This is a genomic window from Pontibacter sp. CAU 1760 (assembly GCF_054482735.1).
In genome coordinates this window covers 1-57309 of the sequence record NZ_JBTLRL010000015.1, presented here as the reverse complement: position 1 = coordinate 57309, position 57309 = coordinate 1, and the positions used below count along the sequence as shown (strand labels likewise).

The following is a 57309-nucleotide window of genomic DNA, read 5'->3' as shown; positions in this document are numbered from 1 at the left end:
CATGTAGGCTCAAGTGCAGCAACACTATTTTACAACCCTTAAACCATTGACACATGGAAACTTTAGATATCCGGAATCTGCTGGAGAACATCGAGAGAAAAGTTTGCCAGCAAGAGATCACGACAGATGCTGATTTTACCAAGCTGATAAATTCTGAGATTGCAAACGCGATAAACCTGAAGCACAAAAAAGAAAACGAAATAGAAGAGGATGCCTACAAAAATGTAGCCTGCACCACGGTGGAGTGTTATTTGGATCACTTGAAAAACGTAGAGGAGAAGCTAAAGGCACCGGCACACATTTCGGCTCAATGCTCCCTTGTAGAAGAGCGGGAAATTAACCGCCGCTTGTTACTGATCCTGAACAGATTAAAAGGCTATAGCAGAAGATAGCCCGACCAGAAATTCATTTTATACCTTCAGCCTTCGTATGATTACTTCTTGCGGAGGCTTTTTTTGTCACTTATCAAAAGAGACGGTTCACCCTGATTTCTGATCCGTTGGCAAGGTTATTGAACAAATCCTTCAAGTACAATCTATACAGTATATTTGCACGTATGTGATTGTGTAGCAGTGGAAAATCTTATGATTGAGAGGCTTTCGCATCATCCTGATCGCCACGGAACGACGGATGCGCTACGGAAAATATAAAATGGTTGCTTTTTTTGTAATCCTGTGGCAAGCCTTCTTGCAGATCCCAAAGGCATTCTATATATTTGATTTACATTTCAGAAAAAAACTTGTTCAAACTAGTAAACGCAACAATATGATATAAAGCTCTACGTTAACCTAATGTAGCTTTAAGATGAAGACAACCACCACCCTTATAAGTGATTCTGCTTTAGTTTCACTTTATATCGCCGGTAACGAAAGTGCGTTTGAACAACTAGTAAACAGACACAAGAACAAGGTATACACTACCATCTACTTAATAGTAAAAGACTCCTATAAAGCCGAGGACTTATTGCAGGACACGTTTATCAAAGCGGTCCATACGATGAAGAGCGGGCGATATAACGAGGAAGGCAAGTTTTCGTCATGGATCTGCCGCATTGCACATAACCTGGCAATCGACCATTTCCGTAAAGAAAAGCGCAGCCCGATGATCACGCTGGAAGACGGCAGCAAGGTGCTCAACAACATGTCTTTTTCAGAGGATTCGGTAGAATCGCTCCAGATAAAAGAGGACACCCATGCACGTCTGCGCGAGCTTATCCAAACGTTGCCCCAAACGCAGCGCGAGGTGCTTATGATGCGGCATTATGCCGAGATGAGTTTCCAGGAGATAGCAGACGCTACCAATGTGAGCATCAACACAGCCTTAGGCCGTATGCGCTATGCGCTGATCAACCTAAGAAAGAAGATGCAAAACAACAATGTAGCATATGATAAAAACCTCTACTCAGAATGAGCTGATCCAGTATGTGTATGATGACCTGGCACTTGATGCCTGTGAGCAGCTGGAAGAAGCCTTAGTGCAAGATCAGGAGTTGGCAAACAGTTGCGCAGAATTGCTGCTGATGCAGCGCCTGCTGAACGATGCCATCAAAACGCCTCGACAGCATACGGTCAACAACATTTTAAATTACTCAAAAAGCTTAAGTTTGCAGTCTTAACCGACTGCAAACTTTTTTTATGCGAAAGAAGGAACGCTATAAGCTGCTGATTGAGTATTTCACGCAACACTTCCCGGAGCCGGAGACTGAGTTGGCCTACGCCAACCCCTATGAGCTGATTCTGGCGGTGGTGCTGAGCGCCCAGTGCACCGATAAGCGGGTAAATATGGTAACGCCTGCTTTGTTCGAGGCATACCCCTCTGCCGAGCACTTGGCTGCGGCCTCTCCCGACGAGATTTTCCCCTACATCAAAAGCATCTCATACCCCAACAACAAAGCCAAGCACTTGGCTGGCTTGGGCAAAATGCTGGTCGAGCAGTTTAACGGCGAAGTGCCCAGCACGGTAGAGGAACTGGTAAAGTTGCCGGGCGTTGGCCGTAAAACTGCCAACGTGATCGTGTCTGTGATTTGGAACCTCCCGGCAATGGCCGTGGACACGCACGTGTTCCGGGTGAGCAAGCGCCTTGGCCTCGTTACTAAAACCGCCAAAACGCCGCTTGAGGTTGAAAAGCAACTTATCGCTAACATACCCAACGAGCTGATCTCGAAAGCACATCATTGGCTGATTTTGCATGGACGCTATATTTGTGTAGCCCGCCGCCCCAAATGTGAGGAATGCCCTCTCACCCACTTCTGCGCTTTCTTCCTGAAGAACTTCCCCAACATCCCCGACGATCCCGAAAATAAAATAGGAGGTCTATAAAGATTCCAGAAATAAAAACTACAGAAAGAGCCTGCTGGAATAAGTTTTCCAGCAGGCTCTTTCTGTTATTATAATATATAACATTATATATATTTTTGTTTCTGTATATATAATTTGTTGTTGTTAACAATAAGCCAATAATCTCTCCGTTTGAACCCAATTTAAACACGATAAAACTTATGAAAAACATCAAGGACTTAATCATGACAGCAGTTCTGGCGATCCTGTTGCTTCCAACCAAAGTAACTGCGCAGGAAACTGGACACAGGCTAGACAAGCAAGAGCAAAAGCGCACCATTGACGCAATAAGCTCTCAACTGAAAGCAGCCTACATTTTTCCGGAAGCGGCAGAAAAGATGTCTCGATTGATTACGGGAAATTTCAGGAAGAACAAATATACATCTGCCACAGACCCTCATGAATTTGCGAACCAGCTAACCAGCGATCTTCAATCTGTGAGCAAAGACTTGCACCTTAGGGTTATGTATGCTCCAGAACGAATTACAGAAGAAAGTAAGGCAGCAAGTGACCAAGCCCTGGCAACCTTAGAAGAGCGAAGAATGGAGCAAATGAAACGCAATAACTTCGGGTTCAAGGAAGTGAAGATCCTGGAGGGCAACATTGGCTATCTTGACTTGCGCGAATTTACCCCTACCATGTATGGCGGCGAAACAGCTGTGGCAGCCATGAACTTTCTCAGTAACGCAGATGCTCTGATCATCGACTTGAGAAGAAACGGAGGAGGCTCTCCTACTATGGTGCAGCTAATTACAAGTTATCTGTTTGATGCTAACCCTGTTCACCTGAACAATTTTTACTACCGACCAACCGACCAGCGAACACAAACGTGGACACTGCCCCATGTGCCAGGTAAACGAAGACCGGACATAGATGTGTACGTGTTGACCAGCAAGGCCACCTTTTCTGCCGCAGAGGAATTTTCATACAACCTGAAAAACATGGTGCGCGCCACTTTAATCGGAGAAACTACAGGTGGGGGTGCCCATTCCGGAGGAGTTGTAAATGTTACAGAAAAGTATCAGGTTTGGATCCCTACTGGCAAGGCCATTAACCCAATTTCTCAAGCTAATTGGGAAGGCATGGGAGTGAGTCCACATATCGAAGCCCCGGTTGAGCAGGCGCTCCTGCAGGCTCAAATCGAAGCTTACGAGAAGCTAGTCAAGAAGGCTGGGACGACTGCCAAGGCAAATTACTACAATTGGTACCTCATGGGGATGAAAGCAAAAATGAACCCTGTAGCACTAGATGAGGCTAGCATGAAAGCTTATGTTGGAGGGTATGGCAATCGCCATATCACTTTGGAGAACGGGGAATTATTTTACCAGAGAAATGGTCAGGAGAAATACATGCTTATACCAATGGGAGACAACAGTTTTGCTCTGGATAGGCTACCCTCTCTAAGACTAGAGTTTTTGAAGGAAAATGAGCAGGTAACAGCTTTAGTGGGCCTCTATGATAATGGTAGTTCCGATAAATCGCTGAAAAACCACTAACAGGAAAGTTCCTTCATTTAAGGACAACCGTTAGGCCGTGACTGAATTAGCGCCTGTTGTAATCTACTGTTCGCAATACCAATACCTGACCTAATAGGTAAACTGAATACATCAGGCTGATGCAAAATCCGGTTCGCAACTCTTAACTCAGTATTGCCAACGCAAACAAGGCCCATTGCACCACATCTGCAGTGGGTTTTGTTTGACCAAAGACCTTTTATAGTCATAATTCATATATATCATACATTACTTGTTCAGCAGCATAAAAACGACCTATACACTTACTTGACCAAATGCACCCGCTACAGAACAACAATTTATATTTTGTAAAGGAACGTGTCGGCATGTTTAAGGCTTCCAATAACTACGATATATAAGACCCGCAAACGCAGTAGCAGTAGATGCAACGCCGGGTGGAAAAGTTGGGATTCTCCGCTTCAATGAACTTGTGAAGCAGGTGAATTTATACTTACCTGAGAGTTATCAGCTTCACTTTAATAATGGATACCTGAAAAAATAACAAGTGCTCACAAAGTTTATACCTTACGCTTCGGCTGAATGCCTCGCACATGATATACACGAGACCGTTAGTGTAAATCCCACGTCCACCCCAACCACTTTTAACCGAAGAAACACTCATACCTTGTAGTTAGAGGAATACGAAGGTGCAAGAACTGTAAATAAGTGATGATTCGCGGAAGCAGAGAACATGTAGCCTCTACTATTTTTAAATTTTTCTTTAGTGTTTATGACTGATTATTTTACCTTTATAGGATTGCAATCGGTTTCATAATGGATTTTTACAATAAACATGAAAAGACGAATTTTCTTACCATTTATAGTGCTACTACTAGGGGCATTCCACAATGCTACAGGCCAGGACCTTAAAATCAATGACCTTGAGTACTTTGAGAAACAGGGTGTTAATATACTTGTGTACAGCAACCTCTTTACCGGAGGTTTTAACGATGAGAAGAACGCCGGAATAGAATTGATCCACCATGGTGTCAGGACAGCGCAAGGGGGTGCCGTGCGTCTATCCAACACGCCGGAGCAGTGGGATCTTGTTCCTGATATTCTAAACCGAAGGGTAGACCGTGCCGCAAAGACCATCGAGGCTACGCTAAGGTATAAGGAGTACAATTTTGATTCGCGGGTTGTTGTTACAGCCAAAGGGAAAGGTGTTGAGATAGCTGTTTACCTTGATAAACCCGTTCCCAAGGAACTCGAGGGAAGCGCCGGGTTTAACCTGGAGTTTCTTCCCTCAAAATATTGGGCTAAGAATTATTTAATGGATGGCCGCCCAGGGCTATTCCCACGCTATGTGGTGGGCAACACCGTTACGAGGCCTAACAGCCAAAAACCAAAGCAATTTAAAGGGTATGTAACTTCCGACGACAGGGGGACCGGTAAATTTATCGATCCACTTCCGCTTGAAACTGGCCGTACCTTTCTTCTTGCCCCTGATGCGCCGGAACGCATGGTGAAAATCACCTCGCCAGATGCAGACCTGATGCTTTTCGATGGCCGCATGCTGGCACAAAACGGCTGGTATGTCGTGCGCAGCTTACTCCCGACAGGAAGAACAGGCAAGGTTTTAACCTGGACTGTGGAACCAAACGCCATCAAAGGCTGGGTAAGAGAACCCAATATCGGTTTCTCTCAAGTGGGTTACCTTCCTTCGCAGCAAAAAGTCTCTGTTATTGAACTCGACAAAAAAGACAAACCGGTTGCAAGCGCATCTATCTATAAAATAGGTGCTGATGGCAATGCAACCAAAGTATTCACCGGCAAAATTGCTCCGTGGGGTGACTACTACAAATATCATTATGTGAAATTCGATTTCTCGTCAGTTAAAGCTCCCGGTATCTACTACATCCAGTACGGAGACATCAAAACAAATAATTTCCTGATTGGCGACAATGTCTACAGTAAGATCACCGATGCTACCAGCGACATATGGATCCCTATTCATATGAATCATATGTTTGTAAACGAAGCCTACAGGGTATGGCACGGGGAACCCTTTAAGGACGGATATCTACAGGCTCCGCCAAACACTGACCACTTCGACCTTCATGCACAAGGGCCAACAACCGATACCAAATACAAAGCCCTAGAATTAATCCCTGGATTAAACGTAGGAGGCTTTTTCGATGCCGGAGATTTCGATATCGAAACAGGATCAAACATTAGCGTGGTGCAGAACTTTGTCAAAACATGGGAGAACTTCAAGCCCCAACGCGATCAGACCTTTGTTGACCAGAAGCAGCGTTATGTAGATATCCATCGCCCGGATGGCACCCCGGATGTGTTGCAGTTTATAGAGCATGGCACCCTGAACCTGGTAGCGCAGGCAGAGATTATTGGCCATATGGCTCAAACGCTCTCAAACTCTGTTCTCGACAATTATCACCACCTTGGTGATGCAGCCTCCTTAACAGACGGTCTTACTTACAACCCGAAGCTTGGTCCTTATGAAGTATCCCCTGATGGCAGATCGAGCGGAGTGAAGGATGATATGTGGGCATTTACAAGCCGAAATCCCGAACTCGATCTCAGGGCTGCAACCATGTTTGCGGCAGCGAGCCGGGCATTGAAAGGGTATAACAACGACCTTTCAGCACGTGCGTTGACACAGTCAAAAAGGCTTTTGAAAGAGGCGACAGCCTTACTCGCCAACCGGCCGCCGGATACAAGTGGCAGAGGTAACGCCGCGAATATGGCCACCAACCTGCAGCTATACATTGCCACCGGGGAAAAGCAGTATGTAGATGGATTCCAAGGGCTTTTGTGGCCTGCCCTAGAGCGTAACGTCAGTCGCAACCTGTTGACGGCACTGGATGCGATACCGCACATGGATGCAGCTTACAAAGAAAAGCTCCGGCCATACGTTGTGAAGTACAAGGAATACATCGGCGGCCTTGAGAAAGATAATCCTTACGGAGTGCCTATTGGCCTATCAAACTGGGCAGGTAGCGGAGACGTGATGGGCTTTGGTACCACCATCTGCTTTGCCAACAAATATTTCCCTGATATTGTCGATGGCAGCCATGCTTTTAAAACCACCAACTATTTATTTGGCGCCCATCCATACCACAACTACTCCTTGGTAGCAACAGTAGGGGCTACACGCCCGAAAGCAGTTTTTTACGGTAATAACAGAGCTGATTTCTCCTTCATTCCGGGCAACGTTGCCCCGGGTGTGTTGTTTAGAAAGCCCGACCACTTTGAGAACTACGACGACTGGCCATTTCTTTGGGGACAAAACGAGGGAACCATTGGTGGAAATACCGCTTATTTAATTTTTGGATCTGCGTTTAAGAATCTAATCAAATAACCAACCTGTTCAACTTTAGCGCTAGTTATAAGTCCGTTGCTTTAAGGCTTATAACTAGCGTTTTTTTTTGAGCTGTGCAGAAAGCCGAGAATGAATTAGGGTATCATACGCGCAGAGACAGGATTAAATCTGCTAATGGGATATGTACAAAGACTTAGCGTGAACTCCGTAACCCCAAAGGCTTTCTCTAAGCCTTAAATTATCAGATGCCATAGTCCGTCCAGAGAGTCAGGTCAGGTATAAATCATTATATTAGGGTGTAACTATATAAACCCAATAAGCTGGTTTGATGGCTTATTGGCGAAAAACATAACCTCAACGCTACAATGCACCCTATCCTCAACCACAACTCCTTCTTCGTTAAAGAACATGTCGGTATGTTCAAGGCTTCTAACAACTTCGACATCTACGACCCGCAAACGCAGCAGCAACTGATGACGTGCCGCGAAGAAAAGCTTGGCTTCTTTACCCGTATCCTCCGCTTCACCGATTACAAACGGATGACACCGTTTAACATCGTGGTCAGCAGCACCGACGGAGAACAAGTACTGCGTGTTAAGCGCGGCACGTCCTTCTTTCTATCCAAGGTAGAAGTGCTCGATGAACACGATAATGTGGTGGGGAAGCTCAAACAGAAACTCTTTTCGATCGGCGGTAAGTTCAGCGTGCTGGATGCCGATGATAACTTTCTGTTTTCGCTAAAAGGCAAATGGACGAGCTGGGATTTTAAGTTCGTGAAAGATGACAGCGAGTTTGGGCATGTTACTAAAAAATGGGCCGGTATAGGAAAAGAGTTTTTCACTTCCGCCGACAACTATATCCTGCATGTTGGCCAGCAGGTGCCGGAGAACAACAACATCCGTGTGCTGCTGCTAGGTGCCGTACTGTGCATCGACATGGTTTTGAAGGAATAGTCAAGCCGCACAGTCCTATGTAACAGTTATACTTCGTTGCGCAGCCTTACCTTGTTTATGCCATACCACCAGAAAGGCTTAAGCATGAGAGGCTGAATATTTATGCGTACCTTGATTTAAGTAAATATTTCTCACGCTAAATTCAGATATGAGCAATAACGTACGTATCGGCCTGATTGGCTTTGGCATGTCCGGTCAAGTATTTCACGCCCCATTCATCACAAACGTGCCGGGGCTGCAACTGGTCAAGATAAGAGAAACACGTTCCGGGAACATCGCCATTGCCCGGGAAAGGTACCCTGAGGCAGCGGTAGTGCCTGATGCGAAAGCTATTTTTGATGATGCAACTGTTGACCTGGTGGTGCTGGCCACACCTAACGCATCGCACCTAGCCCTGGCAACTGAGGCGCTCAATGCAGGCAAGCACGTCGTCGTAGAAAAGCCTTTCACGGTTACTTCTGCCGAAGCCGATGAATTGATCGCGCTAGCCAAAAGCAAAGGAAAGCTGCTGACCGTATTCCACAACCGCCGCTGGGACAGCGATTTTAAGACTATCCAAAAACTGCTGGATGGCAAACTACTGGGCAACGTGGTGGAGTATGAGGCGCATTTCGACAGGTTTCGCAATTTCCTAAAGCCCAATACTTGGAAAGAGGAAAGCGCACCGGGTTCCGGCATCCTCTACGATCTGGGTTCGCACCTGATCGACCAGGCGCTTTGCCTGTTTGGCTTGCCAGATGAAGTTTCTGCAGAACTGCGCACGCAGCGCCCCAACAGCCAGATCGTCGACAATTTTCACCTGATGCTGCATTATCCAGACCTACGTGTGATCCTGAAGGCAGGTATGCTGGTACGGGAGCCGGGCCCACGCTACCAGATTTACGGAGACAAAGGTGCTTTCGTGAAGTATGGCTTGGATGTGCAAGAAGATGCCCTGAAAGAGGGTAACATGCCGAAAGGGGCCTCGCATTGGGGCAAAGAGCCCGAAGAGATATGGGGAAAACTAAACACGGAAGTTAACGACCTGCATGTAGAAGGTAAAATTGCAAGTGAGACAGGCGATTATACCGGATTTTACGAAAACGTGTATCAGGCTCTGGAAGGCACTGCCACACTTGCCGTGCAACCAACGCAGGCACGTAACACTATCCGGGTAATTGAACTGGCCATGCAGAGCCACACTGAGAAAAGAACAATCCCTTTTTCTTAGCTATCAGGTATCCCTGCACTATCAAAAACACAAGAGCACCGGCTGTATGTCTACTACCGGTGCTCTTTCAGTTTATGGGCAATTAGTAAGTTTAACGACTACCGTTATGCCTGGTGCCCTCTCGGCCATGCCCCGCTCTATGCTGGGTGCGCATTTCTTCATGCTGCTGTTGGTATTGGGTATACTGCTTTTCGGTGAGTATGTCTTTTAACTCAGCCTGCCACTGTTGGTGTGCAGCCTTCATCTCTTCCTTACGCTGTTCCCTGTTTTCAGCATGCCGCTCTTTTTGCTGCGCATGCATTTCTTTTCGGTGCGCAACTTGCCTCAGGTGCAATGCCTGCAGCCTTTTAGCCTGCGCTTTATTCAGTCCGAGCTCTTGGGTCATTTTTTCGGTACGGCGTGCAGCCCGCTCTTCCGGGCTTAACTGGCTTTGTTTGTGCTTGCCATCCTGCCGCTCGGTATGAGCTTTTTTATGCTTATCCTTATGCGGGGCCTGCTGGGCAAAAGAACTACCTGCTATCATCGCACTTAGTAAGAGCATTGCCAGTATCTTTTTCATCTTTTTAGCTTTTTAAGGTGAAGCGGTGCTGGCCAGAAATTGAATCTGTTCCCTGAACAGCCCGCAATGATTTACCTAATGCTAAAGCTATGCCAGAAATGATGCGAGGTAGCAAAAGCCGCAGCAGCAATTTGCTATTTTACTCCGGTAAGATAGTCTGAAGGGTATAAACTAGCAGGAGGGTTGCTTTTATTTCGACGCAGCTCTTTGAAGTATATCTTCCACTTGCAGGACCAACTGTTGCCGATCGAAGTACTGCCGTGCCACAGCTGCACCGCGTTGCCCTGCCTGTACCAAGGCATCGGGCTGTGCCAAGAGTTGCTCCATCAGCTGGCTCATCTGGTCTGGCTGCCCGGCTGGGGTATACCATCCGCAGGCATGCGTTTCCACGAAAGTTTTTGTCCAGCCGGCATTAGTAACCAGTACTGGGGTACTGCTTGCCAGGCTATCATAGAACTTTGCCGGCGAGTTAGTAGCCAGCACAGGCAAGTTATTAAATGAAACAACCGCCAGAGACGCAAGCTCGAAAACCTTAAAGATAGCGGGTCGGGGCTGTGGGGGTAGCAGCAGCAGGTTGGGCACACGCAGTGCCAGTTGCTGTAACTGTGGCTCATAATACCCGCCGCCTGTAAAGATGAACTGGATATGGGTGACTGTGGCTAGCTTTTCTACCACCTGCATCAGCGTCGGGATATCGTTCGCGCGGCCGTAAGTTCCCGCGTACAGCACAACCTGCTTCCCATGCAAGTTATACTGCAGCCGTAGCGCCTCTATCTCCTCCTGCTTTACATTTGCTGTAAGTTGCAGGTCGGTGCCATTAAAGTTTGTGGTGATCTTTTCACGGCTTATCCCCAGGCTGGCAACGTACTCGGTCATATCAGGTGAGAGCGTGATGATGTGGCTGGCACTTTGGTAGAGTTTCCTCTCAAGCTGAAACAGCCACTTTTTCAGCAGACTGTTTTTTACAGCACCCATTTCAATCGGGAAGCTCGGCCACAGGTCCTGCACTTCAAATACCCAGGGTATACCCCGCCACTTGGCTACCTGTGCTGCTACCCAGGGCGTGGAAAGCGGCGTGGATACGGCCCAGATCACATCAGGCCGCTGCAATTGCATGGCTTGCCAGAACGCCCTGAGAGCAAACCCGACAAATGCCTGCAGCCGCTGCCATACCCCCATTCTATTGGCATAGGGCACCCGGCACTCGTACAACTCAACTCCTTCCGGCACCCAAGGGTAGGTATGGGTTAACCGTGTACGCCGCCACCCGTCGCTAGCCACCAGGCTTACCCGGTGCCGCTTCGCTAACGCATCCAGATAGGTATAATGGCGGCAAGTAGCCGGGCAATCCGGGTTATGATAATGCTGGTTGAGGACGGCTATGTGCATTGGCGAAGTTTATATGCGGCAGGTGCACGCTTTTGTGTTAGAGACGACATTAAACTACAACCTTGGCTACCTCTCTCATTAGCTGCAGCACTGCTACCTACAGCTGCCACGCTTACTTCTTCCGCTCTGGCTTGTACTTCGACTCAGTAAAGATTTTACGGTAGTCTGTCTCAGCCATAAGTTCCGGCAGCGTTACTTGTGGGTTACGCTCCATGTATTTTCGCACAATCTGCCAGCCTACCCAGGCACCAATACGACCGGGTGCTGTGCCATCTATCTCTGGGGTGTTGGGGCGTTCGCCGATATACTTGTTCACCACGAAAGGCGCTTTCTCATAGAGCAGGCTCTTCTCGATAAAGTGTGCCCAAATGCGGCCCTCATTGCGGTTTACGTCCGCCACCTGCTGCGCAGAGTAACTGATGATTGCTGAATCTGCGATGCAGGGCATCACTGTCTGTACAAAATAATAAGCCTTGCCAATGTTCAGCATTTCTGCCAGCAGGGTACGGTCAGCTGGGTTGGTTTTGTTGAAGCGGTCGGAAAGCAGCAGCATGGCAGCAGGCACCATCTTTTCCCGCTCATACCGGTTCTGAATGTACTCATATACCTGCGGCCGGTAGCTGGCACTTTCACCAATAAAATAGTCCAGGCCAAACACAAGCAAGCTGTCTGATACATAAATATCATTGCCCAAGCTGCCCAGGCCGGTTACGAAAGTCTTTACCTGCGGCGCCTCAAACGCCGGGTAGTGGTGCTTCACCACTTTAAAGGCGGTTTCTAACTGCTGTTGCTCCTCGGCCATATTCCCAAAGCGCTTTTCAGCCTGCTGCACCAGGGTATCCAACGGCGCATTAGAAGACAAGCCAAACAAGGATGCGATGAGTTCTTCATCAAGGCCGCTGGGGTTCAGTTGCAGGTAGCTTTTCGTGAATAGAGGGTTTTCCGCCAGGAATCGCCGCATATCTTCTTCTGACTCAACCGAGAAAAAGGGCTTCTCCAGCCGCTCAATCTCTACTTGCATAGGTATGGCTGCTATCTCATCTGGCAGATCACATCCCTTATCGCCACAGCTAAAGGCAAACAATACAATTGCCGCTAATAAAATTCTATAATACATTGTTGCGTATCTTTGTACAAAAATAGGGTGTTCCTTCGTATTAGGGTAACACATAGCACAATTAAACTATACATATGAAAAAACTCACACTCCTTACGCTGTTTTTGGTAGCGGGCTACGCTGCCCAAGCACAGGTAGAGATTGGATTAATGTTTTCGCCAACCATTTCCGGAAACCGGTTTGTAGCCGAGGACAAGTATAAACTCAACAAAGAGAATAGCAGCATGCATATCGGCGTAGGAGTTGTTGCTGATTACTTTTTTGCCCAGAATTACGCTTTCAGCACCGGCTTGCTATACCGAGGCAAGGGTAGTGAGATCTCTTACAGCTATACCCGCGAGGACGGCTCAGGCGCTACGGTAACCACCCGTGGCCAGGACGACATCTCACTGCAGTACATAGAGTTGCCTGTCGCGCTAAAGCTTTTTACCAACGAAATTGCCCCGAGCACTATTGCTTACTTCCAGGTAGGGGGCTCTCTTAACACGAAAGTAGCAGCCCAGGTGAACAACAAAAAAGTAATCGACAGCGAAAGGGTGCTGAAGCGCTTCAATATCTTTGAGGCGGATGTGCTGCTTGGCGGTGGCGTGGAATACCAGATGGGCCAGAGCACCAAACTGTTTGGCGGCCTTACTTACCACCGCGGCCTAACCGACATCGACGATTATTACGAGAAGATACTAAGTGACAAGAACATCTCCATCAAAAACAATAGCGTCTCGCTGGATGTGGGCGTAAAGTTCTAACCCGCCTTTAAAAATACTTAGCCTTAAAACAAGAAAGCCGCTCCAATAGCTATTGGGGCGGCTTTCTTGTTGCTTTATATTGCTAATCTTCTTCTACTACAACGCTCACATCCGATAGTGCGGCGCGCAGCTCAATTTCCTCTCCCCTGTCGTCCATTACTTTGAAATCCATAATGCCCAAGGAGGTATCCTTCACTAAGGTTACCCATTTAAAGTACTTGAAGAACCACTTCATCTGCTTCGACACCACTCCCTTTGTATAGTAAGAATACAGGAACGGGTGCAGGTACAGCGTCAGGCTCTTGTGGTTGTGGCTGGTCAGCAGGTCGTCTACCGCTGCCTCAATCTCATCTGTCACCAGTATACTGGCCGTAATTTTACCGGTGCCGTTGCACGTAGGGCAAACCTCGCCGGTGATAATGTTTTGCTCTGGCCGCACACGTTGCCGCGTGATCTGCATCAGGCCAAATTTGGAGATGGGAAGAACGGTTGATTTGGATCGGTCCCGCTTCATTTCCTCTTTCACCACCTCATATACTTTCTGGCGGTTTTCAGGCGACTTCATATCGATGAAGTCTATTACAATGATACCACCTATATCCCGGAGGCGCAGTTGGCGGGCCACTTCTTTGGCTGCCATCATGTTCACGTTCAGCGCGGTTGCCTCCTGATCGGTTTCGGTATTGGATTTGTTGCCACTGTTCACATCCACCACATGCAGCGCTTCGGTGTGCTCTATTACCAGGTATCCGCCACCTGGTATCGTCACTGTTTTCCCGAAAGCAGCCTTCAGCTGTTTCTCGATGTTAAAGTGTTCAAAGGTTTTTGTCTTGCCAGTATAATGCTTCAGAATGTTTAACCTATCTGGTGCAATGCTACTGATGTATGCCTTGATGTCGTCATAAAGGGTTGTTTCGTCAACCACTATGCTGTCAAAGCTCTCGTTTAATAAATCCCTCAAGATGGAGGAAGAACGGTTTAGCTCGCCGATGACTTTGTCGTTTGGCTTAGCTATTCTAAGCGTCTTAAAGCCTTCTTCCCAGTTCGTGATCATGTTGCGCAGGTCTCTGTCGAGCTCTGCCACATCACGGCCTTCTGCCACCGTCCTGATAATTACGCCAAAATTCTCCGGCTTAATAGAGGTGATCAGTCGCTTCAGGCGTGTGCGCTCTTCCTTGCTGACAATTTTTTTGGAGACACTTACCGTGTTTGAAAACGGCACGAGCACCAGGTAACGGCCAGCGAGCGAAATCTCGCAGGAAAGGCGCGGGCCTTTGGTAGATATAGGCTCTTTTACAATCTGCACCAATAGCTGCTGCCCTTTTTTCAGGACATCAGCCATCTTGCCGAGCTTATCTATTTCAGGCTCAAATTTAAACTGGGTAAGCTTTGGTGAAGCGTTCTTCTGTGTCTGCGCTGCTTTAACATACTTGTTAAGCGTCTTTATATTCGCTCCCAGATCATGGTAATGCAAGAAAGCATCCTTCTGGTAGCCAATATCAATAAAAGCAGCGTTTAGGCCAGGCATCACTTTTTTTACAGTACCCAGAAAAATATCACCTACAATGTAGTCCGTGTCTTTCGACTCGAAGTGATACTCTACCAGGCGTTTATCCTGTAAAAGCGCAATACGTTCCCCATCCTGAGTAGAATTGATAATCAGTTCGTTACTCAATTTCTCTCAAATGGTTATTTAGGATGTATAAGACCAAAGCCCACTTTTGCAAAGCAAAGTGGGCCCTACTAAACGCAGAAGAAATTACTTCTTCTTGTGTCTGTTCTTTCTTAAGCGCTTCTTTCTCTTGTGAGTAGCAATCTTATGTCTTTTTCTTTTCTTTCCGCAAGGCATAGTCTTGTGTTTTCGTTATATGAATGATTTCTTTAATTCACTAATTCAATTTTGCCAGCTCCTCGTCCACCGAGGCTGCCAGCGCCGGATCGTCGCTCATGTCCTTCACCTTGTTAAACAAGGCTTTCGCTTCTTCGCGCTGATCCGTATTTGCCAACGACACAGCTAAATAGAAGGTTCCTTCCACATGTTTCGGGTTCACCGACACCAGATGTCTGAAACGCTCCACTGCTCTGTCATACTGCCGCGACTGTATTGACAGAATGCCGAGGTTAAACAGCGCCTTCTCGTTGTTCGGGTCTGTAGCGATCACCTCACGTAGCAGGGTTATGCCCTGCATCGGGTTTGACGTCGCAATATACGTCATTGCCACGTTAGTTTTCGCATCTAGCTCCGAAGGGTTATTCTTCAGCACCTGCTCGTACATTGCACGTGCTTTAGCCCCTAACTCGGTGGCACGGTCTTGTGTGGCCGCAAAGGTAAAGGCCTCGTAATACGCGTCCCCTGCCTTCTTGTAGCTCTTCTCGCCTCCGCGTGCCTCTGCTGCCATCTCGTAATAATAGCCTGCGCTGTCATACTTGCTGGTTGTTGCATAAGCCGCCGCAAGTTCCGAAGCCAGGCGCATACGTGCCTGGGTGTCAGTGGCCTTGTTGAACTTGGCACGCACCGTCGCCAGCTCCATGAGCTGCTCCGGCGATGCCGTCATATGGGCCGCTGCCGCTGTACCTTCCGCACCGTGGTCATGCCCGTCGTCTGCACTGTGCCCCTCCGCAGATTCTGACGAAGCAGTGTTTGAGTTGGCAAAGTTACCTTTGTCTTCCTCATTTACAACCACTTTAGGCAAAAAGAACATCACAGCAACCAAGCCAATGGCCGTGACAATTATCAGTATTTGTAACCGTGATATTCTTTTCACCTAAGGGTATGTTTGTTTTTTAATGATTTAGATCAGCAAATATACAAAAATTAAGAATGTGTCAGCTCCTGTATTTTTTTGCTGTTTTTGATTTTCTGGATGAACGTCTTAGACGGCTTGAAGCTTGGAATAAAGTGCTCGTCGATGATGATAGACGTGTTCTTTGAGATGTTACGGGCTACTTTCTTCGCACGCTTCTTGTTTACAAAGCTACCAAAACCTCTCACATAGATGTTGTTTCCATCAGCCATTGAGTCCTTCACTACCTTGAAAAAAGCTTCTACCGTAGCCTGTACGTCTGCCTTATCAATCCCTGTTTTATCAGCAACTTCTGATATTACTTCTGCTTTAGTCACTTTCTTAGTTTTTATAAATTTAAATAATAAGTTAACTCTCAATCTTTTGACCCGTGAAATTGCACGCGCTCACTGATTTTCGGGGCACAAAGGTAATTTTAGTTTTTGATAACTAAAAGCAAACTTCCTAAATTATTAGCCCCTCATAAGCACGTTGTTAGCTACTGCAAAGCTATTTTTAAACCCAGCCGGTTACGGTCGCTTCCCCTGCTAACGCATGTTTGCAACATATATTTCAAACAGTCAGCAGCTTATGCGCAATTGTGTTGCTGCCAAACATTACGCTTCCCTGCGTTGTTCCATTATCTAAAAATATTCTTATTTATCTTTGCGCATGGCTTCACCTGAGCAGGCACATTTTGCCACCACCCTTCTTCGTTGGTATGGCCAACACAAACGCACATTGCCGTGGCGCGACACCACTGACCCATACTATATCTGGCTCTCAGAGGTGATTCTGCAGCAGACCAGGGTGGCGCAGGGCTTGCCGTATTACCTGAAGTTTGTGGAGGCATACCCTACTGTGCAACAGCTTGCCGCTGCCCCTGAAGACGAGGTACTCCGGCTTTGGCAGGGGCTCGGCTATTATTCCAGGGCGCGCAACATGCACCATACGGCACGGGTTGTAACTGAAACGCACAGTGGCCAGTTCCCCGGCAACTTTGCTTCACTGCTAAAGCTCAAAGGAGTAGGAAGTTATACCGCTGCGGCTATTGCCGCTTTCGCATTCAAAGAAAAGGTGGCTGTGCTGGACGGGAACGTGTTCCGGGTGCTCGCCCGCGTTTTTGGAATATCCGACGATATTGCCGCCCCGGCATCGCGTAAAGTGTTCCAGCAACTGGCCGACAGTTTAGTGCCCGCCGATGCTCCAGATATATATAACCAGGCCATCATGGAGTTCGGCGCCATCCAATGTACGCCTGTGATGCCTGACTGCCTGTTCTGCCCGCTGCAGCAAAGCTGCTTTGCGTTTAACCATGGCATGGTGCAGGAACTGCCTGTCAAAAGCAAGGCAAAAGCCGCCAGGCTACGCTTTTTCCATTACATTGTGCTAGAGCACGAGCAGCGTTTTTATATGCGTAAACGGCTGGAGGGCGACATATGGCAAGGGCTCTATGACTTTTACCTGCACGAAAGCCGGGAGAAAGAGTTGCGCATGGAGACACTCCTGGATGAGTTGACGCAAGCCGGCCTTATGATGGATAAAGCGATGATTCAGCCCCCGAAACAGGCTTACAAACACATCCTGAGCCATCAAAAAATCACTGCTCATTTTTACCAGATAAAGCTGCAGGATGCCTTGCCACAAGCGATAATGCAGGAAACCAGATTGCTCCCGTTCAGTGCGCCGGAAATAGAGGCCCTGCCAAAGCCAATTTTAATAAACAGCTATTTGAAGGATGCGAAGATTTTAGTATATTTATAGACTGAAACTATTCTTGCACCGAAAGCATTATTAGTTCAGTAAGCCATTTTGCCTCCAGCTTGGTTGCTGGAGTAGCCCAATTCAATTTAATATTATCGTAAAAAGACATGGCAAGTGTAAACAAAGTAATTCTGATCGGCAACTTGGGCAAAGACCCAGAAGTTCGCCATTTAGAGGGTGGTGTAGCAGTAGCTCGCTTCCCAATGGCCACCTCCGAAACCTTTAAAGACAAGACCGGCCAGCGCCAGGAGCGCACTGAGTGGCACAACATTGTGGTTTGGAGAGGGTTGGCCGAAGTAGCAGAGAAGTACCTGAAAAAAGGTAATTCTGTCTACATCGAAGGCAGACTCCGTACAAACAACTACCAGGACAAAGACGGCATTCAGCGTTACTCCACCGAAATCGTGGCCGACAACATGACTATGTTGGGTGGCCCAAGTGGGGGAAGTAACAGCAGTGGAGGTGATAACAACTATCAGCAGTCTTCTTCACCGGCTGCGTCGTCAGCCTCTTCTGGCAGTAGCTCAGGCAGCAATTATAGCAGCGGTTCCGGAAACAGTGGCAACACGTCTTCGTTCCAGACCGATGAGCCAGACGACCTGCCATTTTAAACCCATGTTTCACGAAACGAAACGATTTTGGAAAGTATAGACCCCGGAGACCCCCTGAGTTATAGTTTACTTCAGATTTTTGAAAGTTCACTGACTCAGCTCAGGTTCGAATATATTGCCGCCATTGTGGCTGGCATTCTCTTACTGCTGCTCTCTGCCCTCACCTCGGGGGCAGAGGCCGCTTTCTTCTCCCTCTCTGAGCGGGAACTGGAGCAGTGCAAAAACAGCAAGCTGCCTTCAGAGCAGCGCGTCTATCAGTTGCTGCAAAACCCTCGCAAGCTCCTCACCACCATTCTCATCCTGAATAACGGCATTAATGTCACCATCATCACGCTATTTGCCTATGTAGCCTGGCAGCTGTTTGGCACCATGGTGCTCCCCGCTGGCGTAATGATCGCGTGCATGCTGTTTGCCACATTCTTCATCGTTTTTTGCGGTGAGGTGCTCCCGAAGGTATATGTGCAGAAAAGGCGGCTTTTGATTACGCGTCGCACAGGCGCTATCCTGGATCGTTTGGAGCGACCAATCAGCCCGCTTTCGGGATTGCTGATGTTTATCAGCGAATACATCGAGAGGAAATATATCAGCAAAGGGTATAACCATACCATCGAAGATCTGCACCATAGCCTTGACGTTGCCCTGACAAACGAGGAAACCTCTCCGGAGGAACGTCGCATTTTGCGCGGTGTGGTCAACTTCGGCTCTATTAGCGTGAAGCAGATCATGCGTCCGCGCATCGACATTGTGGCGTTCAGCACCAGCATGACGCTATCGGAACTGCTGCCCCAGATTGTGCAGTGGGGTTACTCCCGGGTGCCGGTTTATACCCAGAGCAATGACAAGATTGAAGGCATACTCTACGTAAAGGATCTTTTACCCCATCTGCACAAAGGCAATGACTTCGCATGGCAGAAGTTGGTGAGGCCGCCATTCTTCGTGCAGGAAAACCGTCGCATCTCGGAGCTCTTCCAGGATTTCAAGGAGAAGCACGTGCACATGGCCATTGTGCTGAATGAGTATGGTGCTACCAGCGGGTTGCTGACCCTTGAAGACATTGTAGAGGAAATTGTAGGCGAGATCAACGATGAGTATGACGACGATGATGACATCATCTATTCTCAACTCGACGAAAATACCTATATCTTTGACGGGAAAACCTCACTTCACGACTTCTGCAAGGTAACGGAAATGCCTTTCGATGCTTTCAATGAAGTAAAGGGAGAGAACGAGACGGTAGCAGGTTTGATCCTGACGCTGTTCTCTCGCATACCGCGTGTTGGCGAGGAAATCACATATGCCCGGTTCCATTTTACTGTAGAGTCGGCGGACTTTAAGCGTATCAAACGAGTTAAGATAAATGTCGCAAGTAAAAAAGAGCAGTACCAGAAGGTTAGCTAAGCTGCAGTTGTTTTTAGGGTTCTGCCTGGCGTTTGCCATCGTTTCCTGCGAAGCTGAGTATACCCCAAAGCCCAAAGGCTATAACCGTATCGACCTGCCGGAAACCGCTTACAAGCCCTTACAGGAAGCACACCCGTATACATTTGAGGTTTCGGAGCACGCCAAAGTGCGCCCAGACTCCTCAGGCATTGCACAGCCGCATTGGATTAACATCATTTATCCAACGCTCGGCGCTAATGTGCAATTGACCTATAAGGCCATCAGCGGTGAAAAAATGCTGAATGACCTGATGGAAGATGCCCGTAAACTCACAGCGAAGCATCAGATTAAAGCATACGCCATCGAGGAATCCCAGATCAAAACGCCCACAGGCAATGTGGCTTCTGTTTTCGAGCTGGAAGGCGAGGTACCCAGCCAGTTTCAGTTTTATGTGACAGACTCTACCAAGCATTTCCTGCGCGGTGCCCTCTACTTCCGCACCGCCACCCAGAATGATTCGTTGGCCCCGGTTATTGAGTATGTCAAAAAAGACATTGTGCATCTGCTGAATACACTTAAGTGGCAGGATAAGTAGTTGATGGTTGTTAAATACCTCGCAGCGTGCGCAGCCCCTGCGAGCGATTAAAATGGGGGATTCTCTTTTCTAATATAGGGCATTTGTTTCTGATGGTTTATAAGTTCACTTAAATCATCATTTTTGTTCTTTATCGAAACTGATATTTTATCATACATCGTGTCCTAACAAAATACGACTACCATCTTAAGCTATACGATATGATTTCTGGGTTGATAACTGAGAAATATATAGATAATACTGAACTTCTATTTAATTATTTACTCTTTGGTAGCTATAGAAACGTTGCACCAAATTTCTTATTTAGAGGGCTTCGAAATGATGCTTATAAATTATTACCTACGATACTCAGACCTGAAAATCAAATCAAGTATTTGGAAATTCTAGATGGTAGTGAAAGTAAAATTAGTTCGCCATATTCATTCCAAAAAAGTGAGAATTATCAACAGTACTTGGAATTTGAATTCCTCAAACGCTTCTATTTAACCTGTAATCAAGAAGGTCTACCTCTACCGGATTGCCCATCAATCCGGAGCTCTTCTTTTTTTGAAGGAGGTGTTCAAATCCCTGAAAACTATCAGACGTGGCTACCTGAAGAATTATACGATGTTGCTGCATTAGCTCAACATTTTGGCATTCCTACTAGGCTTCTTGATTGGAGTACAGATTTTATAACTGCTCTTTACTTTGCTTGTGATGATGCAGAAATGGATTCTAAGGGTAATCATGTAGTTCTATGGATATTGAACCCTTATTTTGTAGAAAACATCAAAGCCTTTATCACTAAAGGTTTCCCTCTTAAGTTTATCCATCCCCCTTACTTCCAAAACCCTAATTTAAGTGCACAAAAAGGAGTGTTAACACTTTGGGAAACTCCAATAAGAGGTTATTCTGATCACACTGCTATTGACAGAACACCTTTAGAAGAACTTATAGTTAAGGAGCTTGAGCCATTGCTTCAAAATGAACTGAATTTTTTTCAAAGCTCTCCAACTTTTGGCAATGACTACTTTATTATGCAGAAATTGTTGATACCTAAATCTGAAGCTTCTAGAATCCTTAAAACTCTAGAAATACTTGGTTATTCTGAAGCTAAAATTTATCCAGGTTACAAAGGAGTAGCCAGTAGTATAATCAAAAGCAAAAATAAATCTAGGTATATACCTTTTGCTTAATTTCCCTACCACTGTTAGTAATATCACCAGTAATGGCAGGGAAATGGTGAATGGTCAGTATAAAGCCCCGGCAGCGTTTACACCTGTCGGGGCTTTTGCTTATTTTTGTATTTAAACTTGCCATACCCTAACCCCGAAAACAGGCGATAGCGTGACTAACTTCTTCCATACTAAAATAGAGTTCCTGAAGGGCGTAGGACCGATGCGGGCAGAACTGCTGCAGAAGGAGTTGAAGATTTTCACCTACGGTGACCTTATCCAGCACTACCCCTTCCGCTACCTCGACCGCACCCAGTTTTATAAAATTGCTGAGTTAGACGAAAGCATGCCTTACGTACAGGTGCGCGGGCGCATCCGTGGCAAAGAACTGTTAGGCGAAGGCAGGAAAACGCGCCTGGCTGCCACCCTGGTAGACGAAAACGGGGACCAACTGGAACTGGTATGGTTTAAGGGCGTAAAGTGGATGCAGCAAACGCTGAAGAACCACACAGACTACATTGTGTTCGGGAAGCCTACTTCCTTTAACGGCCGGTTTAACATGGCGCACCCCGAACTGGAGGAACTGAGCGAGGAAAAACAGACCACCGCCTTCCTGCAGCCGGTATACCATACCACCGAAAAGTTGAAAGCCCACCGTATCGACAGCAAGGTGATTAGCAAAATGATGGAGCATTTGCTGAAGGTGGCTTTGCCCAATGTGCAGGAATCGCTGTCGGAGGAGCTGATTGACCAGTATCGATTGATGGACAAGCAGAATGCCCTTCTGAACATCCACTTTCCGGAGTCGGCAGAGAAGTACAAGGCGGCTACCTTCCGGCTGAAGTTTGAAGAGCTATTTTATATACAGCTCCGCCTGTTTCGGCACAAGCTCGTACGCAAGGCAGACTTGCAGGGGCAGGTATTCAACCAGGTGCCTACCCTTACTGAATTCTACAAGAACCACCTTACCTTCGACCTCACCAATGCCCAGAAACGGGTCGTAAAGGAAATATACGCCGACCTGAACGAAGGCAAGCAGATGAACCGCCTGTTGCAGGGTGACGTGGGCTCAGGAAAAACAATCGTGGCTTTTATCACGATGCTAATCGCGGCAGACAATGGGGCGCAATCGGTGCTGATGGCCCCAACCGAGATTCTGGCTGACCAGCATTATGTGGGCTTGAAAAAATTTGCCGACAGCCTGGGTATAAACCTGGGAAAGCTCACGGGCTCCACCAAAACCAAAGACCGGAAAATACTGCACGAGCAACTCCGCTCCGGCAACATGAAAATGATTGTAGGCACGCATGCCCTGCTTGAGGATGTGGTTCAGTTCCAGAACCTGGGCCTGTGCATTGTGGACGAGCAGCACCGTTTCGGTGTGGAGCAGCGTTCTAAACTGTGGCGCAAGAACCCACGCATCATCCCGCATGTGCTCGTCATGACGGCCACCCCCATCCCCCGTACATTGGCCATGACGCTGTATGGTGACCTGGATGTATCGGTGATCGACGAGCTTCCGGCTGGCCGGAAGGAGATCGTGACCGTGCACCGCTTCGACTCCCACCGCCTGCGCGTGTTCCAGTTTATCCGTGACCAGATTAAGCTTGGCCGGCAGGTTTATATCGTGTACCCCCTCATCGAGGAGTCGGAGCAAATGGAGAACTACAAGGACCTGATGGATGGGTATGAAAGTGTGAAGCGCGCCTTCCCGGAGTATAAGGTAAGCATGGTGCACGGCAAGATGAAGGCGCAGGATAAAGACTACGAGATGCAGCAGTTCGTGAAGCACGAGACGCACATCATGGTGGCAACCACTGTAATTGAGGTAGGTGTGAATGTGCCGAATGCATCTGTGATGGTGATTGAGAGTGCCGAACGGTTTGGCCTTTCGCAGTTGCACCAGTTGCGGGGCCGCGTAGGCCGTGGGGCAGAACAGAGTTATTGCATCCTGATGACGAGCTACAAACTTAGCAAGGACAGCAAAACCCGGCTCGAAACAATGGTGCGTACCAATAACGGGTTTGAGATAGCGGATATTGACCTGAAACTACGGGGTCCAGGCGATTTGATGGGAACGCAGCAAAGCGGTGTGCTCGATTTGCTGATTTCAGACCTTGCCAAGGATGCGCCTATCCTGCAGGAGGCACGGGCGGCGGCGCAGCGCGTGCTACAGGCTGATCCGCTGTTAGAGCAGAGCCAAAACCTAAACATCCGGCAACATATACAATCCTTAAGCGCAAAGTCTGTAAACTGGAGCCGTATTAGTTGAGAAGGCAGTTATAGGCAGGTGGGGTATAACTAAAAGATAACATTGCTAAGCACCATCCGGTCAGACCTGATTGCTTCGTTTGATTTTTTCTCCTGCTCTTTTGGAGATTCGTTCAAGGTGTCGTACTTGATCAAAACGGGACTAACCTGATTGTTTTCTTTGGTTTTAAGTAGCGCATCTTTCTCCTGGACGCCTGTTACCTTGCTAATGGCAATAAGCACTAAGAAAGATGTTATCTTGAGTAAAAACTTCATGCGTCAGGGGGTATAGTAACCTTTACTCCCACAGCAAAAACTGGTTACCGGAACAAGGAGTTAAATAAGTGAATAACCGCTTATGACATACATGACTATAGAATTATCACGTTAAGGGTTCTGCTTCATGATTTTGATGGCATTACTATACACCAACAGCCCTGTTTAACCGTTCCACGAGAAACATGAGGTTTACTTTACACAATAAAATACCGGATAGCCTGATACCGATGAAAATACTTCGCCTTCTACCGTTTTTACTTTTAACATTGCTGTGGCATACCTCCCTGACTTTTGGGCAAGCAAAAACAAAGGCCTCCGTGGTGTTTGACTATGTCTCGAACCCAAGTGCGCCGCATTATAACCAGCGTGTGCTGCGCAAAACCATTCCATTGCAGCATAATGCCCTGGTAATGCTTACTCAAACGGCAACAAACACCTACGCTGTTGAGAAGTATAGCAGCGACCTAAAAAAGCAATGGTCTACAGAACTCAAGCTAGCTGAAGGGGAGTCGTTAGAGGCTTTTTACGCGAGCTCAGAGGTTGCCACTGTAGTGACTCACCAGGCGAGCAGCGGCAAGCAACAACTCATCGGTCACCAGGTGAATCTAAGCACAGGTAAGAAACAGGCAAGCGTACCACTCCTGGAAGCCCCTGCCACTACCCGCCGGGCGAGCGTTGTAGCCTCGGCAGATGGAAGCAAGCTACTGGCTTACCGCTACCATACCGATGCACGGCACCAGATACAGGATATCAGCGGCACTCTGTACGACGGCAAACTGCAGAAGCTCCAGGACACGCAGTATCACCTGCAGGATATACCCGCCATACTGTCCGTGGATGTGCAGCTTGGCAACAGCGGCGAGCAATACATTAACCTGATTTCAGACAACATGAAGCGCCTTACCACACGCCAGTATACCTTGGGCAGCAAAGAGGCCAGGGTCATGTCGGTGCTGGTTGGGGGTACTTTCGATGGCCGGAAGGTATACATCATGGACTCTAAATTTAAGCTGATGCCCAACGGAAAGCTCTTTGGGGCTGTGCTAACGGCTAACGAAGCATCCGGTGAGTATTACAGCTTAAAAGCCGTGAAGTTCGACTACGAGGCGGAGGATATGATTTTTGCGGAGGAGTTCCGTTTTATGCCGGAGTACCTGGCCAAAGTTAACGCGCTGGACAAACGCAGCACCCCGAAACCCGAGTTACTGGAGGATATCTACCTGTCGGACCTGGTGCTTACGCCTGAAGAGAAATTAATTGTGCTGGCGGAAAAAAAGTATACTTCAGGTGGAAAAGATGCACCGTTTTTCACGGATGAGCTGCATGTCTTTGCTTACGATGAGTACATGGATTCGGCTTGGAACGGGGTTCTGATGAAACACCAGCAGGCGCCTGCCCAAGAGGGATTTTCCAGCATTTCCTTCAGTTCTTCCTTAGATGGCACAACCTTAAACTTGCTAACGCTCGAAAAGCTTAACGGGAAGACCGACTTATACCTCCGGCAGCTCAACACTACCAACGGAACGATTGCGCCTCCTAAAACACTCGACCTACAAATAGCGGATACACCCCGACCTGCCTATGTAAAGGACTTTACGGCATGGCTGTCGGGCAAGGAACTGGTAACAGTAGTGCGGCCGGCCAAAAATGCAGACAAACTAAGGTTGCTGCTCGTTCAACTAAAATAGTCGAGCGGTTTCTGGAAGCGCTTTTTGTAAGTGCGCGCGAGATGGCTTCTTTCCTGCTGCTTATGCTGTAACTGCCTTGTAAAGGATGCCAGTTGCAGCATCATGTGCGAGAAACCGACATACGAAACGATCTCCACGTACATTTTAAACTCTTTTTTAGAGCCGTTCAGCACGCCTAGCTTGTCTACTTTGTAAGTATTGGTGGCCGACCAAGGCATCCAGCGGACCACCTTTTTATGGCGCAGCATGTAGCGGTTTATACCTACCTCCAGTTGGTAGCGCTTTACCGGCTGCTGCATTACCTGCTGCAGGTCTGCCTTCCGTAGCAGGCGCTCGCCAGAGAGCAACACATCGCTTCTATACCAGCGCACGAACCACGGTGAGTTAATGCGCCGCAGGATGATCATGTCCACAGGACTGTCGGGTTGCATAAAAGCCTCGATGGCAGCTGTAACCTCCTCATCGCGTAATTCCTGCAAGTCCGCATCCATCATCAACACCAAATCATGCCTTACATAAGCCAGCGCATGATTGATGGCCGCTGTTTTGCCCTGATTGCAGGGCAATTGCACCACCTGCACCAACGGCCAGTTTTGCCGGATGTAGGCCGCCGTACCATCCGTGGACCCATCATCCACACACAAGACTTGCCCAATCGCAGGTATCCGCGTCACGGCCTCCAGCACAGTTCCGATACGCTCACGCTCGTTGAAGCAGGGAATGAGACAGGTTATACTCATAGTTTTGAATAGTGGTAAGGGTGCATACCACATTTACGCACACCGAAAATTCTACGCCCTATTTTACTCAAAAAAATCGATCCGGATAAGCTATTATCTAGCCACAGAGCAAAAAAAAGCCCTCCTTTAAAAGGAAGGCCTTTCTAATACTTAAATAGTCAGAAATTAATACACAAAATCGTTTGCCTCGATCATGGCTGCAGCAATTCTCCTGCGGGCTTCTTTGGTGTTGTACAGGTCTTTCTTGGTAAAGCGCTTTAAACCCATGAATAACAGACGCTGCTCATCGCCTTCTGCCATGGCCGCCACGGCTTCCTTACCAGCCTTGAAGGCGGTGTCTACCGCATCGTTCACCACCACACGCACCATGTCCATTTGGTTAGACACGGATTCCTCTCCTTTTTCCTGTACCAGCTTTTCTACACGCAACAGCGTAGACTCAGCCATATAAGTCTTGATGGCCATGTCGGCGATGTTCATCAATATCTCTTGTTCTTTGGCCAGCGAGTTCATAAACTTCTGCACTGCTGTACCGGCAGTCATCAGGATCGCTTTCTTAAGGTTTCGGATGGCTTTATGCTCCGATGCAAACAAGCCTTCTTCCTCAGCACCAAAATCCGGGATAGCCATCAGTTCCTGCTGCACTGCCTGTGCTGCTCCCATCAGGTCAATTTCCCCGCCCATCGCCTTCTTCAGAATCATATCAACGGTAAGCATGCGGTTGATCTCGTTGGTACCCTCAAAAATGCGGTTGATACGGGAGTCGCGGTAAGCACGGTCCATGGGGTAATCAGCGGAGAAGCCATAGCCACCATAGATCTGCACCCCTTCGTCTACCACGTAATCCAGTACCTCAGAGCCTTCTACTTTCAGCATGGCACACTCCACTGCAAACTCCCGGGCTGCTCCCAGCAGGGCCTCATTCTCGTCTTTACCCGCAGCCACCAGTTCCTGCTCTTTGCGGTAGATGTCCATTCCCAAGCGATAAAGGGCAGACTCCACGGCATAAATGCGAATTGCCTGTTCTGCTAACTTATACTTGATGGCACCAAACTTTGAAATCGGGAGCTTGAACTGATGGCGCTCGTTGGCATACTTTACGGAAAGGCTGGCCACATTTTTGGCGGCACCTAACGTAGCGGCACCTAACTTGATACGCCCGATGTTCAGGATATTGAAAGCGATCAGGTGGCCTTTCCCGATCTCACCCAGCACATTCTCTTTCGGCACTTCGCAGTCCGAGAGAAACACCTGACGCGTAGAAGACCCCTTGATCCCCATCTTATGCTCCTCATTGCCAAGGCTCAGTCCAGGGTAACCCTTCTCCACAATAAAGCCGGTGAATTTATCGCCGTCTACCTGTGCGAACACGATAAATACATCTGCAAAGCCTGCGTTTGTAATCCACATCTTCTGGCCGTTCAGGATATAATGCGTTCCTGCCTCATTTAGTACCGCTTTGGTTTTTGCAGCCAACGCATCAGATCCAGAACCTGGCTCCGTTAGGCAGTAAGCAGACATTAACTCTCCACTTGCCAGCTTAGGGATATATTTCGCTTTTTGCTCTTCGTTACCGAAATATAGGATAGGCAGTGTCCCGATACCGGTATGCGCTGCAAAAGCCACCGGGAAAGAATGTCCTCCACCTACGGCTTCGGTTACCAATAACGCCGTATTGAAGTCCATGTTAAGGCCACCATACTGCTCAGGTATAGAGACCGCGAATAGCCCCAACTCCCCTGCTTTTTTCATAAGGCTCTCCATCAGGCCTTCCTCATGGTTATCTAAGCGGTCTAGCAGCGGCCAAACTTCGTCACGAACAAAGTCCCTACAGGTTTGCGCCATCATTTGCTGCTCCTCATTAAACTCATTCGGGATGAATACATCCTGAGGGCTTGTTTCTTTAATGAGGAACTCTCCTCCTTTTATAGTTGCGGTTTGGTTTTCCATATTTTTAAGATTTTCTTATTGTTGTATCACGTATCAAGACACACGACTTTTTCTATCAAGCATATTGATAAAGCCATTCAGCATCTTTTGTACGCCTTCATTTTTTTGTGCTAAGTCTGAGTAGTGCTGCTCTTTGATAAAGCCGAATGATTCCGCTAAAATCAGTTGTGTTTCCAGCTCGAAAGCAGACCCTAAAGCTATTTTAAGAAACTGTGCAAACTCCTTGTCTGACCCACGGCCAGCCCCTTCAGCTATGTTTGATGGAATTGAAACAACAGCACGGTTGATTTGCGATTTTAATCCATATCGTTCATCTTGAGGAAAGAGTGCTGTTACTTTATAAACGAGTTTTGCCAACTCCATTGACTCTTTCCACACCCTTAGCTCTTTGAAGTTATGCATACAAAGTCGTGCGTCTTGTGTCGTGCTACATGTGTCGTTATTTTAACAGCTCAAATACACCAGCCACGCCTTGGCCTCCACCAACGCAGGCAGTTACTATACCGTGCTTGCCTCCGGTTCTGCGCAGGTCGCTGAACAACTGCACAGAGAGTTTTGCGCCAGAGCAACCCAGTGGATGGCCTAAAGCAATCGCGCCTCCGTTTATGTTCAGTTTATCCGGATCAAAGTCCAGGTGGCGCATCACAGCAATTGACTGTGCAGCAAAGGCTTCGTTCATCTCAATCAGATCAATGTCGTTAAGCGTTTTGCCTGCCAATTTCAAAGCTTTCGGAACGGCTGCTATTGGCCCCATACCCATGATGCGTGGGTCGATGCCCCCCGTTGCATAGCTTACTAAACGAGCAACTGGCTCCAGGTTAAGCTCTTTTACCATACGCTCACTCATCACGATGGCAAAGGCAGCACCATCAGAAGTTTGGGAAGAGTTACCGGCTGTAACTGTGCCGCCGGCAGCAAACACAGGTCTTAATTTTGCCAAGGCTTCCATGGAAGTATCAGCACGCGGGCCTTCATCGGTGTCAACAACATAGGTCTTGGTCTTCTTCTTACCATTTTCATCCAGGTAAGTCTCCTCGATGGTAATCGGCACGATCTGATCTTTGAAGTAGCCTTTTTCGATTGCATTCAATGCCTTTTGGTGACTCTTGTAGGCAAACTCATCCTGGTCTTCACGTGAAACATTATAATCGCTGGCTACGGCCTCTGCTGTTAAACCCATGCTCAAATACCAGTCCGGGTTGTTCTTCGCGATCTTGTAGTTTGGCACAGTTTTCCAGCCAGCAGTAGGCACCATCGACATTGACTCCGTACCTCCTGCAATAATACAGTCGGCCATACCCGCTTGAATACGGTTCGCAGCAATGGCAATGGTTTCTAGCCCAGACCCGCAATAACGGTTAACCGTCATGCCACTAACCGACATTGGCAGGGCTAAAAGCGATACCATACGGCCAATCTGCAGCCCTTGCTCTGCCTCGGGCACTGCGTTTCCTACTATCAGGTCATCTACACGCGCAGGGTCCAGGGCAGGCACGGCATTTAAAACATGCTTGATGACATCAGCAGCCAGGTCATCGGGTCTCATAAACCGGAATACACCACGCGGAGCCTTGCCCACTGCGCTACGGAATCCGGCTACTATATACGCATTATTCATTTTGATGCTCTTTTATAGTTGATACTATAGATTAGTTTCTCAGTGGTTTGCCAGTTGTCAGGATGCTTTGGATACGCTCCAGTGTCTTGCGCTCTCCGGTTAATGACAGGAAGGCTTCGCGCTCCAGATCCAACAGGTACTGCTCACTTACTTCGGTGGGGGCAGATAAGTCTCCACCGCACATTACATAAGCAAGCTTCTCAGAGATTTTCTTATCATGCTCAGAGATATAACGACCTGTATACATCGCGTTGGCACCAGTCAGGAACATACCCAAGGCACCTTTACCCTGCACTTTTACATTTGTGCGCTTTACAGGCATGGTATAACCTGCATCTGCCAACAGGATAGCCTGCGCTTTTGCATCAGCAATCAGGCGATTGCTATTAATGGTAATGCCGTCGGATTTGCGCATATAGCCTAAGTCTATTGCCTCTTTTGCTGAGGTAGAAACCTTAGCCATACCAATCGTTAGGAATACGTTTTTTAGATCGTTGTACTCGATGTCACCATCGGCATACATGTCAGCAGCGCGGAGTGTCAACTCCTTCGTTCCGCCACCGCCAGGTATCAGGCCAACACCAAATTCTACTAAGCCCATATAGGTTTCTGCGGCAGCCTGCACATGGTCGCAATGTAGGTTAAGCTCGCAACCACCTCCAAGGGTTAGGCCATGGGGTGCGCCTACTACCGGAATAGCAGAATAGCGCATGCGCATCATCGTATCCTGGAACTGTTTGATCATGAAGTTAATCTCGTCATACTCCTGTTCCAGCGCATACATGTATACCAAGCCGATGTTTGCACCTGCCGAGAAGTTTGCTCCATCGTTACCAACTACCATACCTCTGAAATCTTTTTCAGCCAACTCGATACCTTTATTTAGGCCGGCAGTTACATCGCCACCAATGGTATTCATCTTGGTATGAAACTCTACATTCAGGATACCATCACCCAGGTCAGTAATTGTAGTTCCGCTGTTTTTCCAGATTACTTTGTTGCTGCGCAGGTTATCTAAAATGATAAAGTTCTCAGCACCTGGTATGGCCTTGTATTCTTTACTTTGGATGTCGTAATAGCGACGGGTGCCGTTCTCTACGATATAGAAAGCCTCTTTACCATGCTCTAGCATTTCCTCTACCCACTTGGCAGGCTCGTATCCGTTTTCGAGCATGCGCTGAACGCCTTCGCGGGCCCCAATGGCATCCCAATATTCGAAAGGCCCAAGCTCCCAGCCAAAGCCGGCACGCATCGCGTCATCTATTCTGTATAGCTCATCCGATATCTCCAGAATACGGTTGCTCACATACTGGAACAAACCGAAAAGAGACTCATTAAAGAACTTCGCAGCTTTATCGTCTTGCTTTGACAGTGCCTTGATTCGTTTCCTTAAGTCGTCAATAGGCTTAAGCACCTCAAGGCTCTGGAACTTTACTTTCTGCTTAGGCCCATACTCCAAAGAATTCAAGTCAAGGGTTAAAATCTCGGTCTTGCCCTTTGCATCCTTTGTCTTCTTATAAAAGCCTTGTCCGGTTTTATCGCCAAGCCACTTGTTATCTACCATTTTTTGCAGATAGTCAGGCAGCTTAAACAAGTCTCTTGACTCGTCTTTCTCTCCTGTCTGGTACAAACCATTGGCTACATTAGCCAACGTGTCCAAACCAACCACATCCAACGTTCTGAAGGTAGCAGACTTCGGACGGCCAATAATTGGACCAGTCACTTTATCCACTTCATCCACGGTCAGGCCAAGTTTATTCATTACCTGCAAGCCTTGCATAATGGCATAGATACCAACTCGGTTCGCAATAAAGGCAGGAGTATCTTTAGCCAATACAGTAGTCTTACCAAGGTATAGGTCCCCGTAATGCATCAGGAAGTCAATAACTTCCTGATCCGTTTCCGGGGTAGGGATTATCTCCAGGAGTTTAAGGTAGCGCGGTGGGTTGAAGAAGTGCGTACCACAGAAGTGCTTTTTGAAGTCATCTGAGCGACCGTCCAGCATCATATGGATCGGGATGCCCGATGTGTTGGAAGAAATAAGCGTGCCCGGTTTGCGATGCTGCTCCACCTGGTCATACACGATCTTCTTTATTTTCAGGTTCTCCACTACTACCTCAATTGTCCAGTCGGCCGTAGCGATATCCTTCATGTTATCATCGAAGTTACCCGTCTGGATCAGGCGGGCATCCTCTTTACGGTACAGCGGAGAAGGGTTAGACTTGATAGCAGCCTGCAAATGGCTGTTCACAACGCGGTTCCGCACCGCCTTGCTCTCGAGCGTCTGTCCTTTTTTCTCCTCTTCCGGTGTCAGCTCTTTCGGAACGATGTCGAGTAGCAATACCTGCACCCCGATATTGGCAAAGTGGCAGGCAATCCGGGAGCCCATCACGCCCGAGCCTAACACCGCTACTTTTTTAATTATTCTTTTCATAGAATAGCTCTGGTTGTCTATGGTTTAATAGATTTCTTTATCTTCAATCATACCCATGATGCGGCTGCATACACCGAAGAACACATCGAGGTCCTGCTGTGGTATTTCCTCGCGCACCTTCTTGTTAAACTGTATGACTACCTGCCGCGACACCTCTTTTTTCTCCAGCCCTTTCTTGGTCAGGAAGATGCGCACCAGGCGTTTATCGCTTGGGTCAGACTCTTTGTAAATCAGGTCCTGCTCTTCCATGCTCTTCAGGATGCGGGTGAGGCTGCGTGCCTCCAGGCCCAGAAGCGGCGCTATTTTAGTGGCCGGCGTGCCTTTCTCCTGGTCGATATTTAGCAGCACAAACCCGATCGAAGTAGTGATGTCTGATTTAGCAGCCTCATTGTTATACATACGCGAGATGGCATGCCAACACACTTTAAAGTTATAGTCTACGTTTTCTTCTGGCTTCATGTGGCGTTAGTGTTCTATACCAAATATAACAAAATTTGTTATGCTTGCATACTATATTGAAGGAAAATATTTAGCTGCCTGCATAAAGATTCATACGCGTGTTTCACTCATAGGCTGTAAAAGCTTTGGAATAACACCCGCAAGAGTTGGGGCGGATGGAAATAAAAAAACTCCCTGCCGAATTGAGGGCAGGGAGTTTTTAGCATAAATCAACCAACGGCTCATTGCCGCCTTCATCTTATCTCATATTAAAACATGCTATCGATCACATCCTTGTAATTCGCTGTGATGGCCTTGCGCTTCACCTTCAGGGTTGGGGTTAGCTCTCCGCTTTCCACAGTCCACATTTTAGGGATCAGCTTGAATTTTTTGATGGTTTCGTACTGCGCCTGCCCCTCATTTGCCTTCAGGATCTCACGCTGGTACTTGTCTGTTACTTCTTTCTTCTTGATCATCTCCTCGTCGGAGGTATACGGAATGCCTTTGTGCTGGCACCAGTCCTGCAAGCCCATAAAGGACGGCACGATCAGGGCGGCGGCGTACTTCTGGCCTTCGCCCACCACCATGGCCTGCTCAATCAGCACCGACTCTTTGAGCTTGTTCTCGATGGGCTGCGGTGCCACGTACTTACCGCCCGATGTCTTGAACATCTCTTTCTTGCGATCCGTTATCTTCAGGTATTTGCCATCAATCAACTGCCCGATATCGCCGGTATGGAACCAGCCATCCGAGTCGATCGCCTCGGCTGTCAGTTCCGGCTTGTTGTAATATCCTTTCATCACGTGTGGCCCGCGGGTCAGTATCTCGCCGTCCGCCTCCGCTATCTTCACCTCTACCCCATCAATCGGCATCCCTACTGTACCGATCATGTTGTTTTCCGGCTCGAAGCGGTTTACTGTAATTACCGGCGAGGTCTCGGTGAGGCCGTATCCCTCCATAATGCGGATGTTGGCAGACCAGAACACGCGCGCCAAACGAGGCTGCAGGGCTGCACCACCAGACACAATGGCGATGACATTGCCTCCCAGGGCTTCACGCCACTTGCTGAAGATAATTTTGTTGGCAAGCCCCAACTGCTTGTTATACCACCAACCCTGGTCTTGCTGCGTATCGTACTTCAAGCCAAGCTCCAACGCCCAGAAAAACAGCTTGCGCTTCACGCCTGTCAGTTCAAGCCCCTTGGCCACAATCTTGTCATACACCTTCTCCAGCAAGCGCGGAACGGTGGTGAACACATGAGGCTGCACTTCCTTCAGGTTGTCGGCCACCATCTCAATGCTCTCGGCATAATAGATCGAAACCCCCACCCGCATGTATAAATAAAGCAGCATCCGCTCAAAGATGTGGCAGAGCGGCAGGAAGCTCAGTGCCCGGTGGTCTTTGTTTACCGGCACATAAGGCTCGGTTCCGGTCACGTTGCTGATCAGGTTATTGTGCGTCAGCATTACCCCTTTCGGGTTGCCGGTTGTACCGGAGGTATAAATAATCGTCAGGATATCCTCCGGTTGCACTGCGGCTTTGAGAGGCTCCAATTGCGCCACATCCCTCTTTTGGCTCAGGTCCAGCACCTCCGACCAATGCTTGGCGCCCCCAATCTCATCGAAGGTATAAATGCCGGTTATCCCCTCCATGCCCGCCGTGGCGGCACTCACTTTGTTGTAAAGCGTTGCATCCGCCACGAAGATCACCTTTACCTGCGCATCATTAAAAATGTAGCGGTAATCCTCGGCTGTGATGGTCGGGTACATCGGCACGCTGATGGCACCGATCTGCTGAATACCAAAATCGACCAGAACCCACTCAGGCCGGTTGAAGGAAATGATGGCGACTTTATCGTCCTTCCCCACTCCAAGCTCCAGCAAGCCCAGACTTACTTTGTTGGCATATTCCTGCACTTCCTGGGTGCTATATTTTTGCCAAGTGCCGTTCACTTTGGCTGCCAGGCAGTCAGGTTGTGGGAAGTTCTGCTGCTGGTAAGGTAAAAGATCTAAGATTCGAGTAACGTTCATGTCTTGGTTGTTTGGCAATTGCTTAACTATAAAAAGCCGTGTGTAGGTGTCAACATATGTTACGACACCATTTCTGCATGCGTTTTATATGCATTTTAACTAAATTTTCTAAATCGGCCACAGCAAGAACCGAAATATTTAACTCAACTTATATTTATGAGTGAGTAATAAATCATCTGCATCCCGAAGAAGCCTTCCGGGCAATAGCAAATTTTAGTTATTTTTGATTTTCCCTGATAAGCCCTATGAACCTTTCGATATTTTTTGAGCCGCTGAACGAAGACGTTTTCGCCACCTACAACAAGCCTCGCACGTTGGGCTTTTATACCAGCCGCTTCGTAAGTAAGTTTCCTGACTGGCGCAGTGCTGATATTGCTTTGCTCGGTGTAAACGAGACCAGGGGCCAGAAAGAGGACGCTCAGGAACTCCCGGTGGCCGAATCCGCGGCGCGCGCTATAAGGCAGCGCCTGTACGGCATGAACAAGGGCGCGGGCCGCTGCCGCCTGGTGGACCTGGGCAACCTTCGCCCCGGCATCACGCTAGACGACACTTACCTGCGCCTGAAGGAGATTGTGGAGGTTCTGATCTCACACAACACCATCCCCATCATCATTGGCGGTTCCCATGACCTGGAGTACGGCCAATACATGGGGTATGAGCACCTGGAGCGCGTCGTGAACATGGTGTCGGTGGACAGCAGCGTGGACATGACCGAGGACGCTGACGCTACCCCGAACAAGAAGCAGCTGCGCCGGATACTGATGCATGAGCCGAACTACCTCTTCAGCTTCGGCCAGATCGGGCACCAGTCATACATGGTGGAGCAGGAGGTGATGTCGACAATGGAAAAGCTGCACTTTGAGGCCTACCGCGTAGGGGAAGTGCACCACAAGCTGCAGGAGATGGAGCCCGTGGTACGGGTGGCCGATCTGCTGACGTTTGACATATCTGCCATTCGCCACCAGGATGCGCCGGGCTATGCCCCTGCCAACCCCTTCGGGCTAACAGGCGAAGAAGCCTGCCAGCTTTGCTGGTATGCCGGCCTGAACGACAACCTCACCTCATTAGGCATTTATGAGTACGACCCGGCGCTGGATGAACGGCGGCTGACAGCCATGACCATTGCTACCATGATCTGGTACTTTGTGGAAGGTTTTTACCACCGCAAGAATGAGGTGAACTTCAGCGGCAGGCAGTTCACCAAGTATGCCGTCGCCTTCAACAACGACAACCCCGACCGGATGGTCTTTTACAAAAGCAAGAGCAGCGAGAAGTGGTGGCTGGAAGTGGAGCCGCTAAGCAGCGAGAAAGACAAGCGCATCGTACCCTGCAGTTACGAGGACTATTTACAGGCCACCGAGGGCGAGGTGCCCAATCGCTGGATTCTCACGCAGGCCCGAATCGGCTGATCATATAAACCGGCAAATCAAATCAATATAAGTCGATCTACTTTCCTTGGCAAAGGCCGGGTTATACCTCTTAGATCGCTCAAATTGCCCCATATGCGTACCTATGGAATTACCAGAGTATACTTTACAACAACTGGCCCTGCGCAACGGCCAGGACCGCGACGAAATATGGGTGGCTTACAAGGGCGTGATCTATGATGTACGCAAATCGAGGCTGTGGCGCGACGGGAAGCACTATGAGCACTGGGCCGGGCAGGACCTAACCGACGAGATGAAAGACGCCCCCCACACCGACCACGTGTTCGACAAGTTTTCGGTGGTTGGCCATGTGCGGGGTTCGGCTTACCGGGTAGAGGAAAGCTAGGAAAAGGCTCTGCTAAAAAAACACTAACTTGGGAACAGATACATCGACAAAACAAGATAATACCATGATATTAATAGCTGACAGCGGTGCTACCAAAACGGATTGGCGGATGATGGACGCTTCGGGCGTTCTGGAGCAGGTATACACAGCAGGCATTAATCCACAGTATCTGGAGGCCATTCAGATCAGTGCTATCCTGGAGGCTGAGCTGCTGCCCAACCTGCAACAAAAGCAACCGAGCAGCATCTATTATTACGGAGCTGGCTGCAGCTCTCCGGACCGCAACCTGCGGGTAGAGCAGGCGCTGGCCAAGGCTTTTCCGGACAGCGCGATCCACGTAGACCATGACCTGCTGGCTGCGGCGCGCGCGCTTTGCGGGCATCAGCCGGGTGTGGCCTGTATTCTGGGCACCGGCTCAAATTCATGCTTGTTTGATGGGAGGAATATTGTCGATAATGTGCCTTCCCTGGGTTTTTTGATGGGCGACGAAGGCAGTGGCGCTTACCTGGGTAAAATGCTGATCCGGGCATTTATGTACCGCGAGCTGCCTGAGGAACTGGCTACCTCCTTGAAAAACCGCTACAACTTGACAAAGGACAGCATCATGAGCGCTGTTTATACCTCCGACATGCCAAGCACCTACCTGGCCACCTTTGCCAAGTTCATGAGCGACAAGCGCAAGGAACCAGTTATTCGCGAGATGATCTACCAAAACTTCGATGAGTTCTTTGAGCACCATGTCTGCAAATACGAGGGCTATACCGAAGTGCCCATCAACTTTGTGGGTTCCATTGCGTTTCACTTTTCTGACACGCTGCGGCTAGTGGCTAAAAAATATGGTGTAAAGCTCGGCAACATCATCACAAGCCCCAGCGAAGGACTTGTAGCCTACCACCAGGAATTGATAGCCCAAACCGAGAACCGCTAAGCGAGCGCACAGAGAAAATAAGTTATACCTCTTAACCTGCCCTAAAAATTGTCTACCACCGAATCGACATCGCATTACAACAGCCTGGAGCAAATGAGTGTGCAGGAGCTGTTGCAGAACATCAACCAGGAAGACCAGACCGTGCCGCAGGCAGTAGCCAAGGCCATCCCTCAAATAGAGGCGCTGGTAAAGGCAACCACTGACAGGCTAGCGCACGGCGGCAGGCTATTTTACATCGGAGCAGGCACGAGTGGCCGTTTGGGTGTGGTGGATGCCTCAGAATGCCCACCTACTTATGGGGTGCCGCACGGCATGGTGATCGGGTTGATAGCAGGCGGCGACACGGCCATCCGAAAAGCCGTGGAATTTGCGGAAGACGACCCGAGCCAAGCCTGGCAGGACCTGAAGGCGCACAACATCACAGACAAAGACATAGTAGTCGGCATTGCCGCTTCCGGGCGCACCCCTTACGTAATCGGCGGGCTACAGGCGTGTCGCAGGCATGGCATCGCAACGGGCTGTGTGGTTTGCAACGCAGGCAGTGCGGTAGCCGCAGAGGCTGACTTCCCTGTGGAGGTAGTAACCGGCCCTGAGTTTGTGACCGGCAGCACCCGTATGAAAGCCGGCACAGCGCAGAAGCTTGTCCTGAACATGCTAACCACCGCCACGATGGTACGATTAGGCCGCGTGAAGGGAAACAAAATGGTGGACATGCAGCTATCCAACCATAAGCTAGTAGACCGTGGCATGCGGATGCTGATGGAAGAACTGAACCTGACCAACATAGAAGCGGGTGCCCTGCTCAAAAAGTTTGGCAGCGTACGTGCCGCCATGGAGGCCTTTGGCAAAAGCAGCGAGGGAGAAAAATAAACCAGTATGAGGTAAAACAGGCGGCGGCTGCCGGAGTCATGATCCGGCAGCCGCCGCCTGTTTTATACACGGAGGTATAAATCGGTTTACTCTGTTGAGGTGAAACTCTCCAGCAGTACATTGGCGGCTTCCTTGCTCGGCACCACGTATTCTTTCACCGACCAGTTGTAAGTGAGTTTGAAGTCCTGGTTCTGCAAACCGAAGCGCACCTTCTTCTTATAATCCTCCAGTGGCTCTAAGCCCAAGGAAGCCCGGTTCTGATTAATGGCTTTCAGGTCGTTCTCGCTTATTTTCTCTACCAGGTAATGCTTCGGCGTGTCCTCTGCATTACAGTTACTGCATTTAACCTTCACAAAGGCCTTAGAGCCATAGGCATTTTTGCCGGCTTGCTGGTCGAGCAGGTAAGCAGCTGGCTGCGGCGCCATACGCCCCTCTTGCACGGCTTTTGTCAGGATGTCTTTAAAATCATACCCCTTGCGTGCCTGTGTCTGGCGCTCCATCACAATACTGAAGCGGGGCAACTGCTCCAAAGTGTCCGCCACCCCAATCAGGTGTTCTCCCGGGTAGCCATATTCCTCAATCCAGCCCAGTAAGTTTTTCACGTTTGCTGTTTCTATTTTCCGGATAGTGTCGCCGTGCACCCGCAGGCCGCCAGGTGCCATCCGGAAGTACTGGTCGCGGGCATACAGCTCGTCCAGGTCGGCGCGCAGTTCCTTGTTCAGGGTTTCCTCAAACTTGTCCCGGCGCTTTGGGTACTTACGCACAAACTTTCGCCATTTACGGCTTGTATGCAATGTGTCAAATACCTGCTGCTGTTCTATATAATCCAGGCTCACGCCGTTGAGTACCAGTTGCTCCAGGTAATCAAATGTTCGCTTGGTTTCCCCTGCCTTCAGGGCAGCTACGGCTGCATTGTAGTAATCACGCGCAAATGGGTCTGGCACAGCGGCAAAGGCTTGCTTGTAGGCCTTCAGCGCATAGGCATAATCACTAGCCACAATAGCCAGTTCGGCGGTATGTATGGCAGGGTAGTAAAATTTAGTATAACCGGATTGGTCAGGCTGCGCAGAGGCTCTGAGGTCGAGTAACAGTATAAAGACACAGAGCAGCGTGAGGCAGTTTTTGAAAAGGGATGTACGCGACATAGAATGGCAGAACATAAATCAGTGAAACAAAGGGTGTATACGTGTGCTATTGGTAATGCATCGAAAGGGCCAAACAGTTCCGGCTATTGCTAATTATGCGAGCACCTGCCCCCCTACCGATGAACGCCTGTAACCTCAAAATATAAGGTATAACAGGCAAAAGCCGGGTAAATGTCTCAACTTTGCATTAGCCTTTTTAGTAAATGAAGCAAAGAGGCCTTCCGCCTCTTTGCTTCATCCATTACATGACGCTTTATGCATACCATTGAACCCTTTTACAACTGGCTGGATAATTACTCGGCTTCAGAAGACCCGCGATCGCCGCTTTATGGTGCCGAGAATAGCCTTATGCAATATACCAATACCATCTACGGGTATTACATCCACCCGCAGTGGGATGATATCGATTCAGAAACGCTTTTTATCAAAATACTTTTTGCAGACTACGAAACGGGCTTTGCCGTCATTGAGTTTATCGGGGAGTGGAACGATGCCCTGCACAACGACATCATGCAGTTGAAGCGCAACATCATCGACCCGCTGGTGCAGGAGGGCATCTTCCGCTTTATTATTATCGGGGAGAATGTTTTCAACTTCCATGGCTCCGACGACTCCTATTACGAAGAGTGGTTCGAGGACATAGAGGACGGTTGGATTGCTGCGCTCGGCTTCCAGGACTTTGTGTTGAGCGAAATGAAAAACTATAACCTGGATTACTACATTAACTACGGTGGCGCTCTGGATGACATTCCATGGCGTACATTCACGCCAAAGCGGCTGTATGCTTTGGTCAATGGGATGATCCAGAAACGACTAGGGCCGTAAAGCCCGCAGGAGAAGCACTGTTCGCAATTCTTCTGCGGGCAGCTCTTGCTTAGCGGTCTACTTCTTCTTCTACCTCATCGGCCACCTCTTCGGCAGCATTTTCTACTTCATCCGCTCCTTCTTCCACAGCATTCTCTGTAGAAGCGCAGGACGCGAAATTTAAAAGCCCGAAGGCTAACATGGTATAGAGCACCTTTTTCATAGTTCGCTTTTTTAGGTTATACATAGCGTGGCATCCAAGATGTGCTGCCCGAAGTGTATACGTTCCTGGGTGCATAAAGTAAACGGCAATAACCGGGCGTTATACCCTGTTAAACAGGAAGTGGATGCCTTGTAGGGAAGCCACTTCCTGTTTCAGAAAAAGAAAGGCTTAGTGGTTCTCTACTTCGCTTTCTACTTCTTCGCCGGCTTCTTCTATTTCTTCGCCGGCTTCTTCCATGCCTTGCTCCATGTCTTCGCCAACCTCCTCTGTCTCGGCCTCCATATTTGTCTCTGTGTTAGACTCGCAAGAGGTAGCGCCAAAGGTCAGGACTGCGGCCGCCATCAGCATGTAAACTGGTTTTTTCATGATTTTAAATTGAGGTTATATTTATTAATTTCAAATTCCGTTTATTCTACAACAGCAGTAGTGTCCATTCCCTCTGCTACTTCCTCGTTGTACTCTTGAACTTCGTCTCTAAGCTCTTCTCTTTCCTCTGCCACATCTTCTACTTCGTCAGCTACATCTTCTGCTTCTGAAGATGGTGAATCGCATGACGCGAATGTGAACAAACTAGCGGCAAACAGTAAAAAAAATGACTTTTTCATAATCTATAATTTTGGTTTCACTTTTGGTTAACTAATTGATTTCTGCCTCTCTTAATAGGAAGGCGCACCTGATAAGTAACGAAGTAAAGTGATATAGAGTTAATTCCTTATCGTTTTCATAAGAAATCCAGGTAATTCAAGCGGGTTAAAAGGCAGGGTGTGGTATACTCTGGTTACTGAACAACCGCAGTGGTATCCATCTCCATGTCCATGTCTTCCATTTCGTCCGCTCTTTCCTCAGCGCGGTCTTCCATGTCTTCTAGCGTATCTTCTCTTTCTTCTGCTCTTTCCTCAGCAGGAGAATCACAAGAGGCAAAGCCAAACATACCTGTCAAGGCTAAGGCATACAATACTTTTCTCATAATAGTTAGGTTTAGTAAAACATTTAAGTCAGCAAGTATAACATACCTACTGTCTTACTGCCTGCAACTACAGGTGGTCTGCGCAAGAATACGGCAGCTGCAGCATATAGTTTAATAAAAATATATAAAACGAGAAAGGCACCCTTAAAAGGTGCCTTTCTGCCGCTTGGCGCTTACGCCAGCCTCTCGGTTATACTGCCTAAATACACGCTATGCCTGCAAGCGCTTACTTTTTTCGGAACACCAGGTTGATTGGCACGCCTTCAAACCCGAAGTGCTCACGGATTCTGTTCTCCAGGTAACGCGTGTACGACTCTTTGATGTACTGCGGCAGGTTACAGAAAAACGCGAACGTTGGGTTGTGCGTTGGCAGCTGCGTGATGTACTTGATCTTCACAAACTTGCCTTTGATAGCTGGTGGCGGATAACGCTCGATGTCTGGTAACAGCAGGTCGTTTAGCTTGGAGGTGGAGATTTTGCGTGTTTTCATCTCATACACATCCATCGCCTTCTCTACTGCCTTCAAGATACGCTGCTTCGTTACCACTGAGGTAAAGATAACCGGCACGTATTTGATCGGGGCAATACGGTCCAGGATCTCCTCCTCAAACTGCTTGGTAGTATGGGTGTCTTTTTCGATCAGGTCCCACTTGTTCACCAGGATCACGATACCTTTGCGGTTCTTCTCGGCCAGGGTAATGATGTTCACGTCCTGCGACTCGATCCCACGTGTGGCATCCAGCATCACAATACAAACATCCGCATCTTCCAGTGCACGTACGGAGCGCATTACTGAATAGAACTCAATATCCTCGCTTACCTTGCTTTTACGGCGCAGACCGGCGGTGTCCACGATGATGAACTCTTTGCCAAACGCATTGTAACGGGTATGGATAGCATCGCGGGTAGTACCCGCCTGGTCTGTCACGATGTTACGCTCCTCGCCCAACAGCAAGTTCACGAACGACGACTTGCCTACGTTTGGGCGACCAAGCACCGCCAGGCGCGGTATACCGGCATCCGGGTCTTCAATGCCCTCGTCCTCAAAATGCTTGATGACCTCATCCAGCAGCTCCCCTGTTCCGGATCCGTTCTGCGAAGACACCGGGTAGATTTCCTCTCCTATGCCTAGCGAATAGAACTCGCCCATCTGGTTGGCGCGGGCTGTGGTATCGGCTTTGTTGGCTACGACGTATATTGGCTTGTTGGTACGGCGCAACACGTTGGCAAACTCCTCATCCAGGCCTGTTAAACCAGCATCTACGTCTACCATAAACAGGATCACGTTTGCCTCGCGGATAGCCAGCTCAACCTGCTTGTTTATCTCTTCTTCAAAAATATCGTCGGAACCGTGCACATAGCCACCGGTGTCGATTACGGTAAAAAATTTGCCCGTCCACTCGCCGTGGCCGTAGCTTCTGTCGCGGGTTACGCCGCTTTCGTTGTCCATGATGGCCTTACGCTGACCAATCAGGCGGTTAAACAGGGTAGACTTGCCCACATTTGGGCGGCCTACAATAGCAATGATGTTTGATGACATCGTAAAAAAATAAAATAGTTAAAGTGCCCCCGGAGCACCTTGCTCCGAAGCTTTATGCTGTGCGCCTACTTACTCGCTGTAACCGAAGCGCCGAAGCAGCTTTTGGTCGGTTCGCCAGTTTTCGTTCACGCGCACATACAAATCAAGAAAAATCTTTTTCTGGAAGAACTCTTCCATATCCTTCCTGGCCTGGGTACCTACTTTCTTCAAAGCCTCCCCCTTATGGCCAATCACAATGCCTTTCTGGCTACGGCGCTCCACGCTGATCTCCGCCCGGATACGTATAATTTCCTCTTCCTCTTTGAACTCCTCTACCACTACTTCGCAGCTGTATGGAATCTCCTTTTTATAGTTAAGGAAAATTTTCTCCCGGATCATCTCCGACACGAAGAAACGCTCCGGCTTGTCAGTCAGTTCATCTTTCGGGAAATAAGCCGGGTGCTCAGGCAAATAATGCAGCAGGCGCGCAAACAGATGCTCCAGCCCAAATCCATGCAGCGCCGAAATTGGCAGTATTTCGGTTGGCTTCATCTTCTCCTCCCAATAGGCCACTTTCTGGTGCAGCTCTTCCTCCGTCGCCTGGTCGATTTTGTTGATGAGCAGCAGCACCGGTACCTCCGCATACTGCAGCCGCTTGATCACATCTTCCTCGTCATGGGTTTCATAGATGTCCGTCACGAAAAGAATCACGTCGGCGTCCTCCAAAGAGGTGCGCACAAAGCTCATCATCGATTCATGGAGGGCATACTGCGGTTTGATGATACCCGGCGTGTCTGAATACACGATCTGGAAGTCATCCCCGTTCAGGATACCCATGATGCGATGCCGTGTAGTTTGTGCCTTTGAGGTGATGATAGACAGCTTTTCGCCTACTAACGCATTCATCAGCGTGGATTTACCTACGTTAGGCTTACCCACGATACTTACAAAACCGGCTTTATGTGCTACTTCGGACATACACTTGAAATTTGAGGTTGCAAAAGTACTTCTTTTTTACGAGAAGGCGGCGGAATGTATAAATTATTGTGAATGAGCTGATTTGAAATGCCAGCTGAGCAAGATGAGAGAGAGCTAGCAGGCTGAGTAGAGCAAGGGAAGTAAGCCAGCTGCGCTCCGGCATTCTTAAATCCTGTCTCAAGATAATGTTAATTTGAAATCCTGATCATGAAATACCTGCTCAGGAAGCAGGCATCTTAAAAATGACTAAACAAAAGTGTTGCTTGTCGCTTTACTTGTCAAGTGGTGTTTTCTCTATCAGAAGATTGAAATTTCTGATCAGCCACAACAGATTATACTTTGTATCTTTGCACCTGAAACGCACTTATTGATTACATGAGTAAGAAAGCAACTGGCAAAATTGGCGTGCTATTGGTGAACCTGGGCACACCGGACACTCCCAATACCCCTGACGTGAGAAAGTACCTGCGCGAGTTCCTCCTGGATAAGCGCGTGATTGACATTCCGGCTCCGGCGCGCTATGCCCTGATCAACGGCATTATTGCTCCGTTCAGAGCCCCTAAGTCCGCCAAAATATACAAGCAACTGTGGACCGAGCGTGGCTCGCCGCTGCTATACCACGGTATCGACCTGAAAAAGAAGCTGCAGGAATCCTTAGGCGACCGCTACCATGTGGCTTTTGGCATGCGCTACCAAAGCCCGAGCATCAAAAGTGCCTTGGAGGAATTGCGTGCCCAGAGTGTGGAGCGCATCATCGTGCTGCCGCTCTTCCCGCAGTACGCCTCGGCCTCCACGGGTTCTGTGCAGGACAAAGTAATGGAGCTTGTGAAAGACTGGTGGGTGATCCCGAGCATCAGCTTTATCTCCAGCTTCTGCGACGATCCGGGCTTTATCAAGGCTTTTGCCGAGATGGGCAAGCGCCATATGGCCAAAGACGATTATGACTTCGTGGTGTTCAGTTACCACGGTGTGCCGGAGCGCCATATCCTGAAAGGCAGCGACAACGGCTACTGCCAGTTGGGCGCCTGCTGCAACACCTATAACAAACGGAACAAATACTGCTACCGCGCCTCGTGCTATGCCACCTCCAGGCTTTTGGCGGCAGAACTCGGGCTGCGTGAAGACCAGTACACGGTATCCTTCCAGTCACGACTGGGCAAAGACCCTTGGCTGAAGCCTTACACGGATGTGATTTTGCAGGAACTGCCTGCGAAGGGTATAAAGAAGGTGCTGGCTTACAGCCCTGCCTTTGTGGCTGATTGCCTGGAGACCACTATTGAGGTTGGCTCTGAATTTAAGGAGATGTTCCTGGAAGCCGGTGGCGAGAAATGGCAGTTGGTAGAAAGCCTTAACTCTGAGCCAATATGGGTGGAGGCTGTGAAGGAAATGGTGCTGCAGAATTAACTAGCAGCTGTATACAGATTGGTATCACTGATTGCTGCACGGTTAAATTGCTGGCGGGCATTTAACAGCCGTTCTCCAACAATTTAACCGTGCAGCAATTTATTAAATACGCTTAAAATCCACCCAGTAATCAGAAGTGGCATCCGCATGAGTAGCCAGCTTATCAAGTAACTTTGCAGCATTATCGTCCACAACCAAGTTATCCCGGAATGCCGGTTTGATGAAACCCTCGGCCACACTGTGGTCAATCATCTCCAGAAACTTATCGTAGTAACCGTTCACATTAAAGAATGCCACGGGCTTTCGGATAATGCCTAGCTGGTTCCACGTGATAATCTCGTTTACTTCGTCTAGCGTACCGAAACCACCCGGCATTGCCACAAAAGCCTCTGACTCGGCGGCCATCAAGGCTTTGCGCTCGTGCATAGTTTGCACAACGTATAGCTTTGTCAGCCCGGTATGCGCCACTTCCCTGTCTACCAGGCTCTGCGGAATCACACCGATGGCCTCACCACCTCTTGCCAGCACCGCATCTGCGATAGTGCCCATTAGCCCCACATTACCGCCCCCGTACACCAACCCGATCCCGCGTGTGGCCATCTCGTTGCCTAATGCTCTGGCAGTCTCGCTGTAGGTTGTTCCGTGCCCGGAATTAGCGCCGCAGAATACGCCAATATTTTTCATCGTCTTGTCAATAGCATTAAAAAGGATTGGCTCCAGCATTTCTGCTGCAGCCCATGTATGAGTTTGATTTATACCACTAAACGGGCTCTTTCCGGTATAGCTTTGCCAATGTCTCTGCGGCGAAGTCAATTTCCTCCGGCGTGTTATACTTGCTGAAGGAAAAGCGCACAGAGCCACGCTCCGGGTCGCAGTTGAGGGCACGCAGCACATGCGAACCCGTGTTAGCCCCGCTACTGCAGGCACTGCCACCGGAAACCGAAATTTTGTTGATGTCCAGGCTAAAGAGCAACATCTCATTGATGTCAGAAGCAGGAAGGCTCACGTTCAACACCGTGTACAGGCTCTTGCCACTGTTCGCTGACATGCCGTTGAAGCTCACATCCTCCATCTGCTCTTGCAGTTTGTGGATCATACGGTCCTTCAGGCTTTGGATATGGCGCTGATGCTCCTCCATGTCGCGGTAGGCAATTTCCAGTGCTTTGGCCAGGCCGATGATGCCGTACACGTTCTCGGTACCGCCACGCATGTTGCGCTCCTGTGCCCCACCCTGTATCAGCGGCTTGATTTTTATACCGGCATCGGCATACAGGAAACCAACCCCCTTCGGCCCGTGCAGCTTGTGCGCTGAACCCACAATGAAGTTAGCACCCAGCGCCTGCAGATCGTGCTTGTAGTGGCCCATTGTCTGCACCGTATCCGAATGGAAAATAGCGTTATGCGCTTTGCAGATACGCCCAATCTCCTCCACATCGTTCAGGTTACCAACCTCATTGTTGGCGTGCATCACCGACACCAGCGTTTGTGGCTGACTGGTCAAAAGCTCTTCTAAGTGCGCCAGGTCCAGGTTGCCGTGCACATCGTGGCGCAGATAGCTTACCTGCACGCCCTCATTCGCCAGCATATCCATGGTATGCAGTACCGCATGGTGCTCCAGTCGGCTGGTAATGGCATGTTTTATACCCAAAGAACGACAAGTGCATACCAAAGCCGTATTGTCTGCTTCTGTGCCACCCGAGGTAAAGAAAATTTCGGCAGGAGACGTATTCAGCAGCGTTGCCACCGTACGTCTGGCCTTCTCGATCGCTGCCCTTACCTCGCGGCCATGCGAGTGAATGGAAGAAGGATTGCCATAATGCTCCAGCATAAAAGGGGCCATGGCATCAAATACTTCTTTATCGAGTGGCGTAGTGGCGGCATTATCTAAATAAACACGCATATGAGTAAGCTTAATGTAGCGTTTCAGTTCTTTTGTTAGATGAACTATAGAAGTATAAAAAAAAGTTGCGCCCGGGGCAGACGTTACCTGTCGCTGCCTGGCGCAACTTTTATTGCTTAGAGAATAAGGTATGGCAACAACACATCCGGTTACGCTTTCACAGAGATCACCTCTTTTATGTCGGCAATGATTTTATTTGCCAGATGCTCTGCCGTGGCATTGCTGTCTGACTCGGCGTAAATACGAATGATTGGCTCGGTGTTGGACTTGCGCAGGTGCACCCACTCTTTCCCGAATTCGATCTTCACCCCATCAATCGTGTTAACAGGCTGCTTGGCATAACGCTCCTGCATCTGCTTCAGCACATTGTCCACATCCACATCAGGCGTGAGTTCTATCTTGTTTTTCGAGATATAGTAGTTTGGGTATGATGCTCGCAGGCGTGTCATGCTGCTGCCTGATTTTGCCAGGTGCGACAGGAACAGCGCTATACCCACCAGGGCATCGCGACCATAGTGCAACTCGGGGTATATAATGCCGCCATTGCCCTCGCCACCGATCACGGCGTTTTGGGCTTTCATCATGTTCACCACGTTCACCTCCCCAACCGCAGCGGCATAATACTCGCCTCCGGCTTTCTCGGTCACGTCACGCAGCGCACGCGTAGACGACAAGTTAGACACAGTATTGCCTTTCTGGTGCTTTAACACGTAATCGGCCACCGCCACCAGGGTATACTCTTCGCCGAACATGCTGCCGTCTTCGTTTACCAACGCCAGGCGGTCCACATCCGGGTCCACCACAATGCCCAGGTCAAACTTGCCTTTCTCCATCACCCGGGCTATTTCGCGCAGGTTCTCTGGCAAAGGCTCCGGGTTGTGAGCGAAGTTTCCATCCGGCTCGCAGTATAGCTTTTCTACTTTCTTCACGCCGAGCGCCTCCAGCAGCATCGGCACTGCAAAACCACCACTCGAGTTCACGGCATCCACCACCACACTGAAGTTCTTTGCATTGATAGCCTCTACATCGACTAATGGAAGCGCCAGGATGGCCTTGATATGTTTCTTGAGTGCCGTGTCTGTCTGTTTATACTTACCCAGGTCGTTCACCTGCGCGAACTCAAAGCTTTCCTGCTCCGCAATATCCAACACCAGCTTGCCCTCTTCATCAGAGATAAACTCCCCTTTCTGGTTAAGCAGCTTCAGGGCGTTCCACTGCTTAGGGTTATGGCTTGCTGTCAGGATAATGCCACCGCCTGCCTTTTTAGCCGGAACCACCATTTCCACGGTAGGCGTAGTGGAGAGCCCCACATCTATTACATGGATGCCAAGCCCCTGCAAGGTGGCGCATACAAGTTTGTTCACCATCTCGCCAGAAAGGCGCGCGTCACGGCCAACTATAATAGTGTTGATACCGGTTGTTTGCAGCACCCACGTGCCAAATGCGGCAGAAAACTTAACGATGTCTACGGGCGTGAGACCGGCGCCTGCCTGTCCTCCAATGGTGCCGCGTATACCTGAAATTGATTTTATTAGAGCCACTCTTTAAGATTTTTGCTTACGCAAAAGTAACAATTCTGCTCTACAATTAGAATTCCGCCTCTCAATACTTTGAAAGCGCCACCAGATTGAGCCAGGCACCAAATTAAATGTAGAATAGACGCCTGAATTGAAAGCCTCTGCGCATTTATTCATATATTTGATGTTATGAACACGATAAGCTTCGACGACAGCCCACGTGGCAAGCAACTTCAGGCCTTTAACCGACTGCTGGACGTGATGGATGATTTGCGCGAAAAGTGCCCCTGGGACCGCAAACAAACGCTTGAGAGCTTACGTCACCTCACGATAGAAGAGACTTACGAACTTTCGGATGCGATTCTAAAGGCCGACATGCCTGAGATCAAAAAGGAACTAGGCGATGTAATGCTGCACCTGGTTTTCTACGCCAAGATTGCCTCGGAGCAGAAAGCATTTGACTTGGCGGATGTATTGAATGCGCAATGCGACAAGCTCATCTTCCGACATCCGCATATATACGGAGACACTAAAGCCGACACAGAGGAGGAGGTAAAGCAGAACTGGGAGAAGCTCAAGCTAAAGGAAGGCAACAAATCTGTACTGGGCGGTGTCCCTAGTTCCCTGCCTGCGTTGGTAAAGGCAATGCGTATTCAGGAAAAGGCGCGCGGGGCAGGCTTCGACTGGGACGACAAAACGCAGGTATGGCAGAAAGTACAAGAAGAGTTAAGGGAGTTCGAGGCTGAGTTTAATATTGCCGGGAATGCTCAAATCGATCAGGAGAGGGCAAATGCAGAATTTGGCGACTTACTTTTCTCGCTTATCAATTTCGCACGCTTTATTGGAATAAACCCTGAAGAGGCTTTGGAACGTACAAACATCAAATTTATATACCGTTTTCAGTATATAGAAACCGAAGCCGCCAAAGACGGGAAGCAATTACAGGACATGACCCTTGCAGAGATGGACTTTTATTGGAATAAGGCAAAAAGCGAGCACTAGGTCGTACATTTCAAAACATTTATTATTAAGTTTAACCCGAATTTCTAAAAACCAGCAGGAGAGCGGAAGGAGGGTCAGCTATATTAATCAGGGAAGTGATTACTTAATTATGCAACCTTTTTGGGAGTAGGCATTGTTGAACCACAAAAGTATTCAGCTACTAGCCAGCGACTTACCTCTTACACCAGACTAATCTAGCTATAGTATGGGTGCTGATCAGGAGAAAGAGCATAGTTGCATTAATGTTAAGACTTCAATATATTGAGCCCGCTATTATGTTTTTTTGTCCCTAAGGCAAGGGAGCATTAGGAATTTTAAAAGAGAAAAGCTTAATTTAGAGAGCTAAAGCATCAATCGTTAACCCTTTTTCAAAATTTAGCGATCGATATAGTTTGAAAATTTGAGAAAAAGCAGAAATTGCGAATTCAACAAAGAACTAATTACAAAAGAATTACATTTTACATTTACTAAAACAATTATTACAACACAAACAGCTAAACTTTAAACTTTTAAAAAAATGGAAAAAAAGACTGCAGTAGTAAGCAAGAATGCTGATGTAGAAAAAAAGGCCAGCCCAGTAGGGAGTGTATTTGCGAGCATTGTGATTCCGCTTGCTATTATAGCTTGTGTGCTTATCTATATGTATGTACTAGGTAATCCTGGAAACTTCGAAGGCAATGATCCAAACAGCCATCCACTTCCAGGCAACTACCTTGGTATCGTATACAAAGGTGGATGGGTAGTACCAGTGTTGATGTCGCTTGTATTGATGGTGTTCATCTTCTCTATCGAGCGTGCCCTGACAATCAGCAAAGCAAAAGGAAACAAGAGTGTAGCTGGATTTGTAAGAACTATTTCTGCTAAACTGAACCAGCGTGATATCAACGGCGCTATTGCTGCCTGCGATGCTCAGAAAGGTTCTGTTGCCAACGTGGTAAAATCAGGATTGCTGAAGTACAAGGAAATGCTGAACGAGCCTGAGTTGTTGAAGGCTGAGAAAGTAGCTGCGATTCAGAAAGAGATCGAAGAGTCTACTTCACTCGAACTGCCAATGCTTGAGAAAAACCTGGTAATCATCTCTACCATCGCTTCCATCTCTACACTGGTAGGTTTGATCGGTACGGTACTTGGTATGATTAAGGCATTTGCGGCCCTTGCACAAGGTGGTGCTCCGGATGCGGTAGGTCTTGCAAACGGTATCTCCGAGGCCTTGATCAACACGGCACTTGGTATTACAGGTTCTGCCCTGGCGATCGTTGCTTACAACTACTTCACAAGCAAAATCGATGAGCTTACGTACAGCATTGATGAGGCAGGTTTCAGCATCATCTCTACATTCGCAGCTCAGCACGACACTGCTCCTGTGAAAACTCAAACTGTATAGTTAACCGCTTAACCAGATACAATGCCTAAAGTAAAAGTAAAAAGAACTAAGCCTTCGTTGGACATGACGCCAATGGTGGACCTTGCCTTCTTGCTGGTTACTTTCTTTATGCTAACAACAAAGTTTGCTCCTGAAGAGTCGGTGGTGGTAGATACCCCCTCTTCTGTTTCGGAGATAAAACTGCCTGAAACCAACGTGATCACCATTACAGTCGATAACAACGACCGGGTGTTTTTCGGAGTGGATGGTCAGCAAACAAAGGAAGCACTTCTGAGCAAAATGGCAGGCAAGTATGGCATCAGCTTCAACGAAGAAGAATCAAGAACATTCTCGCTGTTAACGAACTTTGGCGTACCGGTAAACCAACTGAAAGGGTACCTTTCTATGGAGCCAAACGCACGTAAGGACGTAAAGCAGCCAGGTATTCCGATCGATTCTACTTCTAACGAATTAGGTGACTGGGTACTGCAGACACGTTTGACGAACCCGCAGGTAGTAATCGCTATCAAAGGTGACAACGACGTAAGCTACGCAACTATCCAGCGTGTAATCGAGATCCTTCAGGAGAAGAAAGTAAACAGGTTTAACCTGATTACGGACATGGAAGCCAAGCCAAGTATTAACTAATCAGAAAGGAGAAAAGATACAATGGCAGAAATACAAGAAAAAGCTGACTCCGGTAAAGGGGGGAAGAAAAGAGCCAAAAAGATGTCTGTTCACCTGGACATGACACCGATGGTTGACTTAGCTTTCCTTCTGCTGACGTTCTTCATGCTTACCACTACGTTCAGCAAGCCACAGACCATGGAGATTAACATGCCTGTGAAGCCTGAGAACGAAGAGGAGCAGATCGCGCTGAAAGCGAGTAATGCGATGACCATTATCCTTGGCGAAGATGACAGACTGTTTTATTACTATGGCTTGGGAGATCCTGCGGAAAACCCAGAGCTGTTAGAGACAGACTACTCAGCCAACGGCATCCGAAAAGTGTTGTTATCACCAAAAGTGAAATCAAACGAGAAGATGACGGTGATGATTAAGCCAATGGAAAAGTCGCGCTACAAGAACGTTGTAGACATCTTGGATGAATTGAAAATCACGGATACTAAAAAGTTTGCCCTTGTTGAAATTGCAGACAACGACAAACAGTTAGTAGAACCCAAATTAGCAGAATAAATATGGACAGTAACTTAGCAGCTAAAGCATCGCTTGATGACATCGTCTTTGAAGGACGGAACAAAGCATACGGTGCCTACCTACTTCGCAGACTGTATAACAACCATATTACAAAAGCGGCTATCATTGCCACAGCATTATTTCTTCTGTTTGTCAGCATCCCGCTGATTGCCAGAATGCTGGAAGGTGAAGAAGAAGTGATTGTAGAGGATCGTGTTATTACAGAAGTAGACCTGGCTCCGCCACCACCAATTGATGAGGCTACGCCGCCACCACCGCCACCGCCGCCACCAGATCTTCCACCACCGCCGCCACCCGTGCAGGCTACTGTAAAGTATACTCCACCAGTGGTAAAGCGTGACAACGAGGTGAGAGAAGAAGAAGAGATTCCGGACGTAGAAGTACTAAAGGAAGTTGAGGCAGGTGTAAAAACAGTGGAAGGCGACAAAAACGCCCCACCTGATTTGAGTGGTCTTGACGGAACAAGTAAAGTTGTAGCAGAAGTAGTTGAGGAGAAGCCTTATACTTACGTAGAGCAGATGCCGTCTTTCCCAGGTGGTGAGACAGAAATGCTTAAGTATTTAGGTAAAAACATCCGCTACCCTGCCGCAGCACAGCGTGCCGGTATTGAAGGTATCGTTGTACTTTCGTTCGTGGTAAGCAAAACTGGTGAGATATCTGAAATCCAGGTGATCAAATCACTTGGAGGAGGTACTGACGAAGAAGCTATGCGCGTTGTGAAAACAATGCCAAAGTGGACTCCAGGTAAGCAGAACGGTAGAGCAGTACCAGTTCGCTATACGCTCCCGGTTCGTTACACAATCAAGTAACAAAACTCGCAGGAGAAACAAGAAGCCCAGTCAGCAATGACTGGGCTTTTTTTATACCCACAGCCTCCAATACCTTATATCGGATCAAACCGAAAACTTGTGGGGCAGTGAGAAAAAGAGCAGCTTTGCGTGCGTATAATTCACCACACACGCTTTTCCCTTGCAAGATCCTTACCACACTCTTATCAGCTGTCTCTTGCCAGAAGGTATTCTGGCGTACTTCGACTTAACAAATGTCCTGCAGGGTCCGACAGGCCTGCAGCTGCAGTTGGAGGAGAAGAACATCCTCCCCGAAGCCTACCATGGGCAGCGTTATGAGGCGGAAGTACTATCTAACGGGGACACGTTAAAGCAGCTGCTGGCCCGCAGCCGTTACCTGCTCTTCAAGCACCGAAGCAGATGGAGCGCCTCCCAAAAGGAAAGAGCCGATATGCTCTTGGACAGGTATCCGCTGCTGGGCAGGGCCTATGACCTGGCCATGGAGCTGGGCCAGGTCTTTACCCATTGCAAAAGCAAGCAGCAGGCATTCAAGCGCCTGGCCATCTGGTACAATGAAGTGGAAGCCTCCGGGATAGACTCCTTTCGCACGGTGGCCCGGTCGGTACAGAATCATTATGAGCACATCCTCAATTTCTTCAATAACCGCAGCACTAATGCCTCGGCCGAATCCTTCAATGCAAAGGTAAAAGCCTTCAGAGCCACTTTCAGGGGAGTCAGAGACACAACGTTTTTCCTCTTCCGACTAGCAAGCATCTATGCCTGAGAAGAGCTATCCCACAACTATTCCGCTTGATCCCTTATATCCAGAAAAAATATAGAATCCGTGTCAGCAAGTAAAGGCAAACTCGTATATAAGCAACAAATATGAAGATGCCTATAAAAAGAAAGCAGTTTTTGTATTACCGCTTTCTTTTTATAGGCATAAGGTTTATTTTTAAGGGTTAAACATTTAAGGAAGCTATAGCAACGACCATATGCTAAACCGTGACAGACAGGATGAAAAATCCCAGGCAACATTTATGAGCAAGTTTGCCCGCATATTTGGCTTACTGATGACGCTGATTTATGTGGCATTGGGTTTGTTCATCATGTTTGCCGGAGAAAGCTTGCGCCTTAGCGTGGGGAAAGAGGTTCGCTACATGTTAGGCGGCATTTTGATCTTGTATGGCGTGGTGCGCTTTATAAGAGTATACAAGACTAGTTCACGCGGAAACAGACATAAATATGAAGACTAAAGCACAAGGATTATTGGTAGTCGCAGGCTTGGCGCTGCTATATGCCTGTAATGGCAACTCCGAATCTACACTCAGCACCCCAACCTCGGGCGAAGTGAATATCAGCGTCGATGAGTCTTTTCAGCCGATCATAAAATCGCAGGTCGACACATTTGAGGGTATATATGACCGTGCTGACGTGCATGACACTTACAAGTCGGAGGGTGAAGTTGTAAAAGACCTGGTAAACGACAGTACCCGCACCATCATCATATCAAGGGAGTTAACCGCAGATGAGGTAGCCGGGATAGAGAAAAACCAACGTATACCTCGCGCTACCAAAATAGCGATAGATGCTGTGGCACTGATAACGAATCCGAACAACCCGGATACGCTCCTTACGGTGGCCCAGTTGAAAAGCATTTTTAACGGGGAAACGAAAAGCTGGAAGGATTTAAACAAAGACACGAAGCAGGGAGACATTACCATTGTATTCGATAACAATAACTCCAGCACCGCCCGTTACGTAAGAGATTCGCTGATAACAACCGGCAAGCTACCCGCCAACACCTTTGCAGCCAAGTCGCACGAAGCCCTGATTGATTATGTGGCAAAGAATGAGAATTCGTTGGGAGTGATTGGGGTAAATTGGATCAGTGACTTCAACGATTCTACGGTGGTTGGTTTTCTGGAAAGGGTGAATGTGATGGGCATCAGCAGCGAGGAAAACCCGGTGACTACTGAAAGCTATTATCAACCTTACCAGGCCTACATTGCACAACAGGCATACCCCCTGCGTCGCTTTGTGTATGTGATCAGCACAGAGGGCCGGGCAGGACTTGGCACAGGATTTGCATCTTTTGTAGGCGGAGATCAAGGGCAGCGGATATTCCTGAAATCAGGATTAGTGCCTGCCACAATGCCAGTGAGGGTAATTGGCCTGAACAACAGATAACTGGTGTACGCATCATTAATAAACTTGTAAACAACTAAACTTTAATACAGATGACTAATAAATGGAAGTATATTGCTTTGATGGCAGCTGCCTTTCCTGCTACTGCAGCCTTCGCACAAACAGGAGATGCTGGTAGAAGAGCAGTCGACTTGGAGCGTTTTGAAGAAGCCAAATCAATTTACAAAAAGCAGCTTGGAGATAGAAAAAAGGGTGACGAAGCATATTTTGCTCTAGGTAACATATACCTGAATACGCAAAAGCTTGATTCGGCAGCTTATTACTTTAACCAGGGCATTGCGCAGAATAAGAAGTCTGCCATCAACTACGTTGGCTTAGGTAAAATAGCTCTGGAGAATGGCAACCAGGCACAGGCAAATGAGCATTTTGAGAAAGCTCTTAAGCTAAGCAAGTCAAAAGATCCATTTGTATTGACAATGCTGGCAGAAGCTTATTTGAACCAAGGTGAGCAGGGCACTGCTAAGGCAATTGAATATACGAAGAAAGCGGTAGAGCGCGACAACAAAAACCCTGTTACTTACCTCGTAATGGGTGATGCTTACCTGAAGCAAAAGAACGGTGGTGAGGCAATGACTGCTTACGACCGTGCTATTCAGTTGGACGAGCAATACGCCAAGGCCTACCTGAGAAGAGGCCAGCTGTTCACAAGTTCCCGTAACTACAACGAAGCAGAGGAGGCCTTTAAAAAGGCAATCGAGATCAACCCGAACTTCGCTCCTGCTTACCGCGATTTAGGGGAGTTATATTACTTTGCAGGCCAGTATGACAGAGCATTGTCTACGTTCCAGAAGTATGTGGACATGGCAGAAGATACGCCAGAGACCCGTGCGAAGTATGCCTCTTTCCTGTTCCTGACCAAGAATTACGAGCAGTCGTTACAGGAGACGGAGAAAGTATTGCAGACGCAGCCGGACAACATGACCATGAACCGATTGAGAGCTTATTCTCATCTGGAGTTGGGTCATCCGGATAAAGCACTGCAGGCTATTGAGACATACATGCAGAAGGCTGACACAAGCAAGCTAATTGCAGAGGACTACGAGTACTATGGCCGTATTCTGAACAAGAACAAGCAGCCTGCCAAGGCCATCCAGAACATGGAGAAGTCGCTTGAGATGAATCCTGAGAACGTAGAACTGTATGCTGACTTGGCTAATGCTTATGCCCAGAACAACCAGTATGACAAAGCGATTGAAGTTTACGAACGCAAGCGCACGGATGTAGAGCCAAGCAATGCTGATTACTACTACATGGGTAACATCTATATGATGGCTGGTGAAGAGAAAGCTGCTGCGAATGACAGAAAGGCCGCTAACGAATTCTTCAAGAAAGCTGACGAAACCTATGGGAAAGTAACGGCTTCTAATCCTGAATATGCTTATGGCCACCTTTGGAGAGCGCGTGCACAGGCAAGCCAGGACCCTGAAACAGAGCAAGGACTTGCAAAGCCTTACTATGAGGAGTTCATTAAGGTAACTGGTGCAGATAAAGAGAAGTATAAGCGTGACCTGATTGAGGCTAACTCATACCTTGGTTACTACTACTACCTGAAAGGTGAGCGTCAGAATGCGTTGAAGCACTGGCAGGAAGTTAAGACCCTCGACCCGGCTAACCCTCAGGCAGAAGCCGCTTTGACAGAGATCAACAAATCAGCTAAGAAGAAGAAATAGCCTTAGTTGAGGTATAAAAGGTAAAAATCCTGCCCGTCTAAGACGGGCAGGATTTTTTATGTGGAGGCTGTAAAATAAACTGTGTCAAAGAATTAGGAGTATTACCTTTAACACAGTTGACATGGAAGAGAAAAACGAGCTGGATCTGGAAAAGATCAAGCGCCAGTTCCTGGAAGAGTTTAGGAGCGGCAAACCCACCTTTGGCAAAGACGGC

General features: G+C 48.3%; 56 protein-coding genes. 32 read left to right on the top strand and 24 right to left on the bottom strand.

All coding sequences use genetic code 11. From position 1 onward, the window contains the following. Window positions 1-53: 53 nt before the first annotated feature. The 8 genes from ACXYMU_RS17835 to ACXYMU_RS17800 all read left to right on the top strand — a co-directional run bounded on the left by ACXYMU_RS17835 (window position 54) and on the right by ACXYMU_RS17800 (window position 9296). Window positions 54-392: a hypothetical protein gene (locus ACXYMU_RS17835; RefSeq protein ID WP_458987784.1), complete on the top strand. Its 339-nt coding sequence runs from the start codon at window positions 54-56 to the stop codon at window positions 390-392. 412 nt (window positions 393-804) lie between these two features. Continuing rightward, window positions 805-1410, top strand: coding sequence for an RNA polymerase sigma factor (locus tag ACXYMU_RS17830; RefSeq protein ID WP_458987783.1), 606 nt, complete (start codon window positions 805-807; stop codon window positions 1408-1410). After that, entirely contained in the window at window positions 1385-1615 is a 231-nt protein-coding gene (locus ACXYMU_RS17825) for a hypothetical protein (RefSeq protein ID WP_458987782.1), read from the top strand. The genes ACXYMU_RS17830 and ACXYMU_RS17825 overlap by 26 nt, the downstream gene beginning before the upstream one ends. A 19-nt stretch (window positions 1616-1634) precedes the next feature. Beyond that, window positions 1635-2318 carry an endonuclease III gene (gene nth / locus ACXYMU_RS17820; protein WP_458987781.1) on the top strand — a complete coding sequence of 228 codons (684 nt, stop codon included), beginning with the start codon at window positions 1635-1637 and terminating at the stop codon, window positions 2316-2318. A gap of 179 nt (window positions 2319-2497) precedes the next feature. Next, entirely contained in the window at window positions 2498-3832 is a 1335-nt protein-coding gene (locus ACXYMU_RS17815; protein ID WP_458987780.1) for a S41 family peptidase, read from the top strand. An 811-nt stretch (window positions 3833-4643) separates the two neighbouring features. Beyond that, entirely contained in the window at window positions 4644-7172 is a 2529-nt protein-coding gene (locus tag ACXYMU_RS17810; protein ID WP_458987779.1) for a cellulase N-terminal Ig-like domain-containing protein, read from the top strand. A gap of 326 nt (window positions 7173-7498) precedes the next feature. Then, the gene (locus ACXYMU_RS17805) at window positions 7499-8086 is read left to right on the top strand and encodes a phospholipid scramblase-related protein (protein ID WP_458987778.1); all 588 of its coding nucleotides are present in this window, start codon (window positions 7499-7501) and stop codon (window positions 8084-8086) included. 148 nt (window positions 8087-8234) lie between these two features. After that, window positions 8235-9296, top strand: coding sequence for an oxidoreductase (locus ACXYMU_RS17800; protein WP_458987777.1), 1062 nt, complete (start codon window positions 8235-8237; stop codon window positions 9294-9296). Between the two features lie 91 nt (window positions 9297-9387). Here ACXYMU_RS17800 and ACXYMU_RS17795 read toward each other — a convergent pair whose 3' ends face one another. The 3 genes from ACXYMU_RS17795 to gldB form a co-directional block, all read right to left on the bottom strand. After that, window positions 9388-9855 (bottom strand): DUF4890 domain-containing protein, encoded by a 468-nt coding sequence (locus ACXYMU_RS17795; protein ID WP_458987776.1) that lies wholly within the window; start codon window positions 9853-9855, stop codon window positions 9388-9390. 189 nt (window positions 9856-10044) lie between these two features. Next, window positions 10045-11244: a glycosyltransferase family 4 protein gene (locus ACXYMU_RS17790; RefSeq protein ID WP_458987775.1), complete on the bottom strand. Its 1200-nt coding sequence runs from the start codon at window positions 11242-11244 to the stop codon at window positions 10045-10047. 112 nt (window positions 11245-11356) lie between these two features. Beyond that, a complete protein-coding gene (gene gldB, locus ACXYMU_RS17785; RefSeq protein ID WP_458987774.1) occupies window positions 11357-12361 on the bottom strand; it encodes a gliding motility lipoprotein GldB in 1005 nt (334 codons plus the stop codon). Window positions 12362-12435: 74 nt separating this feature from the next. On the opposite strand from gldB, the gene ACXYMU_RS17780 reads away from it, so the two are divergent. After that, a complete protein-coding gene (locus ACXYMU_RS17780) occupies window positions 12436-13107 on the top strand; it encodes a porin family protein (protein ID WP_458987773.1) in 672 nt (223 codons plus the stop codon). A gap of 82 nt (window positions 13108-13189) precedes the next feature. Here the strand turns inward: ACXYMU_RS17780 and ACXYMU_RS17775 are convergent, their stop codons facing one another. The 3 genes from ACXYMU_RS17775 to ACXYMU_RS17765 form a co-directional block, all read right to left on the bottom strand. Next, window positions 13190-14782, bottom strand: coding sequence for an Rne/Rng family ribonuclease (locus tag ACXYMU_RS17775; RefSeq protein WP_458987772.1), 1593 nt, complete (start codon window positions 14780-14782; stop codon window positions 13190-13192). A gap of 214 nt (window positions 14783-14996) precedes the next feature. Continuing rightward, window positions 14997-15872, bottom strand: coding sequence for a tetratricopeptide repeat protein (locus tag ACXYMU_RS17770; RefSeq protein WP_458987771.1), 876 nt, complete (start codon window positions 15870-15872; stop codon window positions 14997-14999). A 50-nt stretch (window positions 15873-15922) separates the two neighbouring features. Then, window positions 15923-16243 (bottom strand): HU family DNA-binding protein, encoded by a 321-nt coding sequence (locus ACXYMU_RS17765; protein WP_262886655.1) that lies wholly within the window; start codon window positions 16241-16243, stop codon window positions 15923-15925. A gap of 319 nt (window positions 16244-16562) precedes the next feature. On the opposite strand from ACXYMU_RS17765, the gene mutY reads away from it, so the two are divergent. The 6 genes from mutY to recG all read left to right on the top strand — a co-directional run bounded on the left by mutY (window position 16563) and on the right by recG (window position 23663). Then, a complete protein-coding gene (gene mutY, locus ACXYMU_RS17760) occupies window positions 16563-17654 on the top strand; it encodes an A/G-specific adenine glycosylase (RefSeq protein ID WP_458987770.1) in 1092 nt (363 codons plus the stop codon). Window positions 17655-17761: 107 nt separating this feature from the next. Further along, complete coding sequence (locus ACXYMU_RS17755; protein WP_458987769.1) at window positions 17762-18265, top strand: single-stranded DNA-binding protein; 504 nt, start codon at window positions 17762-17764, stop codon at window positions 18263-18265. A gap of 27 nt (window positions 18266-18292) precedes the next feature. Then, window positions 18293-19663 (top strand): gliding motility-associated protein GldE, encoded by a 1371-nt coding sequence (gldE, locus tag ACXYMU_RS17750; protein WP_458987768.1) that lies wholly within the window; start codon window positions 18293-18295, stop codon window positions 19661-19663. Further along, the gene (gene gldD, locus ACXYMU_RS17745; RefSeq protein ID WP_458987767.1) at window positions 19623-20237 is read left to right on the top strand and encodes a gliding motility lipoprotein GldD; all 615 of its coding nucleotides are present in this window, start codon (window positions 19623-19625) and stop codon (window positions 20235-20237) included. The genes gldE and gldD overlap by 41 nt, the downstream gene beginning before the upstream one ends. Window positions 20238-20437: 200 nt before the next feature. Then, window positions 20438-21412, top strand: a complete 975-nt coding sequence (locus ACXYMU_RS17740) for an FRG domain-containing protein (RefSeq protein ID WP_458987766.1) — start codon at window positions 20438-20440, stop codon at window positions 21410-21412. A 151-nt stretch (window positions 21413-21563) separates the two neighbouring features. Beyond that, a complete protein-coding gene (recG, locus tag ACXYMU_RS17735) occupies window positions 21564-23663 on the top strand; it encodes an ATP-dependent DNA helicase RecG (RefSeq protein ID WP_458987765.1) in 2100 nt (699 codons plus the stop codon). A gap of 29 nt (window positions 23664-23692) precedes the next feature. On the opposite strand, the gene ACXYMU_RS17730 is transcribed toward recG, so the two are convergent. Further along, window positions 23693-23917, bottom strand: a complete 225-nt coding sequence (locus ACXYMU_RS17730; protein WP_458987764.1) for a hypothetical protein — start codon at window positions 23915-23917, stop codon at window positions 23693-23695. A gap of 185 nt (window positions 23918-24102) precedes the next feature. Here ACXYMU_RS17730 and ACXYMU_RS17725 point away from each other — a divergent pair, with 185 nt between their 5' ends. Next, window positions 24103-25608, top strand: a complete 1506-nt coding sequence (locus ACXYMU_RS17725) for a hypothetical protein (RefSeq protein ID WP_458987763.1) — start codon at window positions 24103-24105, stop codon at window positions 25606-25608. Here ACXYMU_RS17725 and ACXYMU_RS17720 read toward each other — a convergent pair. From ACXYMU_RS17720 to ACXYMU_RS17695, 6 genes are all read right to left on the bottom strand, one after another. Then, the gene (locus ACXYMU_RS17720) at window positions 25596-26348 is read right to left on the bottom strand and encodes a glycosyltransferase family 2 protein (protein ID WP_458987762.1); all 753 of its coding nucleotides are present in this window, start codon (window positions 26346-26348) and stop codon (window positions 25596-25598) included. The two genes, ACXYMU_RS17725 and ACXYMU_RS17720, sit on opposite strands and share 13 nt — an antisense overlap. A gap of 165 nt (window positions 26349-26513) precedes the next feature. Then, window positions 26514-28298: an acyl-CoA dehydrogenase family protein gene (locus tag ACXYMU_RS17715; protein WP_458987761.1), complete on the bottom strand. Its 1785-nt coding sequence runs from the start codon at window positions 28296-28298 to the stop codon at window positions 26514-26516. A 33-nt stretch (window positions 28299-28331) separates the two neighbouring features. Then, window positions 28332-28700, bottom strand: a complete 369-nt coding sequence (locus ACXYMU_RS17710) for a four helix bundle protein (protein ID WP_458987760.1) — start codon at window positions 28698-28700, stop codon at window positions 28332-28334. A 37-nt stretch (window positions 28701-28737) separates the two neighbouring features. After that, window positions 28738-29916: an acetyl-CoA C-acyltransferase gene (locus ACXYMU_RS17705; RefSeq protein WP_458987759.1), complete on the bottom strand. Its 1179-nt coding sequence runs from the start codon at window positions 29914-29916 to the stop codon at window positions 28738-28740. A gap of 31 nt (window positions 29917-29947) precedes the next feature. Then, window positions 29948-32350 carry a 3-hydroxyacyl-CoA dehydrogenase/enoyl-CoA hydratase family protein gene (locus ACXYMU_RS17700; protein ID WP_458987758.1) on the bottom strand — a complete coding sequence of 801 codons (2403 nt, stop codon included), beginning with the start codon at window positions 32348-32350 and terminating at the stop codon, window positions 29948-29950. Window positions 32351-32374: 24 nt separating this feature from the next. Beyond that, on the bottom strand, window positions 32375-32809 hold the full coding sequence (locus tag ACXYMU_RS17695) for a MarR family winged helix-turn-helix transcriptional regulator (RefSeq protein ID WP_458987757.1): 435 nt from the start codon (window positions 32807-32809) through the stop codon (window positions 32375-32377). A gap of 40 nt (window positions 32810-32849) precedes the next feature. Here ACXYMU_RS17695 and ACXYMU_RS17690 point away from each other — a divergent pair, with 40 nt between their 5' ends. Next, the gene (locus tag ACXYMU_RS17690) at window positions 32850-33017 is read left to right on the top strand and encodes a hypothetical protein (RefSeq protein WP_458987756.1); all 168 of its coding nucleotides are present in this window, start codon (window positions 32850-32852) and stop codon (window positions 33015-33017) included. Window positions 33018-33057: 40 nt separating this feature from the next. Here ACXYMU_RS17690 and ACXYMU_RS17685 read toward each other — a convergent pair whose 3' ends face one another. Beyond that, the gene (locus tag ACXYMU_RS17685; RefSeq protein WP_458987755.1) at window positions 33058-34818 is read right to left on the bottom strand and encodes an AMP-dependent synthetase/ligase; all 1761 of its coding nucleotides are present in this window, start codon (window positions 34816-34818) and stop codon (window positions 33058-33060) included. Window positions 34819-35063: 245 nt separating this feature from the next. On the opposite strand from ACXYMU_RS17685, the gene ACXYMU_RS17680 reads away from it, so the two are divergent. The 4 genes from ACXYMU_RS17680 to murQ all read left to right on the top strand — a co-directional run bounded on the left by ACXYMU_RS17680 (window position 35064) and on the right by murQ (window position 38389). Continuing rightward, window positions 35064-36227: a formimidoylglutamase gene (locus ACXYMU_RS17680; protein ID WP_458987754.1), complete on the top strand. Its 1164-nt coding sequence runs from the start codon at window positions 35064-35066 to the stop codon at window positions 36225-36227. A 103-nt stretch (window positions 36228-36330) separates the two neighbouring features. Further along, window positions 36331-36591 carry a cytochrome b5 domain-containing protein gene (locus ACXYMU_RS17675; RefSeq protein ID WP_458987753.1) on the top strand — a complete coding sequence of 87 codons (261 nt, stop codon included), beginning with the start codon at window positions 36331-36333 and terminating at the stop codon, window positions 36589-36591. A gap of 64 nt (window positions 36592-36655) precedes the next feature. Then, complete coding sequence (locus ACXYMU_RS17670) at window positions 36656-37519, top strand: hypothetical protein (RefSeq protein WP_458987752.1); 864 nt, start codon at window positions 36656-36658, stop codon at window positions 37517-37519. A 48-nt stretch (window positions 37520-37567) separates the two neighbouring features. Beyond that, on the top strand, window positions 37568-38389 hold the full coding sequence (gene murQ / locus ACXYMU_RS17665; RefSeq protein ID WP_458987751.1) for an N-acetylmuramic acid 6-phosphate etherase: 822 nt from the start codon (window positions 37568-37570) through the stop codon (window positions 38387-38389). An 86-nt stretch (window positions 38390-38475) separates the two neighbouring features. Here the strand turns inward: murQ and ACXYMU_RS17660 are convergent, their stop codons facing one another. Continuing rightward, a complete protein-coding gene (locus ACXYMU_RS17660; protein WP_458987750.1) occupies window positions 38476-39534 on the bottom strand; it encodes a hypothetical protein in 1059 nt (352 codons plus the stop codon). A gap of 255 nt (window positions 39535-39789) precedes the next feature. Between ACXYMU_RS17660 and ACXYMU_RS17655 the strand changes: the two genes are divergently transcribed. Continuing rightward, window positions 39790-40359 (top strand): hypothetical protein, encoded by a 570-nt coding sequence (locus ACXYMU_RS17655; protein ID WP_458987749.1) that lies wholly within the window; start codon window positions 39790-39792, stop codon window positions 40357-40359. Between the two features lie 49 nt (window positions 40360-40408). Here ACXYMU_RS17655 and ACXYMU_RS17650 read toward each other — a convergent pair whose 3' ends face one another. The 6 genes from ACXYMU_RS17650 to era form a co-directional block, all read right to left on the bottom strand. Beyond that, the gene (locus ACXYMU_RS17650; protein ID WP_458987748.1) at window positions 40409-40561 is read right to left on the bottom strand and encodes a hypothetical protein; all 153 of its coding nucleotides are present in this window, start codon (window positions 40559-40561) and stop codon (window positions 40409-40411) included. A gap of 168 nt (window positions 40562-40729) precedes the next feature. Further along, window positions 40730-40927, bottom strand: coding sequence for a hypothetical protein (locus ACXYMU_RS17645; protein WP_458987747.1), 198 nt, complete (start codon window positions 40925-40927; stop codon window positions 40730-40732). 41 nt (window positions 40928-40968) lie between these two features. Beyond that, window positions 40969-41166: a hypothetical protein gene (locus tag ACXYMU_RS17640; RefSeq protein WP_458987746.1), complete on the bottom strand. Its 198-nt coding sequence runs from the start codon at window positions 41164-41166 to the stop codon at window positions 40969-40971. A gap of 173 nt (window positions 41167-41339) precedes the next feature. Further along, window positions 41340-41528, bottom strand: a complete 189-nt coding sequence (locus ACXYMU_RS17635; protein WP_458987745.1) for a hypothetical protein — start codon at window positions 41526-41528, stop codon at window positions 41340-41342. A gap of 226 nt (window positions 41529-41754) precedes the next feature. Then, window positions 41755-43068 carry a ribosome biogenesis GTPase Der gene (der, locus tag ACXYMU_RS17630; RefSeq protein WP_458987744.1) on the bottom strand — a complete coding sequence of 438 codons (1314 nt, stop codon included), beginning with the start codon at window positions 43066-43068 and terminating at the stop codon, window positions 41755-41757. Between the two features lie 69 nt (window positions 43069-43137). Then, window positions 43138-44025, bottom strand: a complete 888-nt coding sequence (gene era / locus ACXYMU_RS17625; RefSeq protein WP_458987743.1) for a GTPase Era — start codon at window positions 44023-44025, stop codon at window positions 43138-43140. 375 nt (window positions 44026-44400) lie between these two features. Between era and hemH the strand changes: the two genes are divergently transcribed. Beyond that, window positions 44401-45429, top strand: coding sequence for a ferrochelatase (hemH, locus tag ACXYMU_RS17620; RefSeq protein WP_458987742.1), 1029 nt, complete (start codon window positions 44401-44403; stop codon window positions 45427-45429). 102 nt (window positions 45430-45531) lie between these two features. Here hemH and ACXYMU_RS17615 read toward each other — a convergent pair whose 3' ends face one another. The 3 genes from ACXYMU_RS17615 to glmM all read right to left on the bottom strand — a co-directional run bounded on the left by ACXYMU_RS17615 (window position 45532) and on the right by glmM (window position 48870). Then, a complete protein-coding gene (locus tag ACXYMU_RS17615; RefSeq protein ID WP_458987741.1) occupies window positions 45532-46113 on the bottom strand; it encodes an LOG family protein in 582 nt (193 codons plus the stop codon). 76 nt (window positions 46114-46189) lie between these two features. Further along, entirely contained in the window at window positions 46190-47329 is a 1140-nt protein-coding gene (locus ACXYMU_RS17610) for a cysteine desulfurase family protein (RefSeq protein ID WP_458987740.1), read from the bottom strand. A 149-nt stretch (window positions 47330-47478) separates the two neighbouring features. Further along, the gene (glmM, locus tag ACXYMU_RS17605) at window positions 47479-48870 is read right to left on the bottom strand and encodes a phosphoglucosamine mutase (RefSeq protein WP_458987739.1); all 1392 of its coding nucleotides are present in this window, start codon (window positions 48868-48870) and stop codon (window positions 47479-47481) included. Between the two features lie 165 nt (window positions 48871-49035). On the opposite strand from glmM, the gene mazG reads away from it, so the two are divergent. The 9 genes from mazG (at window position 49036) to ACXYMU_RS17560 (ending at window position 57095) form a co-directional block, all read left to right on the top strand. Then, window positions 49036-49848 carry a nucleoside triphosphate pyrophosphohydrolase gene (gene mazG / locus ACXYMU_RS17600; RefSeq protein WP_458987738.1) on the top strand — a complete coding sequence of 271 codons (813 nt, stop codon included), beginning with the start codon at window positions 49036-49038 and terminating at the stop codon, window positions 49846-49848. A gap of 517 nt (window positions 49849-50365) precedes the next feature. Then, entirely contained in the window at window positions 50366-51232 is an 867-nt protein-coding gene (locus tag ACXYMU_RS17595) for a MotA/TolQ/ExbB proton channel family protein (protein WP_458987737.1), read from the top strand. Between the two features lie 21 nt (window positions 51233-51253). Beyond that, complete coding sequence (locus ACXYMU_RS17590) at window positions 51254-51859, top strand: ExbD/TolR family protein (protein ID WP_458987736.1); 606 nt, start codon at window positions 51254-51256, stop codon at window positions 51857-51859. A gap of 21 nt (window positions 51860-51880) precedes the next feature. Beyond that, window positions 51881-52408, top strand: a complete 528-nt coding sequence (locus ACXYMU_RS17585) for an ExbD/TolR family protein (protein ID WP_458987735.1) — start codon at window positions 51881-51883, stop codon at window positions 52406-52408. A 2-nt stretch (window positions 52409-52410) separates the two neighbouring features. Beyond that, window positions 52411-53238, top strand: a complete 828-nt coding sequence (locus tag ACXYMU_RS17580) for an energy transducer TonB (RefSeq protein ID WP_458987734.1) — start codon at window positions 52411-52413, stop codon at window positions 53236-53238. A 196-nt stretch (window positions 53239-53434) separates the two neighbouring features. Beyond that, window positions 53435-54001, top strand: a complete 567-nt coding sequence (locus tag ACXYMU_RS17575) for an ISL3 family transposase (protein ID WP_458987733.1) — start codon at window positions 53435-53437, stop codon at window positions 53999-54001. A 211-nt stretch (window positions 54002-54212) separates the two neighbouring features. Continuing rightward, the gene (locus tag ACXYMU_RS17570) at window positions 54213-54473 is read left to right on the top strand and encodes a hypothetical protein (protein WP_458987732.1); all 261 of its coding nucleotides are present in this window, start codon (window positions 54213-54215) and stop codon (window positions 54471-54473) included. Beyond that, window positions 54463-55407, top strand: a complete 945-nt coding sequence (locus tag ACXYMU_RS17565; protein ID WP_458987731.1) for a PstS family phosphate ABC transporter substrate-binding protein — start codon at window positions 54463-54465, stop codon at window positions 55405-55407. Before ACXYMU_RS17570 ends, ACXYMU_RS17565 begins: the two co-directional genes overlap by 11 nt. A 50-nt stretch (window positions 55408-55457) precedes the next feature. Further along, on the top strand, window positions 55458-57095 hold the full coding sequence (locus ACXYMU_RS17560; RefSeq protein ID WP_458987730.1) for a tetratricopeptide repeat protein: 1638 nt from the start codon (window positions 55458-55460) through the stop codon (window positions 57093-57095). Window positions 57096-57309 lie beyond the last annotated feature (214 nt).

Bases quoted from the DNA above. Each gene is read 5' to 3' on its own strand.
- ACXYMU_RS17835 (WP_458987784.1), top strand. From the start codon at position 54: ATGGAAACTTTAGATATCCGGAATCTGCTGGAGAACATCGAGAGAAAA.
- ACXYMU_RS17830 (WP_458987783.1), top strand. From the start codon at position 805: ATGAAGACAACCACCACCCTTATAAGTGATTCTGCTTTAGTTTCACTT.
- ACXYMU_RS17825 (WP_458987782.1), top strand. From the start codon at position 1,385: ATGATAAAAACCTCTACTCAGAATGAGCTGATCCAGTATGTGTATGAT.
- nth (WP_458987781.1), top strand. From the start codon at position 1,635: ATGCGAAAGAAGGAACGCTATAAGCTGCTGATTGAGTATTTCACGCAA.
- ACXYMU_RS17815 (WP_458987780.1), top strand. From the start codon at position 2,498: ATGAAAAACATCAAGGACTTAATCATGACAGCAGTTCTGGCGATCCTG.
- ACXYMU_RS17810 (WP_458987779.1), top strand. From the start codon at position 4,644: ATGAAAAGACGAATTTTCTTACCATTTATAGTGCTACTACTAGGGGCA.
- ACXYMU_RS17805 (WP_458987778.1), top strand. From the start codon at position 7,499: ATGCACCCTATCCTCAACCACAACTCCTTCTTCGTTAAAGAACATGTC.
- ACXYMU_RS17800 (WP_458987777.1), top strand. From the start codon at position 8,235: ATGAGCAATAACGTACGTATCGGCCTGATTGGCTTTGGCATGTCCGGT.
- ACXYMU_RS17795 (WP_458987776.1), bottom strand. From the start codon at position 9,855: ATGAAAAAGATACTGGCAATGCTCTTACTAAGTGCGATGATAGCAGGT.
- ACXYMU_RS17790 (WP_458987775.1), bottom strand. From the start codon at position 11,244: ATGCACATAGCCGTCCTCAACCAGCATTATCATAACCCGGATTGCCCG.
- gldB (WP_458987774.1), bottom strand. From the start codon at position 12,361: ATGTATTATAGAATTTTATTAGCGGCAATTGTATTGTTTGCCTTTAGC.
- ACXYMU_RS17780 (WP_458987773.1), top strand. From the start codon at position 12,436: ATGAAAAAACTCACACTCCTTACGCTGTTTTTGGTAGCGGGCTACGCT.
- mutY (WP_458987770.1), top strand. From the start codon at position 16,563: ATGGCTTCACCTGAGCAGGCACATTTTGCCACCACCCTTCTTCGTTGG.
- ACXYMU_RS17755 (WP_458987769.1), top strand. From the start codon at position 17,762: ATGGCAAGTGTAAACAAAGTAATTCTGATCGGCAACTTGGGCAAAGAC.
- gldD (WP_458987767.1), top strand. From the start codon at position 19,623: ATGTCGCAAGTAAAAAAGAGCAGTACCAGAAGGTTAGCTAAGCTGCAG.
- ACXYMU_RS17740 (WP_458987766.1), top strand. From the start codon at position 20,438: ATGATTTCTGGGTTGATAACTGAGAAATATATAGATAATACTGAACTT.
- ACXYMU_RS17730 (WP_458987764.1), bottom strand. From the start codon at position 23,917: ATGAAGTTTTTACTCAAGATAACATCTTTCTTAGTGCTTATTGCCATT.
- ACXYMU_RS17725 (WP_458987763.1), top strand. From the start codon at position 24,103: ATGAGGTTTACTTTACACAATAAAATACCGGATAGCCTGATACCGATG.
- ACXYMU_RS17720 (WP_458987762.1), bottom strand. From the start codon at position 26,348: ATGAGTATAACCTGTCTCATTCCCTGCTTCAACGAGCGTGAGCGTATC.
- ACXYMU_RS17715 (WP_458987761.1), bottom strand. From the start codon at position 28,298: ATGGAAAACCAAACCGCAACTATAAAAGGAGGAGAGTTCCTCATTAAA.
- ACXYMU_RS17710 (WP_458987760.1), bottom strand. From the start codon at position 28,700: ATGCATAACTTCAAAGAGCTAAGGGTGTGGAAAGAGTCAATGGAGTTG.
- ACXYMU_RS17705 (WP_458987759.1), bottom strand. From the start codon at position 29,916: ATGAATAATGCGTATATAGTAGCCGGATTCCGTAGCGCAGTGGGCAAG.
- ACXYMU_RS17700 (WP_458987758.1), bottom strand. From the start codon at position 32,350: ATGAAAAGAATAATTAAAAAAGTAGCGGTGTTAGGCTCGGGCGTGATG.
- ACXYMU_RS17695 (WP_458987757.1), bottom strand. From the start codon at position 32,809: ATGAAGCCAGAAGAAAACGTAGACTATAACTTTAAAGTGTGTTGGCAT.
- ACXYMU_RS17690 (WP_458987756.1), top strand. From the start codon at position 32,850: ATGCTTGCATACTATATTGAAGGAAAATATTTAGCTGCCTGCATAAAG.
- ACXYMU_RS17685 (WP_458987755.1), bottom strand. From the start codon at position 34,818: ATGAACGTTACTCGAATCTTAGATCTTTTACCTTACCAGCAGCAGAAC.
- ACXYMU_RS17680 (WP_458987754.1), top strand. From the start codon at position 35,064: ATGAACCTTTCGATATTTTTTGAGCCGCTGAACGAAGACGTTTTCGCC.
- ACXYMU_RS17675 (WP_458987753.1), top strand. From the start codon at position 36,331: ATGGAATTACCAGAGTATACTTTACAACAACTGGCCCTGCGCAACGGC.
- ACXYMU_RS17670 (WP_458987752.1), top strand. From the start codon at position 36,656: ATGATATTAATAGCTGACAGCGGTGCTACCAAAACGGATTGGCGGATG.
- ACXYMU_RS17660 (WP_458987750.1), bottom strand. From the start codon at position 39,534: ATGTCGCGTACATCCCTTTTCAAAAACTGCCTCACGCTGCTCTGTGTC.
- ACXYMU_RS17655 (WP_458987749.1), top strand. From the start codon at position 39,790: ATGCATACCATTGAACCCTTTTACAACTGGCTGGATAATTACTCGGCT.
- ACXYMU_RS17650 (WP_458987748.1), bottom strand. From the start codon at position 40,561: ATGAAAAAGGTGCTCTATACCATGTTAGCCTTCGGGCTTTTAAATTTC.
- ACXYMU_RS17645 (WP_458987747.1), bottom strand. From the start codon at position 40,927: ATGAAAAAACCAGTTTACATGCTGATGGCGGCCGCAGTCCTGACCTTT.
- ACXYMU_RS17640 (WP_458987746.1), bottom strand. From the start codon at position 41,166: ATGAAAAAGTCATTTTTTTTACTGTTTGCCGCTAGTTTGTTCACATTC.
- ACXYMU_RS17635 (WP_458987745.1), bottom strand. From the start codon at position 41,528: ATGAGAAAAGTATTGTATGCCTTAGCCTTGACAGGTATGTTTGGCTTT.
- der (WP_458987744.1), bottom strand. From the start codon at position 43,068: ATGTCATCAAACATCATTGCTATTGTAGGCCGCCCAAATGTGGGCAAG.
- era (WP_458987743.1), bottom strand. From the start codon at position 44,025: ATGTCCGAAGTAGCACATAAAGCCGGTTTTGTAAGTATCGTGGGTAAG.
- hemH (WP_458987742.1), top strand. From the start codon at position 44,401: ATGAGTAAGAAAGCAACTGGCAAAATTGGCGTGCTATTGGTGAACCTG.
- ACXYMU_RS17615 (WP_458987741.1), bottom strand. From the start codon at position 46,113: ATGAAAAATATTGGCGTATTCTGCGGCGCTAATTCCGGGCACGGAACA.
- ACXYMU_RS17610 (WP_458987740.1), bottom strand. From the start codon at position 47,329: ATGCGTGTTTATTTAGATAATGCCGCCACTACGCCACTCGATAAAGAA.
- mazG (WP_458987738.1), top strand. From the start codon at position 49,036: ATGAACACGATAAGCTTCGACGACAGCCCACGTGGCAAGCAACTTCAG.
- ACXYMU_RS17595 (WP_458987737.1), top strand. From the start codon at position 50,366: ATGGAAAAAAAGACTGCAGTAGTAAGCAAGAATGCTGATGTAGAAAAA.
- ACXYMU_RS17590 (WP_458987736.1), top strand. From the start codon at position 51,254: ATGCCTAAAGTAAAAGTAAAAAGAACTAAGCCTTCGTTGGACATGACG.
- ACXYMU_RS17585 (WP_458987735.1), top strand. From the start codon at position 51,881: ATGGCAGAAATACAAGAAAAAGCTGACTCCGGTAAAGGGGGGAAGAAA.
- ACXYMU_RS17580 (WP_458987734.1), top strand. From the start codon at position 52,411: ATGGACAGTAACTTAGCAGCTAAAGCATCGCTTGATGACATCGTCTTT.
- ACXYMU_RS17570 (WP_458987732.1), top strand. From the start codon at position 54,213: ATGCTAAACCGTGACAGACAGGATGAAAAATCCCAGGCAACATTTATG.
- ACXYMU_RS17565 (WP_458987731.1), top strand. From the start codon at position 54,463: ATGAAGACTAAAGCACAAGGATTATTGGTAGTCGCAGGCTTGGCGCTG.
- ACXYMU_RS17560 (WP_458987730.1), top strand. From the start codon at position 55,458: ATGACTAATAAATGGAAGTATATTGCTTTGATGGCAGCTGCCTTTCCT.